Source organism: Metabacillus fastidiosus NBRC 101226, from assembly GCF_001591625.1.
Classification (GTDB): domain Bacteria; phylum Bacillota; class Bacilli; order Bacillales; family Bacillaceae; genus Metabacillus; species Metabacillus fastidiosus.
Map to the genome: position 1 here is coordinate 1 of NZ_BCVG01000017.1, position 56,362 is coordinate 56,362.

The following is a 56,362-nucleotide window of genomic DNA, read 5'->3' on the forward strand; positions in this document are numbered from 1 at the left end:
GGAATCCATTGATGTAATCGTCTCATTCGTTTCATGCTGGATCATCTGAATGAGATTCGTTATTTGTTCTGCTGAATTTGCCGATTGTTCTGCAAGCTTCCTTACCTCATCAGCTACAACAGCAAAACCTTTTCCTTGCTCACCCGCTCTTGCCGCTTCGATTGCTGCATTCAATGCTAAAAGATTCGTTTGACCGGCGATTGCTGTAATAACTTCATTAATTTTTCCAATTTCAACAGACCGTTCACTAAGAGCTTTAATGGAGCTTCCAAGTCCGGTAACATTTTCATTGATAGAATTCATCTGATTCATTACTTTATGAATCGACTGCTTTCCTTCAATAGAAATTTCAACTGTTTCATTTGCATTTTCTGCCATCACATCTGCATTTTCCGTTATCTTTTCTGCATAATCAGCCATTTTGCCAATAATCTTTTTACTTTCTTCCACACTATTCAACTGATCGTTGGAGCCTGATACTAAATCATGGATCGTCACCGCAATATGCTGGCTTGCATGTGTACTCTGCTCAGCACTTGCACTCAGCTCTTGTGAAGATGCCGCGACTGTTTCAGAAGTTTCACTTACTTTTCTAATAATGTCTCGTAAACCGCCAATCATCTTATTAAAAGATGTAACAAGCTGGCCGACTTCATCTTTAAACTGATAATTTCCCTTAACAGAGAAATCTCCTTCTTCAGCCTTCATCATTAAATCTTGAATTTGCTTGATCGGATTCACGATCACCCTCGTAATAACGAGTCCGATAATAATCGAAATAATTAATGCACCACTGATGATACTAATAAGAATGATACTCGCTTTTTTTAAGTTCTCACCATTAGTATTCTTTATTTTCTCTGCCAATTTTTCATTAAAGTCTTGCAGACTGCTAAGAATATCATTTACTTCCGCACGCCTGTCACTAGCAACATCTGTGTAATAATGATAAGCTTTATCGTTTTCATTTTTCTGTGCTAATGCCAGTACTTCACTTCTTGCTTCTGAATAAGCGATAACCGCTTCTTTATAATCAGCTATGTATTCTTTTTCCTCCGAGAATAGATTTAATTTCTCATATTCCCCTATTAAGCTATTATTCCTTGCAATTTCTTTCTCAATATTACCCGTCAATTGTTCATACTTATTAGAATCTGTCGTTAACATTGCTTCCAGCATATAGCCGTCAATTGTTCGATTATTCAGCCGTATTTCTCCCAGCCAGTCAATTGGCTTTAAATGGTTATCATACATAATCTCTGAACCGCGAGCCATATCCTTCATATATTTATATCCTGAAACTCCAACTATTCCAATTGAAATAGCTGAAATAACAATTAATAAAATTAGCTTCTGGCTAATTTTTAAATTGCGCAAAATGTCCATCCAGGTTCTCTCCTTAAATCTAATGTATACAAAGTATATATCGACTGTATAAATATAATTTATAAGTACTTTTTTAAAATTAGGGATTTATAACCATTTATTTTCGACAACATTCGAGAATTTGCTGCTATATTCTAGGAGTAAGGATATTACAATTGCTAATATGTATTTTTTCACATAATAAAATCCCTGGCCCATTAACTCTTGTGAATGGGCCAAGAATGAATATATCAATTAAAATTTATTTTTATAGTTTCCGAGTTCCCAGCTATGAACCATTGTTCGATAGCTTTCCCATTCTGCTTTTTTCACTTTCACATATTCAGAGAATACATGCTCACCCAATGTTTCTTGTCCAATCGTTCCTTGTTCAAAAAGCTGAACAGACTGTTCTAGACTTTCCGGAAGATTTTCTATTCCACGTTCTGCACGTTGTTCATTAGTCATATGGAAAATATCTTCATTAATCGGGTCACATGGCTGTAATCCTTTTTCGATTCCATTAAGACCTGCTTCAGCGATGATCGCAAAAGTAAGATACGGATTCGCTGATGGATCCGGACAGCGAAGCTCTACACGTGTTGCCATTCCTTTTTTTGCAGGAATTCGAATTAATGTAGAACGGTTAGAGGCAGACCATGCTATATAGCAAGGTGCTTCATACCCTGGTACTAGACGCTTATAAGAGTTAACAAGCGGATTTGTTACAGCTGCCATATTTTTCACATTTTCCATAAGTCCTGCAATAAACTGATAAGCTGTACTTGATAATTGAAGACCGTCCGCCGGATCATAGAACGCATTTTCTCCATCTTTAAAGAAGGACATATTTACATGCATACCAGAACCACAAATACCGAATATCGGCTTTGGCATAAATGTTGCATATAAACCGAATTGGCTGGCAACCGTTTTTACAACCCATTTAAATGTCGTTGCTAAGTCAGCAGCAGTTAATGCATCAGCATATTTAAAATTAATCTCATGCTGCCCTATTCCAACCTCATGATGTGACGCTTCGATTGTGAAGCCCATTGCTTTTAATGCACGATAAATTTCTAAACGGACACGCTCCCCTAAATCTTTTGGAGATGGTTCGAAATATCCCGCATGATCAGCGAGTTCCGCAGTCGGATTCCCATATTCATCCGCTTTAAAAAGGAAAAATTCTAACTCTGGCCCGATACAGATCGAGTAGCCTTTTTCTTCTGCACGAGCTACTGTTTTTTGCAATACATTACGAGTATCACCTTCATAAAGAGTGCCATCAGGATTCATAACCGAACATAAGAAACGTGCTTCGGCATAATTTTCTTCAATCGTCCAAGGGATGACAGCAAATGTATTTAAGTCCGGTTGAAGGTAAAGATCAGATTTATCAATCGGAGCAAAACCTGTAATAGAAGAACCGTCAAACATTTGTTTCCCGGCAGCAATATCATCTAATTGTTCCACAGTTACCGTTATATTTTTTAATATACCTTCCATGTCTACAAATTGTAAGTGAATTAATTCAACTTTCTTTTCCGCAATCGTTTCTTTAATTTGTTCAAGTATCTCTGCTGTTTTATCTACTCTATCTAAAACCACTTCAGCCATATGTTAGAATACCTCACATTCGATGTCTATTTTTTTAACATGGAATAATTATATTGAAATGAGCTCCATTTGACAACAGTTTTTCGTATAAAACAATAAGCAATTTTGTTTTAAAACCGAATAATTAACAGTTTTTTTATATTTTCATTAAGAAAAAGGAAGGATTTGTCCAATAATCCCTCATTATTTTTAAATCTGCAAGGCCCCTTCACGAAAAATCCTTGATTTACTGGATTCTCATAAAGGGGCCTTGCAGGAGGATGTCCAGAAGGGGGTGATCTTTCCCCTTCTGGACATCCTCTTTCTCTATTATTCTCTTATTTGTCCATTTCCGCTAATAATGAATTTACTTGATGTTAGCGCATTTAATCCCATTGGGCCCCTCGCATGAAGCTTCTGTGTACTGATTCCAATTTCCGCCCCATAGCCGAACTCCGATCCATCTGTAAATCTTGTAGAAGCGTTATGATACACCGCTGCTGCATCTACTTTCGTTAAAAATGCACTAGCATGTCCCTCGTTAGCCGTAATAATTGCTTCTGAATGTTTTGTACCATATTTATTAATATGATCAATTGCTTCTATATAATCTTTTACTATTTTCACGCTGACAGTGAGACTTAAATATTCTGTGCACCAATCTTCCTCTGTCGCTGGTTTTGCTTCCTTAAATACTGCTGTTACTTTTTCATCACCATGGATTTCTACATTGTTTTCATGAAGATGTGCAAGCAGTTCTTTTCCATTATTTTTAAACCAGCTGTCTGTAACCAAAATAGATTCAATCGCATTGCAGACAGATGGACGCTGTGTTTTCGCATTAATAGCGATCTTCTTCGTCATTTCTAATTCCGCACTATCGTCAATGAAAATATGACAATTACCTGCACCTGTCTCAAGAACCGGAACAGTTGATTCGCGAACGACTGTGTCAATTAAGTTTTTACCGCCCCTTGGGATTAGCACATCTAAATACTCATTTAAATGGAAAAGCTCCTTCGCTGTTTCTCTGCTCGTATCCTCGATTAACTGCACGGCATCAACTGGTAAACTGCTAGTCTCTAATCCTTTATGAATAATTCTTACTAATGCAATATTAGAAAATTTTGCTGATGAGCTTCCTCTTAAAATAACAGCATTGCCTGTTTTTAAAGATAATGTCGCCGCATCAATCGTCACATTCGGTCTCGCTTCATAAATCATCCCGATCACACCGATTGGGACACGTTTTTTCTTAATTTGAAGCCCATTTTCTTTCTCAATTTCTTCAAGTGTTTCGCCGATTGGATCTTTCAGCTCCACTAATAATTGAATCGCATCTGCCATATCTTTAATTCTTTTTTCATTTAGCATAATACGGTCAAGCACCGCATCTGATAAGCCATTTTCTTTTCCATGTTCTAAATCTTTTTTATTTTCTTCAATAATATATTGCTGTTCTTTTAATAATTCATCTGCAATTTTCAAAAGTGCTTCGTTTTTCTCTTCTGTTGTTACTCCTACCAGCTGAAAGCTTGCTGCTTTTGCAAGCTCCCCTTTTCTTTTTACTTCACTCATGTAAATTCCCTCCTATGCTTTCACCCAATTATTTCGGTGGATTACTTCCACTGATGAAATAAAGGCATCGTCTTTTAATTCATCTGTACGCTTGCCCATCATTTTTATTAATTCATCAGAAGAATAGAGAACCTTCCCTTTACCTATTAAACCATTTTCACTAAAAACTTCAACAACATCGCCTTTTCGGAAATTCCCTTTTACATCGTAAATCCCAGCTGGTAAAAGGCTCTTTCCGCGGAAAAGAAGTGCATCTTTTGCACCTTCATCAACATAGATTTCTCCGCATACTTCTGAATGCAAAGCAATCCACTGACGGTTATTATTAATTGTCGCAAGCTCTTCTTTTCCGATATATGTTCCATCGCCATTTCCATCTAAAATTTCAATTAATTTTTCTTTCCCTTTTCCTTGTCCAATAAATACTCGGACTCCTAATGATAAAGCCGTTCTTGCGGCAAGTAATTTTGACTTCATTCCGCCAGTGCCCACTTTAGATCCGGCACCTTCTGCACCTGCAAGAAATTCCTCATTAATCTCATCAATAAAATCAAACTTTTTCGCCTCAGGATTTTCCCTCGGATTTGAATCATATAATCCGTTAATATCCGTTAAAATAATGAGCTGATCAGCGTGGACTAAGCCGCTGACAAGCGCTGACAGCATATCATTATCACCAAAAGTTAATTCTTCAACAGATACTGTATCATTTTCATTAATAATCGGTAAAATTCCCCGTTCTAATAATTCCGTGATCGTCTGATAAGCATTTCGGTAACGGTCACGTGTAGAGAAATCGAGACGGGTTAATAATATTTGAGCAGGAATAACTCCACACTCTCCAAATTTCTCAATATAAGAGCGAATTAATAAGCTTTGGCCAACAGCTGCTGCAGCCTGCTTTCCTTTTAATGTAATCGGTCTTGAAGGATAGCCAAGGCTTGCAAAGCCGGCAGCTACTGCACCTGATGAAACTAATAACACTTCATGCCCTTTATTTAATAAAGCAGTTACTGCATCGATATGATCGGAAAACTTCTCATGATCAATTTCACCTTTTGCATTTGTTAATGAGCTGCTGCCAATTTTAACAACGATCCGTTTTTTCTCCATAGCCAAATCCTCCATTGATGACGTTGAAAATAGATAAAGTATATCTCCTATTGTACATGTATTTTTCAACATAAAAAAACCTTTTTCATCCTTGAAAATTAAGGACGAAAAAGGTTTTTTCCGTGGTACCACCTTAGTTGAGCATGAAAATATGCCCCTCTTTTTCCTAATAACGCAAGGTTTACCCGCGCCTATGGTTTTCTCCATAGGACTCAAAAGGCAGGTTCAGCGGCTTCATCGTGACAGGGTCTTTCAGCTTATAAACCCCGCTCTCTTTCACATGAAGGACCGCTTACTATTCCTTTTTCAACGTTCATTAATATTTAGTCTAATATACTTATTATTCTTCATTATGTCAAGGCTCATGCAGCATATTTAAAATACCGCTTTCATAATTTAATAAAAAGATAGAAAGGGGTTTTTACATTGGCTTATTTCGGTACAAAAGGCTGGTATATTAAGGAGCTTAAGGCACTCGGAATGACGAAGCATCCTATTGAAAGGAGAAAATTGGAGCTGTATAAAACATATGTCGTCCGAAATTTTTATATAGAAGCTGTTGCAGAAAAGAAACAGTTCCAAATGTAAACACTTAGCAGGAAAGGAAAAATAATGTTTTAATTCACCTTCGTAAGTTCCAAATCACAGTTATGTTGTGTATAATCAAGTTAAGATTGTGTTTTAACATGAGGTGAATAAAATGTTAGATGGTTGGTTTCTATGGTTTATTTTATTTTGGGTCGTTTTTCTAATTTCGATGGTCGGAATTGGCGGATTTTTCATGTTCAGAAAATTTTTGCAGCGGCTCCCTAAAGTAGATGGTAAATCCGATCTTGACTGGCAGGATCATTATATTGAACAAACGAGACATTTATGGAAAAAGGAAGAAAAAGAACTATTAGAAGAATTAGTAGCACCTGTACCAGAATTATTCCGTGATGTTGCCCGCGCAAAAATTGCCGGAAAAATCGGGGCAATTGCACTCAAGGAAAAAGCGGAGACAATTACACAGGATTTAGTCATTCGCGGTTATATTTTAGCGACACCTAAACGGGATCATAAGTTTCTTATTAAACGTTTAAAAGAAAAACAAATTGATTTCTCACAATATGAGGCACTATTTTAATGATGAAATATCTATATAATACATAAAAAGCTGACAAATTAATGATCAGCTTTTTTATGTTACATTTATATTTGGAGGACTTAATTTATTTTGCAGTTTACGAAATGATACATACATCGCGATTCTCCATGGAACGATCATTCCAAATGCAAGAATCCAAAACATACCGCCAAGCTCTCCGACATCGATTGAATTACTTAAATATGTTTTCATCACGATTCGGATAAGCAGGAGACCTATTAATATAAAAGCAAAAGCTTTAGAACGTTTTAAATAAATATGATTATCCCGCACTTCAAAATTTGACGTTTTAATAAGAAAAATAGAAAAAAACATCCCGAGCAAAAATGCCTCTAAAAATTCCATTCCAGTCACTCGAAACATCGGATGTATAAACATTAATGCCCCAGTACTCATAAAAATCGGCGGCAAAATGATTTTCTTTGCTGTTGCCGGTTTTTCTGCTGATTTCATCCTTATAAATAAAACTCCGATTCCCATACAAACAGCAAATACAGAAGTTAATATTGTTGCCAATCGTATCCACTCTCTTCTAAAGCAGTCTAGTTCATAATGTACAAAATTCGTTTATTTAGCCAAAACTCGAGTAATTGCTTCTATTACTCTGCTTTCATCAAACGGCTTAACAATAAAATCTTTTGCTCCAGCTTCAATAGCTTCAACAACCATTTTTTGCTGTCCGATAGCTGAGCACATAATAATCTTTGCATCTGGAAATTTCTCTTTAATCTCTTTGAGCGCTTCCACCCCGTTTTTTTCAGGCATCGTAACATCCATCGTTACTAAATCAGGCTTCAGTTCCTCATACATTTCAACAGCCTCCATGCCATTTTGCGCTTCTCCGACAACTTCATAACTTCCTTTATTTAAAATATTTGACAATGTCATCCGCATAAACTTCGCATCATCCACAATTAATATTCTAGCCATACGAGTTCCTCCTCGAAATAAAGACAACTTAATATATATAACTCCTTTACTAGAATGCACTTACCTATATGAAGTAAGACTTCCCATCAATTCATTTTTCTCTCTTTTATTGACAGGTAACTTAAAGAACAAGGATTTAGAAGCATTTATATCTTAAATCCGATCTAATTAACTTTTACAGGAAAAATTACATCTATTATACATTTATTATAACAATAATAGGAGTAAATTATAATTATTCCGATAAATGCGGAATAATTATATCAAAATCCAGTGAAACCACCGAATATTTGTGAGAAAAAAATAATTATTTCAGTCATTAGATCAAAGAAAAGCAAGATACCAATAACGATCATTAATAAACCACCAATTTTCATCAGTCTTATATTATACTTTTTAATCCAATGCAGCTTTCCTATAAAAAAGGACAATATTAAAAACGGTATCGCAAACCCTAAGAAGTAGCTGAGCATATAGATCATAGCGAAACTAGGATTATTTGCACCTAATAAAATAACAGCCGATAATATTGGTCCAGTACACGGCGTCCAGCCCGCTGCAAAAGCGAGACCAATAAAGACCGATCCAATATAACCTACCGGCCTGTTTTTAAATGCAAGGCGATGCTCTTTCATTAGAAACTTCGGCTTAAACAAACCAATTGTAATAAAACCGAATAAAATAATTAATATCGCACCAATTTGTCTTATTAATTCCTGATAGTTTTTAAAAAATTGCCCGATAAAGGATGTCCCGAATCCAAGAGCAATAAAAATAATAGAGAAACCAAGTAAAAAAAATAATGTATGTAATAAGCTTTGCCGCCCAAGAAATGTGTTTTCTGACTTCAGTTCACCAACTGATACTCCAGTAATATAAGACAGAAAAGCCGGATATAAAGGCAGACAACAAGGAGAAATAAACGACAAAAATCCGGCACCAAATGCTAAAAACACATTAATATCTGGCATATTCTCCTCCTGGAAAAGAGAGTTTCATCCATTTTAACAGATACCCATGAAAAATTATATGTATCAAATTAATAATCCAATACTCATTCTTCTATATTTCTCCGTGTCTATTCCTATATAGATGCATTAGCAGCTATATATGCCTACTTTTTCTATTATGGCAGAAAGCAAATGCAAGTAAATTGTATGTATAATCTTTTAAATAGATTGAGGAAACCCTTATTTTAAATAAAACACCAGTTCCTAATCTAATAACAGAAAAAGCACGCAATTATGCGTGCTACTATAATTTCAAAACAAAAGCGCATACGCTTTAAACAGTACTCATATGTAAAAATAAAAGTTCATAAAGAATTTTATTTTTTGCTGTTTATTCATCGTCCTAATCATGGATTGATCTTCTTCTGCGACGGCTTCATACCCATTTGCATCAAAACGTTGATATGTAAGGATTTGTTTCATATTAAGTGACCACTTTTTCTAATAAGAAAAATATACCTTAATTCCACTAATTTGTCTACTAATTTAACCCCTGATTTCTAAAATATGGTGCATTATTCATTATACTCAAATAACGACAATTTCACACATTAAAATTAACAATCTATCCTTCATTAAATCTCTATTAACGACTTCCCAAGCAGGGTCCATCATATTAAATGTATAATTCACGATCAATTGATTTTTAGTTTACTCATTATATTGGACAATTACTGTAATTTGATTATTGGATAATCTTATTGTACTTGGGGCATCTAAATGATTTATTATCCACTATGCAAGGAATAGAAGTAGGCAGGGTGTCCGTACATTCTTCAATTGGTAATCATATCCGATGATAGAACATTCTAATCCGCCAGACATTTCCCAAACCTATTCATGTATATTGATATTATGTTCCTCATTTAATTTAGTTAAAATTTCCGAATATTCTTTTTGTTGTTTACTTACTTCGTATTCAAGTGAGTATTCTTTAGATTTTATATATAAACTGTTTAAACTTTTTAACAAATATAGTAGTTGAATTAATTCCTCGCTTTTATTGTCTATTTCTTTATTTCTTGAAGATAAAGGAGCAGGATACCGATCAAAGAAGTCGTTTAAAAACTCATTTTCTGTCACAATACGTATATCTGAATTATCATGGGATTCTATAATTATATCAGTTACTTTTTGAGCCTCTACTTGTAGTTTTTTATGTTCTCGACTACTACACGAGAATAGAAATAAAGTTGACACTAGAATTATAATGTATTTTTTCAACACAAACACCTCTTAGCATTTTTTACTAATATTAGCAGATTTACTATTTTAAGAGTTGGATAAAAGGAACTTGATTCACCATTAATTCAGTCATCGTTTTACATTCTCCTTACTTTATTATCCAAATGATAAATTCTTGTTCTAATATTTTCAGCAAAGTCTGATACCGATATATCGTCTGTTTTTATAAGTGTTCATTGAATTCGGTATCCTAGATAGGTACACTCTTCTATTACATCTTCTAATTCTAATTCTAAATAAAAAGACCCCTCTCTGATTAAACATTTATCAGAAAAGTGGTCTTATATGTCAAATATGAAAGATTAAGCAATAGTACATATTTTCACAACGAAAGATTCACCTATCATTGGGATATCGTGTAAAAACATCTATGTAAATAATGCCTAAAGCCTTGTTACATCAACGTTTATTTTGGTTGCTGTTTATTCATCGCACTCATCATTTGATTAATCTTCTTCTGCGACGGCTTCATACCCATTTGCATCATCATCATTTTTAACATTTGTTCATTAATCGGCGGATTTTTCTTTAAATAATTTAACATATATTTACGCGCAATGAAAAATCCTAGAGCCACTCCGGCAAGCAGTGCCAGAGCACCTACTAGAATAACAACCCATAAATCCATTAAATTTCCTCCTTCTATTGTCTATTTTACAGTGTACTAAAACATCTGTTATTATACAACATTTGAGCTGTATTTTTTCTATTTTCAAATAAAATTTCTTTCCTTTATCGGGTTTAGCCAGCCGTAACGCTCGGCTTGAAAATCCATTGCTAAAAAACACGGATCAAATTTTCTCAACACTTCGAAAAAAATTGTCTCTGCCTCATAGCTTCCGCTTGAATGCAATTCAAGATATCTTTCTTTTATAGTTAATGAACCATAACTTCGGTTCCCTCTAATCTCCAATTTATGTATTTCACCAGATCTGATATAGTCTTTTCGGTTACTTAAATGGGTTTTAAGCAATTTATCAATAAACATCATTGGGATAGGTTTTGTAATATATATTATTTGTTTCTCTAATAACTGAATATTATCATTACTTGGGCTTGTCCATTGATAATCCTGAAAAAGGCGATACATTTTCGATTCACGTCCAAAATAATGGCTAGCAAATTCTTCCTCTACTAAATAAATATAATAATTTCTCATGTCCCCCACCCTTTCATGAATGATCATATTTTCATTCATTATAGAGCATATGCTAAAAAAGGTTTGTCTAAACAACACAGTAACCAGCAACTATTTTTGTCGAAACAAAATACTTTTACGAGAGAAAGGGAGAAGAAATAATAGTTATATGTCAAAATAAAAAAAGAGAGAAAAAAACTCTCTTTTCTCTCTTTAATGAAGATTTCTCTTTTGCTCATCTTTTAATTTTTGCGGCGTTACATCATTACCGTTCGGATCTACAATCGTCACACTTTTTAATGTATTTTTCATCGAACTGCGAAGTGATTGTAAATATTCTTGACGAAGATTTTGCTGCTCTATTTTTTCCTCTTCTGTCAGACCGTCAGCTTTTGATTTTCTTGAAAGCTCATTTATGCGATTAATTTTTTCTGCTGATAACATAATAGCCACTCCCTTCTAACTATACGACATATTACTACAAACAAATAAGAAAAAACAACTCATACTATTTATTCTTCCTTCGTGTCCATATATTCCTGATATCTTCTATGTACAGTCGCTTTAGAAACATCATAGCCGAAACCTCTTAATGTCGCTGCTATTTCAGCAAAAGTGAGTTTATTATTCCTGAGCCGGACTATTTCCGCAATCGGCACTTCAAGCTTTGCTTTTCCGCCTGATTTATTCTGATTATGTAAGTTTTTCTGAGGCTGATAACCTTGCTCAACAGCACGTTTCATTCCTCTTTTTATTTTCATATTATGAATTTTTCTTTGGTATTCTTCCACGACACTTACAATTTCCAAAACCATTGAATCAGCCTCGGATAATTGCAGTTCACCTTGATGGGCTGCAGTATATAATATAATATTTTCCTTTAAAAGATAATGAATAATAGCAATTCTTGCACTTCCCCTGCCAAGCCTTGTTTCATCCTGGACTAATACTGTATTAATATTATTCTGTTTAATTTCTTCAAAAAGCTCGAAAATACCTTCTCGTTCTAATTCATACCCGCTTGCTTTTTCCTCAATTACTTTCATGACAGTCACATTATTTTTTTCTGCCAGCTGAAGCAATTCTTCCTTTTGTCTTTTTAAAGAAGATTCTTGTTCCGTCTTATTTGTACTCACACGACAATAGATGACTGCCCTCATTATGTCCACTCCAATTATTATTCCTTACTTGCTAAATTATTCAAATCCTTTTTGACAGGGATCATTACTTCATCACCTGGTTTAATTACTTCTGTATACAAATTATTTTTCTCCTGAACCCATGTAATAAATTCCCATGTAGATAAATTAGCCTGTTCCTGAAATTTATCAGCAATGCTCCACAGGCTGTCCCCTTCTTCAATTGTTACTATATAATAATGGTCTTTACTTTCTTTTATACCAGTGTATGATAAGGCAAATACTATTGCAATCATTACAAAGAAGAATGATAGAATGTAAGCGAAAGATTCTGTTTTCATTTTGTCCACCTCAATTAGAATATTTGTTCGTATGATTTACATTCAGTATAAAACGAACCTTTGTTCTAGTCAACTGTTTTTCGAACATTAGTTTGTACTATTATACAAACCATGCTATAATTTATTTAAATTATCTGAACCAGGGGTGTCATAAAAATGACAAAACTATCAAAACGCCAGCAAGATATATTAAATTTCATTAAAGATGAGGTACAGAAAAAGGGATATCCGCCTTCCGTTCGCGAAATAGGCGAAGCTGTTGGTCTTGCTTCCAGCTCCACTGTTCACGGTCATTTAGCAAGACTTGAGACAAAAGGACTCATTCGCCGCGATCCGACAAAGCCAAGAGCAATAGAAATTCTGGATGACTCTGAAAATACAGATATTCCAAAAACGAAAGTAATAAATGTGCCGATTATCGGAAAAGTAACGGCAGGGCTTCCAATTACAGCGATTGAAAATGTAGAGGAATTTTTTCCTTTACCTGACCGATTCGCAGCAACTGATGACCAGATTTTCATGTTAGAAGTAGTTGGGGACAGTATGATTGAAGCGGGAATTCATGATAGAGACATGGTTATCGTGAAACAGCAGCAAACTGCAAACAACAGTGATATTGTCGTTGCAATGACAGAGGACAATGAAGCAACGGTTAAAAGATTTTTCAAAGAAAAAGACTATATCCGCCTTCAGCCTGAAAATTCAACGATGGAACCGATTATTTTACGAAACGTTTCTATTTTAGGAAAAGTAATTGGTGTCTTCCGTACAATCCATTAAAACTCAATCTTAACGATTGGGTTTTTTCTTTTGCAGAAAAGTTCCCTTCCTTTCCCCCAAGATTTTAATTGTACAAAGGACAATACTCTTTTTTCATTCATGCTTAAGAGGAGAAAATGATGATTATCTGATAAAAATATTTATTTTCAAGGAGGAATTGTTGAAGTTTTTGTCTCATATAGTAAATTGTGCTTATCAAATGAGAAGTAACGGAGGGGTCTTTATGGGTATCCGCTTTATTAAAATTTCAGTCATTTATTTTGTGATTGGTGCCTGTATTGGTTTATTCATGTCAATGACACACTCGTTTGCTTTAACACCGGTGCATGTCCACATCAATTTGCTCGGCTGGACTTCCATGACTTTAGCAGGCATCATTTACTACTTATTCCCGAGCATAGCTGACAACAAGCTCGCAAAAACTCATTTCTGGCTTCACAATGTATCATTACCGGTCATGATGCTCAGCCTCACATTTGTCGTCTACGGCAATGCTTCCTTTATACCGGTCACTGCTGTCGGAGGAAGTGTTTTAGTTCTAGCTATTATTATCTTTTCTATTAATGTTCTATTCTACCTAAGAAAAACAGGTTCTGCGTAATATTGTAAGCGATCTCATAAATTCCATTGATATTAATGAAGGGATAAAATCTATCTCTTCATTAATATTTTATAATGGACAGCGGATAAACTGTTTCATCTTTACAAAGTTCAATCGTTTCAATAAATGCCTTCACTGTCGGAGTTAAATATGTGTCTTTTCTCCTAATGAAAATAGTATTGATCTTGCTGTATTTATCTGGAATAGAATGACAGTGAATAAGTCCGCGCTCTTCCAAATGAGCAACCGATAATTTAGGTACAAAGGTAATTCCGAGCCCCGCAATAACACTTCCTAAAATCGTTTCAAATGTTCCAAACTCCATCATTTTCATCGGAGTTATTCTCTCATCTTTCAACCATTCATTCAACTTTGCCCTGTATCCGCATCCTTCGCTAAAAACTAAGAAAGGTTTATTTTTCAATTGCTCCAATGATGTTAATGTACGATCCGATATTAAAACAAGCTCCTCCTGAAAAACATCGTGGTGAACTAATGAAGGATGTTGACCTGCTTCTGTTACGAACGCTCCGTCTAATTGATAATTCAGCACTTTTTCTTGAAGTCTTTCCGTCACACCTGATTCAAGTGATAAATCAACATTTTCATATTTTTTATTATAAGCTGATAAAATAACCGGAAGTTTAATAACTGTTTCCACAGAACCAATTTCTAATTTGCCACAAGGTGTCCCTGAGCTTTGTACCACTTTTTTCGTTTCACTCATCAATAAGAGAATTTTCTCGCTATAATGTAATAATTTCTTTCCTTCTGGTGTTAAAATCATACCGCGATTATGACGATTAAAAAGCCGTGTATTCAGTTCTGTTTCAAGCTTTTGAATTCTGGATGTAACATTTGATTGCACATAATTTAATTCTTTAGCAGCCCTTGTAATATTCCCTGTTTCCGCGACCATTTGAAATACTTGTAAATCTTTAAATTCCATTTAAAAATCCTCCCCCTAAACATGTCTTTTATAGTATCACAAAAAATGATCTCTAACATCATTATCAATCATTTTACTTTATACCATATCCATTATTTAATTGATTTAGAGATTATGAATGTAGGTGGAGATTTATTTATGAAAAATAATGTATTACTAGGTGCCTTATTATGTTTTATCGCAAGCGTATCATGGGGAGCTATGTTTCCAGTCGCAAATGATGCATTCCATTACATTGATCCATTTTATTTTACTATTTTCCGATATTCTTCTGTAACAATCATCTTATTACTTCTTCTTTACTTTAAAGAAGGGAAAAAGGGATTTCATCTTGAAGGGAAAGGACTTTCTTTATGGTTTTTCGGAACTATGGCATTTGCTGTATATAATTTGCTCATTTTCTGGGGTCAGGATCTACTCGGGGAACAAGGAGTAATTTTAGCATCTATTATGGAAGCATTGATGCCAATGATTTCAGTTGTGTTACTTTGGATTTTTAAAGGAAACAGGCCTCCTTTATTCACAATGTTGAGTATTTTAATTGCTTTTATTGGTGTTATGCTCGTTATTACAAAGGGAGATGTAACAGCTTTTCTATCAGCAACAGGCCATTTATTCCCAGCCTTCCTTATCTTTTTAGCTGTAGTTGGATGGGTCGTTTATACGATAGGAAGCAGTCAGTTTAGCCATTGGTCCTCTCTAAAATATTCAGCATTAAGCTGTTTATTCGGGACTGCTACCGCCCTTATTATTGTACTAACCGCTACTTTGATCGGAGCTGTTCCTATACCTTCAGCTCAAACGATCCAAACAGTAAGTCCGCATTTAATTTTCATGATTATCTTTCCCGGGATTATCGCTTTACTCGGCTGGAATATCGGCGTTAATATTCTCTCTCCTTTAAATGGAATTCTCTTTATTAACTTTGTTCCGGTTACAACGCTCGTCATCTCCGCTATTCAAGGGTATCAAGTGACTTCTTTTGATATTGTCGGGACTGCTTTCATTATTATTGCAATCGTTTCGAACAATATTTTATTAAGAATGAACAAAAAACAGGGGCTTGTACATAAAAACGAACTAAAACAATTGCAGAAAAAAATATCCTAATATACAAAATGTACATACGATATAAAAAGCGCTGCCGCATAAGTAATCTTCTTATACGACAAGCGCTTTTTACTCCCGTCTTCTTACTTGTGGATCATTCATTCACTTTATTTATCTGTCATACTGAATATAAGATCCCATGGGTACGTAATATCCTCCGCCGACCTGATATTTTCCATCTTTAAAACTGTAAACTCTCAACGTTTTACCGTCAGCGATCTTTTTATGCAATTTCCCATTAGGGCTATACATATTAATCCCTTCTAAAATACTATAAATAAATCCAGTATAAAATAATGTCCCTTTGCTTTTCTTTACATAGTATCCTCCACCAACATCAAATGAATCAGCAGTTTCTTTAAATACTTTAAGACCCTCACCCTTCTTTAACGATCGATGGACTTTTCCTTTTGGATCATATAATTTTATCCCGTCCTGTTTAATAAGTACTCTTCCATAATGGGCATCTTTCACTTTTGTCAACTCTATTATTTTTCCTAAATGAGTGCGCTGTTTAACAATACCGGCGCCAGGTGCATAATAGTATACTGCTCCAGCTCTGCTTGTCACCTTAATACAGTTAGAAAACGTTCTTGCCGGAGTTTCAACAGTAGTCTTTAAAGAAACTAGTTTAAATTTTCGCTCGTCGTCATTAACAGCCCATTCCTTTCCTTCTCTTAATGGAAACTTGATCATTTGTTGCCATAAGCCTGCATAAAAGGGATCACTTTCTCTTAAGCCCTCCTTATCTTGTAAAAAGAGTTTATGACTTAACAAATGATTTTCTTTAAAATGCCATAAATCTCCCTCCTTACTTCTTTCAACAAAACTGGCAGTTATTTGTTTTTTATTATTTTTGTTTTTCTCATCATAAACATTGTATACATATATCTTTTTTGGGTTCATTAAAAAACTTGTTGAGGCAGATACAGGACTCGATAAAAAAACGAAAAACTGCTCCATACTAAAGTAAAAAATAAAATAACGATACATATTTTGCTTTTCAACATTCTCCCCCTTTCTTTTTTACTCATATTTACAAAATATATCATTTTTTACATTTAGTAAGTGCAGTTTTTCCTATTATTAACTCTAGTTCCGTCCATATAATTGATCCTTTTAACATATAAAAAAATGAAAAGCTCCTGCTTTTCATTTTCCAAAACCATTATCTAGTACTTCTATCTTACCAATAGATGCTTTTGCCATATTTTTTGTATTCTGAACTAATTTAATAATATTTGGATGAGCTTTTTTAGCTCCTATTACTAATAAAGGAACACCGATAAAATTGATTTTAAATCTTCTTGAAAACAGGCCACCAAACGTCATCGCTAACGGAACAGTAGGCGATGTATTAGAAAAGATGACCTGTTCCTCTAATTTTCCTGCTGTATTAAATAATTCACAGACACTTTGCATAGCTGGAACGACTACTTTTGAGGAACCCCGGCCAAGCGTAAATACTTTATTCCCCTCTTCATCAATACCGTGGAAAAACAGCTTCCCCATGTCATTTGGTGTTAATTTATTAAAAATATCGATATTAAGAACTTCTTTTTTTGTAGGCTCTCTGTCATATGGAAGTTTTTTTAAATGATATGCAGCAGCAAGTGCAGAAGAATGTGTCCCCCCATAACAGTTATAAATATAAATCATCCGCCTCAAACCTTCCTGTTTTATCTTTAATACTATATTGTGCAAATAATTTAATTAAATTACTCACAGGAAGGCATACTATTGAAAAAAAGGTGGTTCAGTAATGGATTTTCCTACAATACATACGAATTTTTGGGACGCTGTAATAGCAGTTCCAGCCGTTATGATCATAACTCAGCTAATAAAACTTTTTTTAAAAGTACCCCGAAAATTTGTACCGACAATTGCTCTCGTTTTAGGATTGATTATTTCTGTTTTTATTAGTCATCGCCACAGTCTTGTTGCAGGAATATTTATGGGCTGGTTTTACGGGTATGCGGCTATAGGTTCGTACGCTTCTTTAAAAACATCTATTTTAGCTTACAGAAATGGGGATAAGACTTAATTCTCCCATACTTCATCCAATGTTTCCCGGAATAATTGATTGAGTATAGGAGTCGGATCTTCCTTTTTGACAGCTAATGATTTTGTATATACTAACAATCGTTCTATTTCACTGTCTAAAAAATCATTAATGACATGTACTTTATGCCCTGCTTCTAATTTTTCTCCGGTCATTTTTCTCGTTAATAATTGCCTTATCTCGTTTTTCAATACACCTTCCCTGATCATTTTTTCTAATAAAAGAGAAAATTCAACCGGGGGCACTGTTTTGTATTTTTCAATCCATTGACATGCTAAAACAGGTCTGATCGCATAAAGATACTTTTTTATCTGCACTTCATCACCCTGTAAATAACTGTGAACATTCCCCTTTGCCATATTTAAATAATGATGAAGACTGGCTGCTGGCAAATATACCTTTTCTATCATCTGCTTCATTTTCTCCATAACAGAATATTGTTCATAGTAAACAATCCCTGAATACATCCATTCAAATAACGAGGGATTTGATTTTCTGAATAACCGTAAAGCTTTCGTTAATTCCCATCCGCTTATATCCAATAGATTGCTTACCGGAAGCTCAATAACATCTCTTCTTTGATCAATCGATAAGTACCAGTCTTTTTTATGAATATAAATAAAACGCACGTCATAATCACTGTCTTCAGAAGAGAAACCCCATGTCCTGCTGCCTGATTCACATGCATAAAGAATTTTGACATCGAAGTTTTTTTCAATTTCATTCAGTTCCTGCCTGATTCTTTCTTTCAATAATGTTCTCTCCTTTCTGTAAACCGAAAGTCTTTTAAATGAAAATAGGTATTTAGATTAGGACAGATCCCTTCTTTCTTTCATACGCTATTAACGAGTCAACAATTAGAAATGGAGGTTATAAAATGCATCATAAACATTGGGGTCATCAATGTTCCCCACAGTATTGTCCACCTAATGCACTGCCGGCTCAGTATGATCCGCCACAAGTTTCACCAGCAAAACAATACGTGAGTACAAATGTATTAAATACTGTAAAATCACATGTTCATCCTTCCCATAATACTACAGTTAATAAGCATATGATCACTCACAAGCACTATTTCCCTCACACTGAATCAGTAGTGAATGAATGTTATGAACAGCATGTCATGTGCGGAAGACCTTATAATCCTTGCTGCCCGCCGAGAAGACCATTTGGATATTAATAGTAAAAGTTCCCGATTTATTGGGGACTTTTCGTTATACTGGTGTAGCATTTTATCTCCTAAAAGTATAGTCTATGTTTTTTTTGATTTTACATATATCGTTATAGTAGTACATTGTTAAAGGAGTTGTTTTATTTGTTTATAAAACTTACAAAAGAGCAGCAGCAATTAATGATTTCCGATATTCAGTATTTCTTTTCACAGGAAAGAGACGAGGAAATTACGGAATTTGCTGCAGAAAGAGTACTCGATTTCTTTAAGGAATCACTTGCTCCTCATTTTTATAATGCTGCTGTTTTAGATGTTAAAAATCTCGTTGAACAGCAATTTTCTTCCTTAGAGGACGAGATATTAACTTTAGAACGTCCAGTTAAAAGATGAAGGAGTTAAGCTCCACCATTTGTTTATAGCCTGCAGAAAATATGACATTGAAGATAGAAAGACGAATAATGTAAAATTTTCAAGAGAGAAAAAGGTTTTTCAACATATTCTATAAAGGCTGCCATTAAGTCAAAAAATTTGACTTAATGGCAACCTTTTTCTGTTTATAAAACGTATTATCTGTCATTATTTAGGAATACATAACTTAGAATAGTGAGGAAAAGTAAACGATATATTTCATTAATGTTAAATTTATATCTCATTTTAAGTTATTTTTTAAATGTATATACTTTTTTTTAATGTATATGAGATACTTTAATTAACAACTTTCGCCAAATTTAAACTTAAATTAGGAGGTGTGTGAATATTGTTTATAATTGTAAGAACTATTAATGGAGCAAAAGAAATTTTAAAAGATTCCAATAGCCTTTTCGCCAAAACCTTTAACGAATTTTCCGCCGCCCAAGCCCTCGTACAAAAATTAAATCAGCATACTAATTCTCCAGTACAATGGTCTGTAGAGAGGAAATAAATAGAATATGACAAGCTGACTGTCATCAGCTTGTTTTTATGTCTAGCATATTATTTACAATGAAATCATCCTGATTGCTTTAGAGTATTTACATTCTCTCTATGACTCGGATCATCAGTGGTTCCGCTTACCATCATGACTCCTGAATGCAAATATACAGAATTTTCATTTTATCGATTCTTGTAGCTATTATTTTTGAATTGTTACATTCATTCCAGCCAAGCAAATTTATCATTTTAAAAATATCTACTGGAGATGTTACAGTCTTTCTTTACTATAGTTTTATTTTATTCGACATAATTAATTCAAATAATCCATCAAGGTTATCCGCTACTTTTTCCACTTCTTCAAATTCAGGTTCATATCCATGTACGATAGCACCTATATCATTAGTTAAATCAATTGCATAGAAGGAATAGCCACCATCAACTGACATAACTATTGGTAAATATTTATCCCACCACAAAGTTATATCTGATTTCCACTCGTTATCTTCGCCTGCTGCTTCTAAACTTATCAATTCAAATTCATTCCATTTTAATGCAATATCCAAATCATTATTATACTCATCTTCACATATAAACCATGTTTTCTCACTTGGTGCTATACACTGTTTAATCATCTTCAAGAACTCCAGATACTCATCAGGAATATTTTTATATCTTGTAACTATGCTTTCATCTAGATTTAATTGATATTCAGATTTAAAAACTATAGTCCAGCCGCTTTCTTTAGCCCAATCAATAAATTTTTTCATTTATAATGAATCCTATTACATAAAAGTCCCATTAGTTCCATAGCATTTTGCACCAACTTTACTTTTTCCAGAAGAATTTTTATGATATTATCATTCGATACATCTCCTCCTCACTCTTTTAACTATTTTCAATAAATAAAGTGTCAATATAGTAAGGTGAGAAAAAACCTGCATTATACAGGATTTCTTATCAAACTTTATACGAAGATTTTTTCATCATATCCTTCCTTACCGTTGGACTTTACCCTTCACACGTTTGAAGAAGGAGACTTCCTTCGAAAAAGTTAAACTCGATTGATGGTGTTCACCAATCTCTGTTTCTAATTGCTTCTTCAATATCAATTGGAACCTGATAAAATTTTAATATTGTCTCTACTGTTTCCCCAATAGAATCCCTTGCTACTGTTTCTATTTCACTATTATGCTCCCAAAATTCTTCTTGTATATCATTAATTGTTAATGTCATTTCATCTAAACTTTCTTGAATCTCCTCTAGTGAGTGATTTCCTTGCTTAATAAAATCCTCCACTTTTAAAATAGCAGCCTTAACCTTATCCACTAAAAAGTTGGGAAAATAAGAGTCCATATACATTGTATTTAAATATTCAATATTCATCATTTTTCTTCTCCACCTTCTATAAACTCTTATTCAATTATTTCAAATTTCTAATATTTGGGCAATCACTTATTCCAAATAATGGCCTATTCTTTAAGATAAAAGGTTAAACAAACGTGCTTTATCGGTGCAACATTTTTATAAACGTTGAATCTTTTTTATAAATAATGCAACTTTACTTTAAACGACACCTCACTTTGATAACCATTTTCGGCATAGATTCATAGACCAAAAACACATTTTTTCACCATATTTATATTTTGTCTCCAAGGGGCCCTTCTACCGGTTTAGGCTATTTTTATATAAAATTTATATTAGTTTATTAAAAATAATATATTTCACATATCAAAATTTGGTTTTTATAATGAAAGTATCATTTTTAAAAGGAGGTAGCTGGAATGGAATTTAGTAAACTTGGTAATAGTGGATTAACTATAAGTAAGATTGCATATGGGAACTGGATAAATCATGGGGGGAAAGTGGATGAAGATACGGCAAATGACTGTGTCAAAGCTGCATTAGATGTCGGTATTACAATGTTCGATACGGCCGATGTTTATTCAGACACTAAGGCTGAAGAAGTACTCGGCCGATCTTTGCAAGGTGTACGGCGGGAGAGCATTGAACTATGTACAAAGGTGTGCCACCCGACTGGGCCTGGGCAAAACGATAAAGGTTTATCACGAAAACACATTCTAGAAAATTGCCATGCATCTTTGCGTCGATTACAGACCGACTACATTGATGTCTATTACGCACACAGATTTGATCCAACTACTCCTCTTGAAGAAACGATGCTAGCTTTCGCAGATCTTGTAAGACAGGGTAAAGTGCTTTATGTTGGTGTAAGCGAGTGGACAGCAGAACAAATCACCCGGGGCGCAGCACTTGCACGAGAATTGAATATTCCGCTTATCGCTAGCCAACCCCAGTACTCCATGTTGTGGCGAGTTATCGAAACAGATGTGATACCAACCTGTCAACGTGAAGGGCTTGGGCAAGTAGTATGGTCTCCCCTCGCACAAGGTGTTCTCACAGGAAAATATCAACCTGGTAAACCAGTACCAACTCAATCACGTGCTAATTCTCCTGCTGGTAAACCGTTTTTTCGTAATCTTGCGCAACGTTGGATGAATGATAATGTCCTTACCGCTATTCAGAAGCTTAGACCCATCGCACAAGAGATTGACCTTACCCTCGCTCAACTTGCAGTAGCTTGGGTACTTCAAAACCAGAACATTTCTTCAGCAATTATCGGTGCCTCAAGCCCTGAACAGGTAAAAGAGAATGCTTTCGCCTCTAATGTCAAACTTGAATCTGAAGTAATGAATCAGATTGACAAAATACTAGAAGGTTTGGTTGAGTACGATCCGAGTAAAACAGGTTAAGTTTTCAGCAAATTTCTTACAAGAAATGTACACAAAATTTTGTAGTCTTACTTGGAAGCCTATATTAAATGAGAAGACTTACTTTGTAATATGTTACTGTCCAGCCACTTTAGGCTGGACTTTTATTCCTTGTAATAAGGATATGTACTCGAATAAGCTTCCCTAACAACGGTTAAGAAATGATCTAACACTGCAGATTTTTCATCTTGCCTCCATCCAACATACAGATTGACCTTCGGTGTAGGCTCTTGGATTTTTTTATAAACAACTCCAGGGCGTTTCAAACTTTCTACTGATGATGGAACGACAGAGACTCCCATTCCTGTTGCAACTAAATTAACGATCGTTTGCATTTGAATAGCTTCCTGAACAACATTTAAACTTACGCCATGATACGAAAAGCAGCTAATAATTAAATCATAAAAACTTGGACCAAAATGGCGTGGAAACAAAATAAATGGTTCATCGATTAATGATTGGATTGAAATTTCGGGTAATGAGGCTAAAGGATGGTTTTCATGTAAAGCCAATCTTAAAGATTCTTCAGAACAAATTTCAGAAGTTAATACATTGTTACTCTGTTTAGAACGAAAAAATCCAATTTGTATTTGTTTCTCATAGAGTGCTTTTAGTTGCTGCTCCGTTGTCATTTCATGTAATACAAGATGAATTTTAGGAAAGCGTTCCCGGAAATTCTTCAGAATATCTATAACGATTTCTGTAGAATCGACAAAACCGATTGTTAGATGACCTATTTTCCCCTCATCTGCAAGTTGTGTCGCTTTTATAGTTCTATCTACTTGAAACAGAGTATGTCGAGCCTCTTCTAAAAAAATCTTTCCAGCTTCCGAAAGTTCAACCACTCTTTTGGTTCGATGAAAAAGTTGAACTCCTAATTCTTCTTCTAATTTGCGAATTTCTTGGCTTAATGGAGGCTGTGCCATTCTCAGGCGTTCTGCTGCACGAGTAAAACTCAGTTCTTCTGCCACCATTATAAAATAACGCATTTGTCGGAGATCCATCTTTCTCTTTCCTTTCCACAAAAACAGGATATTTCTTTTATTTCTAAATCCATTCCTCGAAACGCCCAATATGAATCCAACCAGTTCGATGTGACTACTTCTAACGGCTATGATTGGGGTTATACCGGGGTCACTCCAAGATATCCCCACCGATTTTCGCAATTCCAGCTAATACAAACAACACAATGGTTTCGAACATCTCATGCCTCGAAAATTTTATCTTTCATTTCTTAAGGTTATTCTATCAAAGATAAAATAAAATGTATAACTTGCCCCTGTACATACATGGGATGACAGGATCATTTTTTTCAGATTTTTCTGTCGTTAGGATCAGTAAGATAATTCAATTTAGAAAACAATCTTGTTTTATATGTTAAACTTAACATATAAAGGAAATTTATATAAAAAGAAGAGGAATCATTCTGTATCCCACACTTTTATTTCGGTCTATAGGAGGATTTGCAAGTATTATATCTGGTTTATTGTTAGGAATTGGACATCTGATTAACTTGCTAGGAAAAACAAATGATGGAACAGTTTTTGGGCAAAGTTTAATTTTCTTTGGTCATCTAAGTCTTATCTTTGCTTTTATAGGACTATTTGAAGCACAAGGTAAAAGAAACGGACTCTTTGGTAACCTAGGAATGTTATTTGGTCTAATCGGTACAACATTTGTAACAGCAGTAGTATATGTAGAAATAGCAGCCGTTTCTGGAGTAAATGTAAATTCTATTTTAAATGAAGGTGTGTCAGGCATCATATATACGGTCGGACCATTATTTTTCGTTTTCGGGATGATTTTAGTTGGAATTTCGATAATGAAAGAGGGTATCCTTCCTTTTATAAGTGGATTATGCTTAATAATAGGAACCTTCGTTTTCACTTTAGCTACTTTTATCCCAAATGCTGAAGGAATTATCAGTGTTATTGGCGGAACTGTTACAGGTATAGGATTTGTATGGATAGGGAAATATTTACTTTCGCCTATTGAAGAAACTAAACAATCAAATAAAAATGAAAGCTTTATAAGCCTTAAAAAATAGAATTATGTACATAATTTATTTATATAATAATTTCTTAACAACTTAATCTATTTAACATGATCTGCATTTTAGATAGTAAAAAAGATCTTCTACCCGACTGGAAGATCTTTTTAGTTATTTATTAAATTAACGTATAATTGAACAAGAATTCAATTTATTTAATATTCTTTTTATTCTTAAATAAAAAACCATCATCTAAATCTGAATGTGTCCCATTACAATCTACTTTATTATCAATATTCTCTAAATTTAACTTGGTAATATCATCGTCATCTTCGCTACCAACAACAGCAATTAATCTTAAGCCTTTACCTGGAGTACCTAAAAGTATCGCTGTAGATTGATACGTATCGAATTCAGTTTTATCACCAAGATATTTTGACAAAATCTCTAGAATATCATCTTGATTGTATTTAAATATTTTTCTCTTATTATTTTTAATCATTTTATTTTCCCCTGCAATTGTTATTCAACTAACTTACCCTATTATTTGAACAAGATCCCTAAGTATCAAAATGATTGCTTTATATCAATTTAATTAAATAACAAATATGAAACGGCAACAGAGACTAAAACAAATATAAACACACTTCTGATTTTACTTATCTTCCACATATCAAATACTGAAAAAATTCCGCCTAGAGTAAAGACACCAATCCCAATTAATTCAATTATATTTATAGCTAATAAGATCCCTAAATGTGTACAAAAAGCACCAATTATCATAAATCCAGTTGTAAAAATAAAACGACTTGATGTAAAATCACTTAATGCTGATTTTTTATCAGCAGTATTCATTTTTAAATAACCTCTAACAACCATAAAAGTTGGTATGCCCCATATAATTATAAAAGTTACAAGAGAATCAGTATTTATATTCAATAGCTATACCCCATTTATTACCAGTTTATCATTAAAATTTAACTATTCGTATTCCCTAACTTACTCCTTTAACTACCTACATAAATAATTTATATCAATCTAGTTAACATAAGGCATATTTTAGATAGTAAAAACATCTATGAGTGACTGCTCTCAACCATGGATGGAAAATTTTTTCACAGAAAAAAGATCTTTTGATAGAAGATCCTTTTAAATGCTTATTGAATTAAGCATTTAATAGTATAAATACAATACTCCAAAAATAAATAACTATTATTCCTAATTTTTTCGGATCTGAACAATAACATAATTTCCTGTCCACATTTCAGTAGTTGCAATTAGTTTTTTATCATCCTTTTCGAAAAAAAATCCACTACCTTCTTGATTCTTAAATTGCCACCCTTTTTCACTAACCATTCTTTTTAAATTTTCATATGCTTTTCCCTGTTCATTTCGAGTAATAAACCAATCATAACCATTTTCCTCAGCTATTTTCACAATCTCTTTTGACGAATCATTTAAAGATTCTAAAACTTCTCTTTTACTTACAGAGTTAACAGGCAATGATGGGTAATAGAATTTGCTATTAAATGCAACAATACTTATAACTATGATGACTACCCCTACTAACAATAACCATTTCTTCATCTACTTCCTCCAATAATAATTTTTCCTTTTATTTCAATTTAATCATTAAATACTTTACTTCTCAAATAAATACTTTATATCACTCTAGTTAACATAAATCACATTTTATACAGCTAAAAGGATCTCTTGATGGAAATCCTTTTAACTGTTTATATAATTGTATTTATTTCACACACGTGTTGGACATCCATTCATAAAATCTTTCCTTTTCTTCAAACTGTGGGTAATGAGCTGATTGCTCAAAAGAAATAAACTCCTTTTTATCAGCTTCAATCATATCAAAATATTTTTTTGCTGCATTAGATGAAGTCATATAATCATACTTTCCCATGATAAAATAGAACGGTAATTCAAGCTTTGTTACTACAGTAGGTAATGGCTTTTCGAATATATCTTTTATCAAAGTACTTTGAGAGTAGGTTACTCCATAGTTATAACGGATGACATCTAATAAGTTATACTCGCTACTAAATAAAATACCTATAGTATCACCATCAGGGTTATCAATAAGCCTTGAACCTCCACCGTACTTCATTACATAATTTCGTGGGGTAAACGTATCACCATTCTTAATCTTTTCAGTTAACCCTTCTAAATATAGAACATCATCTGTGTTTCCAGCATTTTGAGCCTGTTTAATACAGTAGTTTAAACTATCAATCTCACTTTCTATCATATTACTGGCCTGTCCGATACCAATATATGCTTCATATTTCTCAGGGGCTTTGTAAGCAGCTTGTGTTGCGATATATGTACCAAAAGAGTGACCAATCAGTATTACTTTTTCTTTGCCAAGGCGTTCTGATATATAGTCCGTCATAGCCAGTAAGTCTTCCACCAATAAGTCTGGTGATAGATTAGAATAGTCCTCAAAAAAATGATATGATTTTCCACTTGCTCTTTGGTCATAATTCACAACTGTAAAATCGGTTTCCAATAAGTCTTGGTATTTAACTGCGTATGGTATTTCTGGATTCCCAGGTCCTCCATGCACAAAAATAATAACTGGATTATTCTTATCATTGCCACGTATCATAATTTCATGGCTACTTCCGTTTATTTCGACTTGTTCTAATACACTAATACTATTATCGCCTTTTATATGAGGAGTCCATGTAGGAGAAAAAATCGCTAAGATCAGTAATACTATCATACTTAATCCAATATACTTTATTAACTTTCTTCTATTTTTCATTCTTTATTTAATACCTCTTTCTGCTTAATACAATCCAAAATATGATTATTTCACAATCAATTTAATTTACCAATCTCAACCTAAAAAACCTTAATTTAGTTGTATAACTCTAGAAACCTTATATCTTTATTCGTTATTTTAAAAGGAACTTAGTTAACATCATGCACATTTTAAAAATAAAAAAGATCTTTCAAGTGAAGATCTTTTTTATTTTTTTGCAATGAATCCTAATACATTTTCTCCATTTTCATCTAAATATACTTGAATAGACTTTAATTTAGATTCTTTTTTAGGTTCAAAAGTGACTAATATGATTTGAATATCTTTAATATCCTTTGTTTCGTTATTTTCATTAGTCAAAATTTCAAACTTACTGCCTGACTTAAATCCGGTAATCTTGCCTTTTCCCCAATCAACTATGTTATCTTGTAATGAGTTTTCTAAAAAATCATAAGCTAAAGTTAACAGTTGATTTTCTTCTTCTGGAGTAAATGAATATATAGTACTGGATACCTCACTTTTATGTGAACAGCCTATTACATTAATAAAAATCACACTTGAAACTGTGATTAATAGTAGATTCATTAATTTCTTCAATATTTCACCTCTAATTACAATTATAGCCTATAGTATTTATTAATGGGTTTATTTTCGACCTTTAATCCTAATTTACTTTGAAAAGTTAAACACAATATCCTATATCAACTTTGTTAACATAATTCAAATTATCCATAGTAAAAAAGATCTTTAAAAATTAAAGATCCTTTTAGCTTTTTATTGAATTAGACGTCCTATTAGTGGAACAAGATTTTAATGTTACTATTCTTATTGTCATTCTCCTTAGAGAATAAGGTTCCTTAGCCATTAGAAAAATGCTTTTTCAGTATCTTCACTTGCAGCAATCTGAATCCAGCGTTTATCCCCCGGTAATTGCTTATACCAATTTAGTTCTCCTACACTAAAACGTTCTCCCTCATTATTACGATATTCTTCCAGAAAAAGTATCTTTTCTGTCTCATTATCTAAATAAAAACAATAACCTTCATAGTCTATCTCTGAAACTTCGACAATAGGATGTTCATGATTTTGCTTACATAAACACATATTTCCTTTTAATGCTCTAAAAATATTTAAGAATTTAGTCAGAAACTCTTTCTTTACTGGTACAGTGGGGGTGTAATAACGGGCATTTCTGGCTTTGAGCCCAGTGTATCGTTCATCTATCCAAATGTCATAATAGTTATCTTCACTAAAGCCTTCTTTTTTCTTATCACTTAAATAATATTGATGATACTTATTTAAAATCTTCTCAATATGCTTGAATGGAGGCAAAGTTTCACCATATAATAGTACAATTTTTATTTCCATTAATCTCTAAAACACTTCCTTATTTTATTCCATATTTCTATTTAAACATCACAAATTATATCATTTAAACGAAATTATTGAACTAATGTGGTCAGGCATTTAAATAGGACTTTAAAATATCTGAATAAGTACTTTATACATATTTAGTTAACATAAATCACATTTTAGACAAGGGATCTTCAATAAAGAATCTTTTTAAAAAGGAATTTTCACCGGTAATTTAATCTTTGATAAATTCCGCTAAAATAAGAACTTACTACTATAATGAATTCACCCCTTCAAGAAAAAGATAAATCCCTGTACAAATCAAAAGGATATATGTAAATTTTCTAAAAATCCGTTGACTAAGCCATTTGAAAATAATTTGACCTATAAGCAAGCCAAAAAATACGATTGGAATTGCATAAAAACTTGATTCCCATATTATTTTGTTAGTTCCAGTAAAGATTATTTGAGTTATTAGACTAATGGAATATATAAAGAGATAAAAAGCCAAAGTAGTTGCTCTTAACCTTCCTTTTTCAGTATCTGTTCCCGTAAAGTAAAGCAATAACGGAGGTCCAGGCATACCGATACTTGTTGTTAAAATACCGGATAACCCACCAACTATGAAATCTCTAAATTGTGTTGATTTAACCTTAAAATTGCATATTAGTAACAATGTTAATATTAAGAGGAGTATACTCAATCCTAATTTTAAATTATTAATGTTAATAGAAATAAAGATAAAAATACCTAAAGGTACGCCAACTATACTCCCTAAAATTAATCGTTTTAGCAATATAAAATCAATATCCCTTCTTATCTTAAAAATCAATGATATTGAGATAATTAAAGATAAAATAATATTTATTTGTATGGCTTCTTGTGGTAGGAATAATATCAGTAAAAAAGGGGTCGCTAATATGGAAAAGCCAAAACCTGTACTGGTTTGCAATATAGAAGCCACTAATATAATACATATGAAAATTAATTCATTCCCCAAGAATTACCTCCTGTCTAACAACTTTGCTTATTAATATTTTTTCATTTCGAGAACTAATTTTTTCACTTGGTTATGTGCAGTTATATCTTAAAATTCAAATGAGTATATTATACAAACTTAGTTAACATTATCGGTAGTAAAAAAGGGGGTTCCACCGGCAGACCCTTTAATTATTTATTGAATTGACACATTCGTTAGTGGAAGAAAACTATAAATCTAAGTATTCCATTTAGTAATTGAATAAAAAATTTCTTTTGGGTTGGGGTCTTGTTCTAGATATCCTCCATAACGAGAAACTAGAACACCGTAGTTGAAATCTTTGCTAATAATCCACAAATCATCATTGTCGATACTTTGCCATAGGATGTTAAAATTCTCTATTACCCATTTTCCTTCGACAAGATATATTGGACTGTCATCTATTCCTAAAAACAAACAAACTACTTTCTTTTCAATTTCTATCTCTTGCATATACTGAATAACTTCTTGTTCCCAACTAAATTCTTTTCTGAAATCACCATATTTTTTTACAAATTCCTCTTTATGCAATTCATAGTTCCATTTTTGATGAATTTCATCTAGGATCCTGTCTAACTTTGGAGATGTAATTAAATCACATTTTTCTAAAACAGTTGAAATATCTTGAGGCAGAAAATCAATTAATTTATTTCTTTGACTTTTTTGTTTGTTAATTTTAATTTTTTGCTGTAAAAGTGCTTTTCGTTCGTCCATAATATCACCCAATTATCTTTAGTTTTAATTCTTATTTCACTAAAACCCCTATCAACTTAACAAGGGCTTAATTAATATCTCCTAAATAAATTGGTGATTTAACATTATTAAAATTCTTTATAATATGTTTTCTTAACTCTTTAGGATATACCCTGTATTGAAGTAAATCATTAATATGTATCCATTCAATCCCAACTTGATTGCTGTCTGGATTAGTAGGTTCTTTATCATCATCTGTATTGTTTACTATTTTACAATCAAAATAATACTCAACTTGGTGAACATCGAAATCAAACGATGAATGCTCATGATTTTTACCAATATACTCACGAATATGAAGAAGTTCTCCGATTTCTACTTGTTGTCCAATTTCTTCAATACACTCCCTAATTAATGCATTTTGAATTGTTTCTCCGTGCTCTTGTCCACCACCAGGAAAAAGATAAAAGTATCCTTCATTATTTTGATTTTTTGTTAATAAAACCCTGTCTTCACTAATAATAATAGCTTTTGCTGAGTTTCTAATATGCATTTGTATATCCTCCTTATCTAAAAAACAATTAATCTTACTATAAAGTGTATTTTGCACCTGACTCGTTAATCAGTTTTGAAATTCCTTCTGACAAATGCTCATAAGATAATTCAGGATAATGGGCAAGATGCAAGCATACAGCCATTCCATAAATTGTTCTTATTCAATAGGTTATTCAAAATAACAGGTGTCATTTTTCCTCCTTTTGTTCTTACTTTCTTCGCCCAATTAAGTCAGAAGGGATTTATTTTTTAATTTTTATCTTGATTATGAGCATTAAACAAACTAAAAAGCTGTTTTGCGAGAAAATGGGGTGTGTACGGCATATCATTTCGCAGCCAGAAAACTATAGTACCAAGAAGGGCTGAAGATCCGTGCCAAATGGCAATATCTTTTTGAATACCAGCTTTATAACTGAAAGAATTACTCCCCAAATGCTCTAATCTTGAAGTAATGATTTCAGCCATCAATTTTGACAAGCGTTCAGTAAAAATCGGAACTTTTTTGGAAGCTAAAATAACTTTATAAAATTTATGATGTTCCGCAATATGCTCAAGCAGTCTCAATATCATGAACCAATCTGCGTCTTCAGAAGATTCCTTTTTCACTGACTCACTGTCCAAAACATGTTGAATATCTTCAATCATCTCGTCAGCCATCTTTTCTAACATATCTGGTATATCACGATAATGGAGGTAAAACGTCACACGACTAATGGTCGCACGCTCCGCTATACGGCTGACAGACATCTTCTCAATCTCCATTTCCTGTAACAAATGAACAAATGCCTCTTTTATCAATATCCGTGTACGTAAAATTCGAGGATCTGTATATTGCTTATTATCCGCCATTTTCTTTTTCCTTTCTTCTCAATTATTAAAATTTACAATTTCTTTCGATAATGCAGTATATTGCTTAGATAAACGACAAAATCAGCTAAAGTGAAAACTAATTTACATTTTACGCTATATTGTAAATTGTAAAATCTGTACTTACTATTTATAATCTCTTTTATACATTGTTCATTATCTTACACATTGTAAATTAAGTCCAATTGAAAACAGAAAGGAAGGATTAGGTTGAGCAAACCTATAGATGCAACTACTGGTTCTACCAAAAAAGGACCAATTTTATTCATTATGATTTTAGGGGCTTTTTTAGCTACCTTGAATCAAACGATCATGAGTGTTGCCACTCCCGAATTAATGATCGATTTTAATATTTCGGCTACAACCGCCCAATGGCTTACAACAGGCTATATGCTGGTTAATGGGATTTTAATTCCAATGACAGCCTATTTCATGCAGAGATTCACGACTCGTCAGCTTTTTCAATCTTCGATGTGGATTTTCCTTGCGGGTACAATAGTATCTGCTCTCGCAACAAACTTCCCGGTTCTTTTAACCGGACGTATGATCCAGGCAGCAGGTGCCGGTATTATTATGCCGCTCCTTATGAATGTTATTTTAACGCTGTTTCCTCCTGAAAAAAGAGGTGCAGCAATGGGGATGGTAGGTTTCGCTATCATTTTTGCTCCTGCTATCGGGCCTACTTTAGCCGGATATATTATGGAAAATTATGAATGGGAAATGATGTTCTACGGCATGATTCCACTCGCTGTTCTAGTCATTATCTGCGGTCATATTTATTTAAAAAATGTGTCAGAACAGATTGCCGCTAAAATTGATATACTGAGTGTCATCCTGTCGACACTTGCATTTGGTACTTTATTATACGGCTTCAGCAGAGCTGGCAGCGCCGGATGGTCAAGCAATGAAGTTCTTGCGTCTTTTGTCGTCGGAATGATAAGTCTTGGACTTTTTACATGGAGACAGTTAACTTCTCATAATCCATTACTGGATCTCAGAGTGTTTAAATATAATATGTTCTCCCTAACGACGATTATCAATATCTCGGTTACAATGGTTATGTATGCGGACATGATGCTGCTCCCGCTGTACTTGCAAAGTGCACGCGGCTACACAGCAATAGAATCCGGTTTATTACTTCTTCCCGGTGCTCTTATAATGGGATTCCTAATGCCGGTTACCGGAAAATTATTTGACCGATATGGAGCAAAATGGCTCTCTGTTATTGGCCTAATCATTACAATAGCTACAACTGTCGGTTTTATTAATTTAACAGATTCAACGAGCTATACGTATTTAGTTCTTATGTCTACAGGCCGCCGTATCGGAATGGCACTGTTGCTCATGCCTATTCAAACAGCAGGTTTAAATCAATTACCTTCTAGCTTGAATGCGCACGGGACAGCCATTTCTAATACGATTAGACAAGTAGCAGGTGCTGTTGGTACTTCTCTTCTTGTTACAGTCATGACAGATCGTACGAAAACGCATCTTACAGATATGATGTCTACAGCGACTAGTGCTGTAAATCAAAAACAGATGATTTTAGAAGCTACTATTGAAGGTATTAATGATGCCTATGTTGTCATTATCGGCATTGCGGTCATCGGATTACTTTTATCATTTTTTATCAAACGTGTGGAGCAAGGCTCTGAGGAAAGTGTTAATACTACATCAAATAAAGCTACTGTGAAAGGTGCTTAAGTTTATATCAGTTTAATTAATAGAAGTCACATTTCTGAAAGTTGAATTCCATGTCAATCGCTGAATTGAGGAGAAAATAGCCCAATTCAGCGATTTTCAATTTAGGAAAAAATCAAAAAATGAGGTAGAAAATATGATCATGATCTTTTCAATCGATACATGTAAACACCTCCACGTTGTTATTATGGGCTTCATACCCGTTTTTCAACGAAAGGTGTTTTAATTTGTCTCATTTTTTCAGGTCAGTGCGCTATAGCCATTCAAGGTTTTTCCTTAATTCTATATTTCTTGCTTAACTAAATCTGATAAGAAATCAGTAAAGTCGTTAGTAATTATTTCAAATGTTTGACTCTCTAACTCAACTCCAAGTACAATATTTGGCTTTTTGATAAGTTTCAATGCTTATTCCTCATTTTACTTTTAAAGATCGGAATTATATTTCAAGATCTTTTCATTTAAAATAATATAATTTGTTTATCCTCATTCATTTTATATTTTTAGAAGCATGATTTAGAAAAGCATTTAATTTGTCACCCAAATTTAATTTAACATTATCTAGAGTATTTTTTTCTATTTTTATACTTTGAAAGTTTTTTATAAAACTTTCAAAAGAGTCAGAAATCAAGAAAACATTTTCTTCAGCCATTTCGTGAAACCAAATATAAATTTTATTTTGTTTATCATCTTTCTTTCCGATGCAAATTAAATCTCCGCCTGGCAAATCTGCAATAGGAAATAAATCAGCTGGTAATATATCTTTATAAAAGTTTATTTTGTTATCTATTTTATTCTCGTCATTATTTAATCCGTAAATAGAGTCTATTTCAAATTGAGTTTGCTTAATTTTTTTCGGCAGTTCTATTGAAGGGATAAAACGATACTCTTCTCTAATATAATCATTACCATAATGTTGCAGGTAAAATGCATAGTCTTGAGGTAACTTTAACTGATATTTTTCTTCAAATGTTTTTATATCATCTTCATCCCAAATTTCATCTATCTCTTTTATATCAAAATCAATTATTTCCTCTAGTTTCTTTTTTAATTGTTCCATTTTTTAATATCCTCCTCGTAAATCAGATACAGAACCAATATGTGGAACATTTCCATGCAAATCAGTTGGTATTAACTCTATTTCTGTATTCGACTTATGATGTGGTGTAACACCCGCTTGCTTTAATAATTTCTTGGCAGCATTTTTTGAAGGTAAATTATACTGTTGTTGTATTTTTTCATATACTAATGAAAAGTCATCATTCGCACCAGTTAATTTTCCTTTTTCAAATACTAAACTACCCTCTGACCAAGGTGTGAAGTTAGGTCTCCCTTTTACAAATTCTACACCTTCACCATTCGTTACCTTTTTAACTGCTGGCTTATCAGAATACCACTTTCCATTACCTGGTTCACCTTCCCAATGACCATTATTTCTTGGTAACCTTGTTCTAGGATTATCTATACCCTTAGTATTAAAATAACACTACTTAATAGCATAACTATCATGATCTTTTAAATTTTAGTTCAGATTTTTCAAAACATAAAACTATATAAAAGCGATAAATATCTTGAAAAGTTAAAAGCTAAGTTTATTTTTCATATAAATACCGTGAATTATTATTAGATCTGCTTATCACCATGACTTTTGAATTTAAATATTGGAATTTTTCTAAATAAATAGGAGGTAAAAAATAAACTCAGCAGAGACCAGCTTAATGGCCTGCTGAGTTTATTTTTTAACTTACATAATCGTAAAATCTTGTTATTTAGCTTTTAAAAACTTTAAGTACTTCCCGTCTTTTACTCCAAAGCACCTTCCTTTGGATTTCATATTAGCAATATCTAAATACTCTCTAGCTTTAGATAAATCTCCTAACTCATAAGCTACCTTGCCAGCCCATAAGTCTCTTTCACCTGTATCTCCTCTCTCAGGATCTGCGACAAATATTTTATCAACCCATTTTTTCATCCGTTCAACATCATTTAATAAAATAGAGATATCCAAAATGCCCCATATTATTAAAAAGCTCTCATCATAAGTTACTTTATCATTTGGAAGTTCTCCCCATGCCTGCTCCAATAAAAAAACAGACTTCTCTAAATTTCCCTTATCAAACTCTTCATTACTCTTATCCATTAAACTTTGTATATAAGCACCTTTTTCTCCTGCTACATAAGCCATTATTATTTATCTCCTAAATTTCATCTTTAATCACATCAAAATATTTATCATCTTCACTATCAAAAATCGAATATCCTTCAAGAATATACGCCCTTAGTAAATACTCTTTCGACTTATCAATGTCTCTTAATTCATACAAACTTTCACCAAGACGTAACATGATAAAGGGATTATCTATTCCATCAGGACAATTAATTGCATCAAATAAAAATCCTTTGGCAGCATTATAATCTTTCTTGAAATAGTATGTATCACCTAATGCTGTATAAATCCACGTACTTGCTTCCCAAATATACTTTGGTTCTGGAACTAAATCTAAAGCTTGCAAGTACATTTCTATTGCCTCATCATACTTCAAACTATCGACCAAATTATCGCCTTTAGAACATATACTTACTATTTTTTCATATAGTTCATCTTGTAACTCCACTATATATCTCTCCTACTTATTTATGAATGCAAATTTTCTTAGGTAGTTGCCTTCATGAAGATTGATTACCAAATGGATCTATTGGAAATAGAAATATCCCCTTTGGTAAAGAATCACGAATAAATTCGAATACTACAACTATATTCGGTCCACTTGTAAAACTTAATAAATGGGCAAATACTCCATCTATCAGGAAATAATTCTTCTAGTCTTATCTCTTCAAACCGGTGTTTCTTCTTTTTATATCAAGTACACCCTTAATACCACATTCATCGAATTTTTCTATTAAATAATCATGACCTTTTTCTAAAGCGAGCATTCTTTCTTCTTCATAAATAGGGATTAGAGTATAGAAATCTATCAAACTTTCCATTTCTTCAGATTCACTTATCAATATACTTGATAATGCGGTATTAGAAGCAAACGGCTGTGGAGGTTCCCCATTTGGTAGAATGACCCCTGCATCTAACCATCCATCATATATATGAGGAATGTGGGCAACTATTCTCAGCCACTTCAAAGGCCAATAATGATCATTGTTCGTCATTTCCTCTTTACTTATTGGCCAATTTGCAGGTAATTTGAGTACTAATTCTGCGTACTTAAATCCCCTGCGATTTTCTGTTTCATCCATCGCAGCATCACTCATCCCTGTAGTCACTAGAGTGATGAAATCATGTTCTTTTGATGGCAGTATCACTTGAATATCAACCGCTACCTTACTTCCAGGGATGATTTCACTGATTGTCTGATGGATGGGACCATAATGTTCTGTTATGTAATCTAAAATCTCATTTTGGTCATTTTGCATAGTATTCCTGTTTTCTTCTTTTTCTACAGAATCGTTATCTTCTTCTTCTTTATAGGACTGCAATAAATTAGCTATTTCTAAATGTCCTCGTTCCTGTGCAAATGCTAATGCATTCATATTTTTCATAGATTCTCCTGTGTACCTAACATGAATGTCAATGCCGTTTTCAATCAGAAGTTTAACAATATCTATATGTCCATCAAGAATTGCACCAAACAAAGGATTTCTTTCCGGTTCGCTAACATCCATTTCAGCTCCGCGAGACAATAAATACCTGACAATTTCAATATGTCCCGCCGAAGCAGCTACATTGATTGCTCCCCCACCAAATGTGCCACCACGCTTATTTATATCAGCACCTAAGTCTATCAGCCTCTTGACTATTTCAAGCTTTCCATGTTTGGCTGTAACATGAAGAAATGTTCCAAATACTGTTACCTTATTCAAGAGTTCCATATCTGAACTAATTAATTCGACTACCCTTTCCACATTGTTCTGCTTAATAGCTGTACGAATCTCTTTAGCTAGTTGTATATTTTCCATATTTTTACTTCTCTTTCCCTATCGTAAATCACAACAATATGATAAAAATCAAATATTATCTTTATTCTATCAACCTGATCCGTTCAATTATTAGATTAACTTTCTCGAGATATAGATCCGGATCGTCCTCTTTTATAACAAGAAGGATTTCTTTAATTATCTGTTTCGTTGAGCTATCTACATTTTCTAATGCCTTAATATAAGGTGCTACTAAACCTTTTGAATTTAAAAGTGTCCCATGAATTCTTTCCGCCCAGAACTCTGCATGAGGCAGCATTTTAGAAATACTGATCGCTAACTTATAAAGTCCATCTTCTAAACCGTTACGTTCAACAATATAGAAAATAGTTTTAATAAGATCATCACCAGCAGATGGTTCAGCAATATCATCCTCAAAAATTGTACAAAGATCAGGAATTATATCATTTGTTCCTCGATAAAATAATTCAGTGAGAATATCTTCAAATACTTCAATTCCATCGTCATTATCCCCTAAAAAACGCATTTTGTATAAAATAGAAATCTGTTCTTTGACAGTCATTTAATCCTCCTACAAACAACCAAAAATACCAAATATACCTAAATTATTATACTCACTTTCTTGATAGTAATCAATCTATGCTCTAGACTTCCATGCATTATCTCTTCTAGTCTTAAATCACTTTCTTTTGATTATAATGGCAAAAAACCTTGAAAATTTTAGTCAATCAAGGTTTCTTATGGAGAGCTAACATTCTATACTAAAGTCCTGTAAATTATTTAAATCGCTAATTCTAAGCACTCTGATCACATTTTTTAAGAATGGATTTTTATAAGAAAGTCTTCAAGTACTTTCTTTACTGGTATGCTCACTTTGGACAACATATCAGTTACTCGAAGTAATATAGATGGATCTTTCAATATTTTTTCTTTACTTTCTGGAGCTGTAAAGCTTCTTAGGGTATCTATACATATTTCAAATAGCTCGTCATCTTCAGTAGGAAGTAATGATAGTAATATTATCATTTCATGCATATTACAGTTACTATCCATACAATATGCAAGTTTTTTCTGCCATTCTAATGGTTTAGTATGTACTTGAATTGATAACTCTTCCCAATCCTTTGGACTAAACTCTATCAATATCTCACTTGCAATGATACAGCCATCGTCATACCATGAATCTTCAGTTACATAAGCAGATATAAGTTTGTCTAATTCCCTATACATTCTTTTACCTCTTTTTAAAAATAAATATTAACAACATAGAAAAAGCTCATTCATTGTCCCTATTGAAGATCCTAATAAATTCTTCCAGTGATTCTGCCAAGTATGTAGTATATTCTTCAGGATCTTTTTCGTACTCATATTCATGGTTTCTCTACAAACGGGATAAGCCAATTAGAAAGAATTTCACCTATCCTTAGCATATTAAGTAAAGTTTCTAAATTTCCTCCGCTATCTTATTTTTATGTTTAATTGGGATAAATCGCTGCACTACATATTCATCTTCATCTTTATCTATGAGTACATATCTTTCTGGTTTCCCGCCATTATAAGTTAAATAATAATCCCTAATATCTTGAGAAAATGTAAATTGATACTCCCTTTCAATATCTGAAATATCTTCATCTACCAGAATTTCTTTTGTATTTTCAAATTTATTGCTATATAACTCTTCACTATAATTTCCCCTCTTCTTCTTGTTCAATCAGACTCATAAAAAATTCACTAAAAGTGTTCCATATATCAGGCGATGTAAGAAGGGACGTATTATGAAGTTTATCTACATCACTATTATCAAGCCATATAACAGCAGGTTTATTTACAGTATCCATTACAATAAGACTAGCTGGCGGTTCCGCTAATACTAAAAAATGTTTAGGCAAATTTATAACATTTCTAAGCCTAAGTGTTTCATCTACAAGATTAGGAGGATTGCTGTCAAATGCAAACATACTAATCTCACCTAGTAAACCACCACTGTAAAACTCGGCTATTCTCTGAAAATCTTCTGGCAATTTTACATTTAATTTCTTCTCAATATTATGTAAGACTAGTTTGTCTATTCCATCAGAAGGATAAAAATTTTCATAACGTTCCTTTATAATGTTAATAATCCCCATAAAAAATCCCTCTCTATTTTCCTTAGGTTAGTGCGCTTCGTTTTTCTTACGCCGCTCTTGACTTCTGTACGCTCTTTTGAGAATATTTAACGAATTCACACTTAGTAAATTTACATCTCCTCGAACCAGTTTACCTTGTTGTCTTTAGATTTTCTTATTTTCACATCAAACTACCAATTAAGTAGAAATAAAAAACTAATTAATGATTGTCAAATTTCTTTACCAGTTAAATTATCAACAAATCTTATTTTTCCATTTTCAGAAACTAATTGTAAATCACTTCCTATTGGTAGTTCATATATTCCGAGAATGGCTGGTTCAATATTTGCTACAGTATTAAAATCACATACTACTAAATTTTCAGGATTATTAACGTAATCATCGTCATCAATTTCTGAAAAAAATCTCCAACCATTATCCACTGTATCTATAGATTTCTCTCTCAATATCCATTTCAATTTCCCTGTTTCATTTATTATATTTCTTGAAACAATACAGGCCCCAGCTTTTTTAATAAATTCAATAGGTTCTTTTTGATTCATATTTTTCCATCCTTTCAATTAAACTTGATCTATATGAGAATTTTCTAGCGCATTCAATAGCTGAAAATTCTGTACTATCTTTAGAGGTTAAATCTAAGTTAGGTTGAGAACAACACAAATTATATAACTTTTCTAATTCTTCATCTGATTTATTCAATCGAATTATATAAATTAGTGCAACTTGACCCTTTTCATCTTGCTCGTTAATATTAACACCTTTTTCTATAGTTTTCTTCAATGTCATTTTTTCGTTGCCCTAGCAAAACATGTAACACAGTCTCACCTTCACTTTTTTTACATAATACGGTAATAAAAAACCATTAGAAAATTCATAACTATATTTAAATCACCATTTACATACATATTTTCCAATATAAAAAAAGATCTATTCCTACCGAATCACAAGCTGGAATAGGTCATCATATTTAATCGTGATCTTTTAAATAATCTAAATCATCCCTGTTATAATCAATCATTGCTAAGAATAACTGTTTAAAGTTATTAAACCTTTCTACCTCTTCTCCTGCAAACCATATAACGATTCCAGGACTTGGTGAATTCCATTTAGTCAAAACGAATAAATCTTTATCCATTTTAGTCGCTGCAATAGGTAAAAGCTGATCTTGTGAAAAACTGGATTCCTCTATCAAGCTATTTTCTATTGCATTAAGTATCATATTGGCATACTCCATATCTCCAGACTGACAAAGTTCTTCCGTTCCAAATAAATCAATTGTTTGTGAGAACCCTTTCCACCCATTAGCATGCTTTAAGAATTCCTTATAATATGGATCTAGAAAGAAACCTAAACAATTTTCAGCCTCCATTATTTCACTTTCTGCAGCTGCAGTTTCTGGTAAATAATAATCCCAGAGTTTCTTCTTATCATATTTTTGCATTTCTTGTCTCACTGTCATCATCGCAGCAATCCTATCTGTCTAATGGTCCATTTCTCTTCTCCTGTTAGATAATAATAAAGTTATTTAATTTTGATATAAAAATATAAGAGCCTTGCTACATTTTATTGTAGCAAGGCTCTTTAAAGTTGTTTAATTTCCGTTCATTTAAATATGCTTGTGCTCAAAAATCAATAATAAAGTTGTTTAAATCTTATTAAGCTAAAGCCCCCGTTAGCTTAAGTACAATTCTTCACAATATAAGATTCTCCTCACCCACTTTAAACATGCTGAAATCAAAATCATTCTTGCAGATAAACAACAATTTCGATTCATTTGTTGAATAAACATCAAATCGCATGTTATTAGCGATTGAAAACAGCCCGTTACTTTATATAATGATAGTCGGATGTTGTTTAAACATCATTGAAGGATTTGTTAAGTTTAATCATTAGTGAAAGTGGGGTTGTTTTTTTGACAAAACGAAATAATTTATTGATTTTTATATTAACTATAGGAGTTTTCGGCATCTTAAATACCGAAATGGGGGTTATTGGGTTATTGCCTTCCATTTCTGAACACTTTAATGTCAGCATATCAACAGCAGGTTTGGCAGTGAGTCTTTTTGCCATTGCAATTGCAGTGGCTGGTCCTACTTTGCCGTTATTATTTTCGGGTATAGATCGCAAGAAGATCATGTTACTTGTATTAGGTGTTTTCACTTTGGGAAACATTGCATCTGTATTTATTTCTAACTTTACCATTCTATTGATTGTTCGTATCATTCTTGGTTTATTTCATCCCATTTATTGTTCCATGGCATTTACCGTAGCTGCTTCCTCAGTAAAACCTGAAGAAGCTCCAAAAGCTGTTTCAAAAGTATTTATAGGTGTATCTGCTGGTATGATAGCGGGTGTACCGATCGCAAGTTTTATTGATAGTGCCTTTTCGTATGAAATGGCGATGGCATTCTTTGCTATTGTTACTGCTATTATGTTGATTGCAGCATTGATTTTTGTACCATCTATGCCTGTTAAAGAGAGACTGTCTTATGGTACACAACTTACAGTATTAAAAAAACCTATTTTATGGATTTCCATAGTGACTGTTGTTTTATTAAATGCCTCCGTATTCGGGGTATATAGTTATATTGCTGAGTACCTAGAAACTGTTACCCAAATGTCCTCGAATATCATCAGTTTAACGTTATTCGTTTTCGGTGGAGCTAATATTATTGGAAACATCGTTGCAGGGAGGATACTCACTAATAGTCCTATTAAGTCCATCTTAACTTTTCCTTTGTTATTGAGTGTAGTTTATATCCTTTTATTCTTCACTGGAGAGTTTGCTGTACCTATGGTAATAATCACTTTCCTTTGGGGAATATTGGCTGGAGGAATCATGGCTAATATTAATCAATATTTGATTTCATCTTCAGCTCCAGAAGCTCCTGATTTTGCCAATGGTTTATTTATATCTCAAATGGGTGCACAATACGTTGTGTTAGTGGGGATCCTATCATTAATATTAGGTTTGGTAACTATTTTACTTAGAACCTACATGTTGACTCCTACAAAACAACTTTCTAAAAAAGTTTCCTAATAAAAAAGGCTAGGTATAAATCCAAAATACCTAGCCTTTTGTTAATAACTATAGAATCCTATCTAACAAAGTCCCCAATTCTCTGGCTATTGACTGAGGCGGAGAAGGCATTCCATCCTTTAACCACGATTCTAAAACCCCTACATAAGCATTTGCAGCAAATTTAATAATAACATCTTCATTTAGACCTTCATTTTTTCCATTTGTGTTGTGTAACTCTTCCTTGAAACCTTCCATCACATACTTTAGGAATTTACTACGAAAAGAAGGAGCTGCTTCTTTGCTGGTTAACATGGTCGAAAAGAACAGATAATGATTTCTAAAATATTCAAAAAAGATCTGTGTCGCATCTCCCCATTCCTCTTGACATGCCCATTCATTTTTTTCCTTAAGTTTGTTTATATGATCTTCTATCAACTTATCTAATAGGTCAAATTTATCCAGGTAATGGAGATAGACCGTGCTTCGGTTCACATTTGCCCTGTCAGAAATATCTTGAATAGTTATTTCATCAAAATTTTTTTCATTCATAAGTTCAAGAATTGCTTTTTTTATTGCCTCTTTAGTCTTAACTACTCTTCTATCTACTTTCGTCATCGCTTGATCACCAGACTTTCCTTAAGATTATCTACAATATCGATTACTTTGTTGGATAAACATCATATTGCGTTAAATTGACTAATAACAAAGGTAGGGATATGGACTATAAAAATAAAAACTCATCGTTAATAGAAACTGTTAAAAAACACCTTAAAAAATAATCAACAATTTTTAATGATTTGTTGAGTAAACAACAAATCGTACTCATATAACGATTGAAAGCATCCTATTTCTAATTATATTATAGACATGTGTTGTTTAAACAATCAATGATGTTAATAGTCTTAGCTAGGGGGTTTACGTCATTTTATTGGCATTACCCTGTATAAAAATTAACAAAAGAGAGGGCTAAAAAAATGTCAAAAAGAGATAACTATATTTTCGATCTAAGCGATAAAGTAACAAGGAAATCAGTTTCATACAAAAACAGGTTCGGAATCAAAATTGCAGCAGATCTATACTTGCCAAAAGAATTTGATGAGTCAAAGAAACATGCAGCTGTTATTATAGGTGCTCCCTACGGAGGTGTTAAAGAGCAAGGTTCTGGTATTTATGCTCAAAACATGGCAGAGCGTGGTTTTGTGGCTCTTGCATTCGACCCATCTTTCAACGGATATAGTAGTGGAGAGCCACGTCATCTTTCTTCCCCTGATTTATTCGTAGAAGATTTCAGTGCAGCTGTTGATTATGTAGGTACACGTCCATTCGTAGATAGAAATCAACTTGGTGTTATCGGTATGTGTGGTAGCGGTGGTTTTGCGATTAGTGCAGCGCAAGTTGATAGACGCATTAAAGCTGTTGCCACAGTCAGCATGTATGACATGTCTCGTGTACAAGCCAACGGATGGAAAGACTCGTTCACTGAAGAAGAACGCAACAGTATACTGGATGCAATTACCCAACAACGTTACGCAGAGTTTGAAGGTGGCACACCAGTGTTGACTGATCGAGGAGCTGCTATTGGATTTGACGATAATACAGATCCTATTAGTCGCGAGTTTGGTGAGTTTTATTCTACACCTCGTGGGTATCACCCAAACTCAATTACTCAATTTACAGTAACAAGTGGCATGTCATTTATGAACTTCCCTCTGCTTACACACATTAAATCGATTTCGCCACGTCCAATTTTATTCATCATGGGCGAGCACGCTCACTCACGATACTTTAGTGAAGATGCTTATGAATTGGCAGCAGAACCGAAGGAACTGTACATCGTTCCAAATGCAGGACACGTTGATTTGTACGACAAAACGGATTTGATTCCTTTCGACAAATTGGAATCATTCTTTACCGAGAATTTGAAATAACAATCCATACAAATTAAAAGTAAGGAACTAGGAAGAAGAGATGTAAAGGTCAGTCTAGGTGACTTGTTCATAGGTGACGTACAGTTCACTATTATTCTTGATAGTGCGGTGCCGTCTCACGAGTGCGTATGCTCTAGTTTTAGGATTATTTTTAATAAAACGGCTCAAATTAAATAAGTATGATATTACAAAGGATGAAGAAATTAAAGAAAGGTGCTTTTATTATGTCTAATATTCAAGGTAAAGTTGTCATTATTATGGGTGCATCAAGCGGAATTGGTGAAGCAACGACCAAGAAACTTGCACAAGAAGGGGCAAAATTAGTTATTGCGGCTCGTCGTGAAGATCGCTTAAAAGCTCTAGTTGAATCATTGACAAATAATGAAATTTCATATGCTGTTGCAGATGTAACAAATAAAGACGAAGTTCAAGCAGTTGTAGATTTGGCGATTGAAAAATATGGTCGTGTCGATGTACTTTACAACAACGCTGGAGTCATGCCACTTTCTCCACTTTCAGAAAAACGCTTTGATGAATGGCGTCAAATGCTAGACATCAATATCATGGGTGTCTTAAATGGGATTGCTGCGGTTTTACCGATCATGAAAAAGCAACAATCGGGTCAAATTATTGCGACTGACTCCGTAGCTGGGCACGTTGTATGGCCAGGTTCAGCTGTTTACTCTGGGACAAAATTTGCTGTTGGGGCGATTATGGAGGGGCTACGCCAGGAAGAAAGAGAAAGTAACATTCGCTCAACCATTATTTCACCAGGGGCTGTAGCCACTGAACTTTATAAAACGATTAGTAATCCTGAATTGAGTGAATCGGTGAAGGAAGGTCAACGAACACCTGGATTCGGACTAGCATCAGAAGATATTGCTAATGCTGTAGCCTATGTTATTGGACAACCAGAACATGTCTCAATCAGTGAGATACTAATCCGCCCTACTAAACAAGATGCTTAATAGATATTATGAACGATGAACGCCTATCGTGACCAGTCTACCATCCTCGCTTACGAGGATGCATAAGCTGTCAGATGTAAAACTTAAATAATAAACTGTCCTATTAATTTGGGACAGTTTTTATTTCAAAAGGAGTGATAACATTGGAAAGACCATATATTATCTGCCACATGCTAACTTCATTGGATGGGAAAATCATTGGAGATTATTTAGAAACGGAACGAGCAACTTACTTTTCAGACGAATACGAAAAAATCCATGACCGTTACGGATGTAAAGCATGGATGTGTGGCAGGGTTACCATGGAAGAACACTTTACTTTGGGACATCAATTAGATTTAAAAAATGACAACATTGAGACGATCCTAGAACAGATTACGTCGCAAATCAGGATGCTAAGAGTTATGCCATAGCAGTAGATCCTTCTGGGAAATTAGGATGGACAAAAAATTCAATTGAACCATGGAATGAGAATAGGTCGGAGGATCACATAGTAGAGGTTCTTACAGAGCAAGTGTCCGATGCATACCTGGCTCATTTGAGGAAAATAGGTATATCTTATATTTTCGGCGGAAAAGAACGATTAAACTTTAGTCTAGTAGTGGAAAAGCTAAAAAATCTTTTTGCAATTGATAAATTAATGCTAGAAGGCGGAGGCTTTATAAATGGCTCCTTTTTGAATGAGGAATTAATTGATGAATTGAGTCTGATTTTAGTTCCAATTGCAGATGGTGCATCTAACTCTGTGACACTATTTGAGACGAGTTCTTTTCTAAACAAACCGAAGCCTGTAAATTTCTTTTTAAAGGAAATCAAAAAACTTGATGATGGCGGGTTATGGTTGAAGTATGTAACAAAACATGATTAATCATCTTGTAAATTACAAAAAATAGAGATGCATTACGATCAGTTGGTTTAATGCAGCATCAGTTGCGTTTGCAACGATTGTAGCAGTAGTTTCCTACGTTCCTATTCAAACAGTCTCGAACGCATAGGTAATTAATTAGGTTTAATAACAACCGATTGATTAAATAATAAATTAATAATAGAAAAAGCTGATTTTTCCTAATTCGGAAAATCAGCTTTTTCTAACTTTATGAGAGAATGTACTTAAACTAAACTGCCCCGTTAGTACAATAAGAAATGCGATACCTCTTTATTGAAGTATCGCACCCGTTAGCTTAAGTACGTTTGTTCACAAACCTTTAATAAAACAAGCCGTTTTTCTATAAGGAAACGGTTTGTTCATTGTTATCCTCTAATTTTTGATTTTTTGTTTTCTCATTTGTTGATTTAAATCTTAATGCAGAAGCTAGTATGATTATCATACTCACTACTCCAATCCAAACAAGGGTAGATACAGAAGAATTCCAAGTTAATACTTTATCGAAGAAGAATAGTTCTCGTAAACCTTCTATCATAAATCGCATTGGCAACCAAGAATAGATCCAATCGCGATAAAATGGAGACATCATTTCTGGAGCCATCGCAAGCAATGGTGCACCAAAGAAAAGCATTAAGATAAAAATTGGCATACCTTTAAGCCCTAATAGTGAAAGTACAGCTGAAATCATTAGAAAAAAGCAAAAGGATGTAATCGATAAAAACAACGATATATCTGTGAAATGTGGAATATGAAGCCCTACCATCCCATCTGCCAGCCAAGTTAAGCCAAATCCAATTACAAGGGAGAGAATCACACCTATTAAAATTTGCACCAATTTTGCAGTAAAGTTTTCTTTTCGATTAGTAATGGCTGCTTTGCTAATAGCGATAAAGATAATAGCAGCACTCGCTAAACTTGCCATCCAAAGAGGTTGGAATAAAGAAATAGGAGCATTACCGTTTGCACTGTTAGCCCCAATTTCATTAATATTAGTGACTTTTTTTGTAATAGGATTTATCAGACTTTCAGCTTGCTTTGCTGTTAATTTTGCTTCTTGCTGTTCTAGTCCATCTAGTAGCTGTGTACGAACATTGTTGTTTATATTGTCAACTACTCCGTTCAATATTTTTCCTGCCATTGTTGAAGCCATTGTATTCATACCTTGGTTAATAAATATTTCAACTTCAGGTGAAGAAGGTTTTGGAGTTCGCAATGAAGCCTGCTTTGCACTAAAATCTTTTGGAATAACCAATGCTGCATAATATTTTTGGTTATCTAATCCTTTTTGAACTTCCTCTGTGTTTTTTACTTCAATCCATTTCACAACAGGATCTTCTTGATCTGTAGTTGTTTTTGAATTTTTTTGTACCATTTCAACGATTGTTTGCCCCATATTCATCTTTGGTTGATTAGGAATTTCCACTCCTACATCCTCATTTACGATTGCAATAGGTAGATTTTTTAGTTCTGGTTGAACGGAAGGAAATAATGTTAGTGAAAAAATAAAAATAATTACCAATGCAATAATTGGTGAGAAAAATACCAGTTTGTTTTTAAACATATTTTATCCTCCTAGATTTTAAGTTATAATAATGAACAACCTGTTGTTTATTACTTTTCAAATTATATAGTTCGATTAAGTTCTATTCAATAATCAAAATTGACATATATGTTGTTTATAGGACACATTTTATAATTGTGTTGGATAAAGTTAAGGAGGAATTGGCTTGCGTGATACTAATACAGATTTACGTGTCATTCGGACAAAAGAATCAATTCGAAATGCACTAGTAGAATTAATAGATGAAAAAGGTTTCGAAGCAATTACGGTTAAAGACATAACAACTAGAGCGAAAATTAATAGAGGTACATTTTATGCACATTTTCAAGACAAATTTGATTTAATGACTAAATGTGAAGACGAAATTATGCTTGATCTGTCCAGAATTGTAAAACAAAACTTCCCAAGTGTTATTGCTGCACTTGAAACTGACTCTCCGATTGTGACACCATTTTCCCTTACAGTTTCAATATTTGAGTATTTAAATAAAAACAGTGAATTTATGAAGGCTGTATTAGGTCCAAAAGGGGATTTATCATTTCAAACAAGACTGAAAGAATTTATGTGGGAAACACTTTATGGAAATAATCCAAACACACTTATTAAAGAAGAAAATTTACTCGTTCCAGGACAATATTTAGCTTCTTATGTTGGATCTGCACATATAGGAGTATTTCAACAATGGTTGAATAATGGCAGGAAAGAATCTCCTCAAGAAATAGCTCGTATCCTATCAACTATTATGGCTAATGGTCCCTTATTTGCAGCTGGTTTGAAAAAATAATCCCTTAAAGAGAAAGGGACACTCCCTTAGAACAAACAGGTACTGTCCCTTTATTATTTACATGATTATGCAACTAACCTGCCCCTTTAGTTGAATAACTGATAAACCTTTATAATAGTCCAGAAGGTAATTATGCTCCAAATCAGAATTATTAGTGAGCCTACCACCCAATTTTTCGGCTTACCATTTTTCATTATTTCTTCTGCTTTAACTTCACATTCCAATATTACTTCATTAGGTATCATCTTTAATGCAAACATTATTCCTAATGGAACAATAATAACATCATCTAAATAACCGATTATTGGTATGAAGTCAGGGATCAAATCAATTGGACTAAACACATATGCTACAACACAAACTGTAAATAATTTAGTATACCAAGGTACTCTTTCATCTTTATAAGCTAAGTAAAGTACAAATATTTGTCGTTTTAATTTTTTCGCCCAAATCTTTATTTTCTTCATAATTTTTCCCCATAAAAATTAGATACTTTATCCCTAATATAACATTGTTTATTCAACTCTTCTGCTCCGTTAGTTAAAGAAGGATTTTTAAAGGACTTTATTGTAAATTAAACAACTTTATTGTTACTTAACAATAAAAAAAGAAGATCACTTCATACTAATTCAAAGTCATCTTCTCCTTAAATAAACTAAAAATGAATTTATTCCTTTTTTAAATGCACTATATCATATATCCGTGCTTATTCTAATAATTGATTTTTCAATCTGTCAATCATACATCTATCAATCTGACAAGCTTCGGATAGATAGGTCTCAATTGAACCATATTGCCTTAACATATCATTATAAACTTCATCTAAATACTCAGGCTTAGCTTCTAAAATATATTTCGTTCGCTCCGCTGAGACCTTTACCCATCTCATCACCTTAATAAATTGAGAAAGGCGAGGCCCGTAATATTGATTCGTAAGAAGATAATCTTCTTGTACCTTTTCATACGGTACTCCAACGAGCAGCTGAATGATTGCTGATATAATCCCTGTTCGATCTTTACCCGCTGTACAATGAATAATTGCGGGCAGATTCTTTTCTTCTGCTACCAGACTGAGAATTTCATTCACCTGTGATGTACGTTCAAAAGTAATTCTCCGGTAATAATCTCTAATAAAATGATCAAATTGTTCTTCACCAGACTTCCTAAAGAGGAAACTAAGTAATTTCATTCGATTCGCATCCTGGGTCTCATATTGTTGAATAGGTATATTCACTATTTTTAGTGTATCGTTTGTGCGCATTTTTGCCGGCTTAGATTGATGTTCCTTTTGTGTACGCAGATCACAAATGAGTTTAATACCTAATTGCTTTAGCTTCTCTATATCGCTCTCAGATAACTTTGATAGTTGATCCGATCGAAAAAGAACCCCTGATTTCATGTAAGAACCATCTTTAGTTCTATATCCTCCTATGTCTCTAAAATTATATAATTTATCAAATTGATTCAACGTTCTTCACGAACAGTTTCCATACTTTTCTTCCTTTCATTTGTTTTTTAATAAATAGAACAAATAATTAATTTTTCACCTATGTATTCTTTCTGCATATCTTATATATTTTATTTGACTGGTATTGATTATCTACTAAACAATTGATCAAACTATTAAAGAATAATAAAGTTGTTTAAAAATGTTATTAAAGTCGTTTCATTTTCGTAATGTGACAGGAAACTAATCTTCAATCAATATGATTTCAACTTTTGTAATACGTTCATCAACAATATTACCGAAACTGAAATCTTTATAGGTTGCATAGACTTCGTACAAACCATCACCGAAACCCGATGTAAAAGCACACCCTATAATATTTTTGAATTCTCCTGAGCTCTTCTCATTCATAGTTAATTGACAAACTTCTTGATATGACCCGTTGTTAGCGATATTCCAAACAATCCTGTTTTTATCAAAGTCAGCTTCCAAAAACTCAACAAGTGCTTGTTGAATAACCTCAACTTGCTTCTGATTATTTGTACGTATTAACCCATTTCCATCTTCTGCTATTTCAACATTATAGCCTTTGGCTTGAAGATATTTAACAGCGTTTGCTTTCCCTACTCCCCAAAACTTAACACCTAAAATCTCGCTTTCGCTGTCCTTTTTCCATTCGTTTTCAATATAACAAGGATCAATAATAAGCAATTGGCCTGAATCTACTCCGACACGACCAATCAGTTTCCTTTTCATTTTGAAAATCTCCTTTCTTACTTCACATTTTATTTCTTTAACCCATTAAATTAAAAAACTTAATTTTTATATAGTGTAATTAATATCATGATCTACTATATAATTCTTAAAAGACGTTAGGATCTCAGCAAACTGCAAGCCTAAACAAGAAAGTTCTTTATTAAAAAATTCACTGCCACGTACCTTTAGCATAAAGGCTGGTTTTTTCATATGTTTCATAGAAGTTCTTTCAGTCAGTTATTGAATTGGCACACCCGTCATCCCAAGAAGATACATTAAAACAAATAACATATCACTAACTAATCTGTAACAACCGTATACTTCTTAACTTTTTCGCTGTTATCAAATTCGATAACTAGCCATTCGCTATCAATAGAAATTAGTCCTCTTTCATCTCCAAGATAATAGACAATATTATTTTCGGTTTTAAAATATTCTGTTTCGGTCGGTGTTCCTAATAGATTAGTAACTTCCTTCTTAGTTTTTCTATTTAAATTATGATCGTTTAATAAATCATCAACCATATACACTCTTTCTGAAATATTATTTAACCATTTTTCAGTTGTGAAAATTGATTTATATTCATTTAACGTTAACATAAGTGTACAGATTAAAAGGGGTAAGCTTCCTAAAATTGTTATGACTTTAAGTTTAGTCTTCACTTCTCTTTCAATCTTTAAATCACCATAAGCCCGTTTCCATAAAACTAATTCAAATAGTAGTAATAAGATAAAAGGCAATAGAACAGCAGGAATACTTACTCTACTGTACGAAGAATGTACAACAGTAATGATAAGGATATAAAAAGCATATAGTAATACGTATAAAAAACCGTAAACACTAAATAAACGCCATAATAGTTTTTGTCCAGATGTCATAATGATACCTCCATAAGAAAACTGTATTAACTCTTCTCTGCTGATGGATTGTAATCAACCTCTGCATTTTTCAGTCCATCTATTACTCTATTTATTCGTTGTAATAAGTCTTTTATTTCTTCTTCTGTTAATTCACCTTCTGCTTCTTTTAGATTAAACATGCTCAGTCTCTTTGATATTCCTTCAACATAACCGATAAAAATTTTATCGTGAGTAATTAAGATTTCTCCAATAGCAGTATCAACAATAAAATCTTCTATTTTGCCAAGATTTATATATTCATTAAATGTTCTTGCTATTGCATCTTTATATCCTCTATTTAAGGTTAAATATTCATTATAGTCCTCATTAATTGCCTCAAATATTTCATCGTATTCCCAATCTTTCACTGAACTCTCTCCCTCATATAAAATAAAAGCTGTTATAAATATTTTGTATACGTAAAGGGCATCGGGCATCTATTCCAAGCTTTTTCAATCAATCGATTGTTAAATAACTCTCCCAGATTTCTTCCTTCTTAATACATAATTTTACCATCATTCGTTTTAATAGTGTATAAAGAGGGTATTTAATCAAGTAATTCTTAAAAAATACTCAGGCAATGTTCTCTAGCTGAATAACATCACTTCCGCTCTCTTGTCTCTATCTTCTTGTTGAGACAATTTATGCGATATACGTTATTAACAAATAGCGATTATGCAACTTTTGAATAATTCTCCAAATATTAAGCATTCTAAATATAGATTCAGGAGGTGAAAACAATTGTCAAATCAAGCGAATAAGAATGAAAAAGAAAAAAACAAATCATTTAATAACAGCCAAGCTTCAGGCTCAGAATATCATAAAGAGCATGCAGGCCATGTGGAAGGTTACGGAGAAATCTATCCAGAAGCTAAAAATGTAATTGATACGACTAACAAAAATGACTGATGATGATTCATTACTGAGAGTGAATTAAATTGTAGTTCACTCTTTTTTGTTTCCCTCTCAAAAGGATTATTTATAAGACGATGCTCTGTATCTCACACTTAACATCTATTCCACCTTCATTTCTCATCACCTCCATTATAATTTTTCATGTCTAAAAAAGAGCCGGATAAGGGAAAAATACGAGACTTCACTCGAGAAGACTATTGAAAAACCTTTCCATATGTATAAAATATAAATAATGAAACGCCTCTGTAGCTCTAGAAGGGAAGAGCGCCGGAAAACATTGTAGAACCGGGTCGCAAGGTAAGGGTTTCAGAAGCACCGAAAAGCAAATTAGCTGAGGCAGGTGCAATTCCTGCCGGTGAAATTCCGTAGGGAAGCGTGTTCTCCCCTAGCCTATGCTTAAAGTGCGGATTCGAATCCCGTCAGAGGCATATGTTGAAATTACTCTATTGAGCAAATTCAAGGAAGGGAGTGACACTCTTATAAATACAAGATTAAGAATTTTGTGGATTCTCCCTAATCTTTTTTGCTATCTAATGCTTTTAGGATTATCAGCCTTCGTAATTTTAAATGCAAAAGAGTTACAAGAAATAAACAGGATATCAATATGGGTTATAACATTAATTGTCATATTAATAATTTCACTATTTGGCAGTTATCGAATTTCTCAATGGATAAAACAAGGGAAAATATGAGTTTCGCTTCTAAATTTAATTTACAAGCTAATAATTGCAAAATGTGTACTACCATCTGCATATGCACGAGAAAGGAGAAATAAATATGGAACGAAAAATGGAGTCTGATCTTCCGGAGAAACTGGTAAAACCCGCATTACGCGCACTAACCGGAGCAGGGTATATCCGTCTGGATCAGTTTACTGAGCTAACTGAGTCTGATGTCCTACAATTACATGGAATGGGGCCAAAAGCTCTAGACCAAATTCGACAAGCTCTTTCAGCACGAGGACTTTCATTTGCAGAAAAATCTTAGAAACTGCATATATATTTCCAGTTGATTTCTATTCATCTTATCATACATATGGCTGTTACATCTTTCTAATTAATAGATTAATCCAGCTGACAATAAGGTTTTACTGTTCTTTTTATTAAAATCAGCTTTACTTTCACTGCTTTGAAATTTGGTAGTTCCTCCCTCCACTATTAAAGATTTTTATATAGCTCAATTTACCTATAAAATATGATACTATGTCTTTGGGCAAATTTTACGAAAGTAAAAGACGCAAAGCCACGGGCCTAAAACATTTTGTCACGGCAGCCGGGTTGCCAATAATCTTTCTTACAGTTTCAATAAAATTGGTTTCCTTTCTAATTTGCCTAAACTTAGAAAAAGGAAGATAGAGATGGTATTTTATCCAACAGTTGTTTGTAATAATCTTAAGGAAAGACATATTGTAAAAGACAAAAATCATTGTGAGTGTGGAATACAATACAAAGTGTTTTTTACATTTACTCACAAGGATCTTAAAAAAATTCAATTTAAACCGCTTCAGGAAATTGATTGTCCGAAATGCAGATCCGTCATTAGTTGACGGATCTATTTTATTAAAATCCAGAAAACAATTCCCTAGTTATTTTTAAACGAATCATTTCGGTTTCTCCTTATAATTCCTAATTCTTTGCAATAATTCTTCCCGTTCCCTCTCAAATTGTTCCGTACTCATTTGCTGAGACGGCTTCGTTTCCTTTACTTCAGCTTCACCTTCTTTTAACCAATCAGGCATCAGTTCTTTCCGAATCTTATTCCCTTTTCTATTATGTGATTGTCTTTTCCGAAAAGCCATTTGTGCTGCACGAACCTCTTTTACTGTTTTTATTTTTTTCACAGACCAGTCTTTAAGAACTGCTGAGACATATCTCCAGTTTCTGCTGTTATTCTCAACCGCAGTTTTCATCGCTTCGATGACGAGTTCTTCTGATAAATCCCTTATCCAATTATGTATACTTTCAGCAATGTACGGACTGATCGTTCCAAATCCGTTTTGTTCAAAAAAATGATAAACAGCTGATGTGGCTTCTTCTTTTTTATTATCTGAAGTAATCTCTGTAGTACTCTCTGGTATTGTTGTGCTCAAACTTGGCTCTTCGACAGCTAACTTTGAACACCTCGACTGCTCATTTTGAGCACATGGACTGCTCATATCGTCCAATGCTTCATAATTGATGCGGTACCATTTTGTTTTATCCATTTTCATTTTATTGAAATTTCCAGTGACAATAATGCCGAGCTTTTCCATCTTTATAATAAGCCTGCGGATCGTCGCTTTACTCCACCATGGAAACTGCTCCGCCCATTTATCATACGTATTATACATCCATTTATAGCCCTCATATGTATGGTCACTGATCTGTAGCCAGTAATGAATCTGCTGTAAAATAATACTTTCGTTTAGCCCTAGTTTTTTAGCGAGCGAAGGAATAATAAGCAAAGGTTTTTGATCAAGCAGCAGTTTAGACATCTTTTCTCTCCTCTCTTTCTTATCACTCCCGTCTATCTTAATGATCTCTCTTAAAGAAGCAATTGTGCTTTCACATCCATATCTCCTGATAACAGCCTGATAACATGCAATTTCATTGATTTTTTTGTGTTATTTCACTGTTAACAAGTGTGATAGACACTTTTAAACAGAAAAACCTTGAAAAGCATGTGCGCGCTAATCAAGGTTTTCTTATACTCATTAGAATATTTATCACAGTCTCGACAATTCTACTTATTCTTTTAACTTGTTTCTCAATACTCCAAGATTATGCCGTTTTTAAAGAATTCAGCTAACGAATCAGCCACTTTCACTTTTCCATATTCTAAAATATCATCCGGATTATCTCCTGCATCGTGATATATTTGAAAGACCGGCGGGTTGTCACAATCGAAATTAATAAAATAAGGATCTCCGGAACCTGTTGGATCTCCTCCTATACACACATAGCCTCTTTCTAAAATCGGCATACCGGGATATGCTTCAAATGACTCATCTATCATATGGTCCGACTTATATATATCTACATATGCTATCCCATCATAATCATCTTCCGGCTCATATGCCTGCCATCCTATTTCCATATGGATGAATGGAAGCTCAGAAATTAATTTATAGTACCAGTTTGGAATTTTTTCTTCAAACTTATCATCTAATAGTTCGATTTCTTCTTTTGTTGCAGTTCTTCCTAAATAT

General features: G+C 33.4%; 72 protein-coding genes, 1 riboswitch and 1 other annotated feature (1 of these 74 cut by a window edge). Of the genes, 20 read left to right on the top strand and 52 right to left on the bottom strand.

Annotation, left to right across the window (positions count from 1 at the left end):
• From BFA01S_RS06660 to proB, 4 genes are all read right to left on the bottom strand, one after another.
• The coding region (locus BFA01S_RS06660; protein WP_066227330.1) for a methyl-accepting chemotaxis protein at positions 1-1,386 on the bottom strand (1,386 nt) is incomplete at its 3' end.
• Between the two features lie 234 nt (positions 1,387-1,620).
• Positions 1,621-2,985, bottom strand: a complete 1,365-nt coding sequence (gene glnA, locus BFA01S_RS06665) for a type I glutamate--ammonia ligase (protein WP_066227333.1) — start codon at positions 2,983-2,985, stop codon at positions 1,621-1,623.
• Positions 2,986-3,294: 309 nt separating this feature from the next.
• On the bottom strand, positions 3,295-4,542 hold the full coding sequence (locus BFA01S_RS06670) for a glutamate-5-semialdehyde dehydrogenase (RefSeq protein ID WP_066227336.1): 1,248 nt from the start codon (positions 4,540-4,542) through the stop codon (positions 3,295-3,297).
• Positions 4,543-4,554: 12 nt separating this feature from the next.
• Positions 4,555-5,655, bottom strand: coding sequence for a glutamate 5-kinase (proB, locus tag BFA01S_RS06675; RefSeq protein WP_066227339.1), 1,101 nt, complete (start codon positions 5,653-5,655; stop codon positions 4,555-4,557).
• A gap of 97 nt (positions 5,656-5,752) precedes the next feature.
• Positions 5,753-5,974: a binding site (T-box leader), on the bottom strand.
• Positions 5,975-6,081: 107 nt separating this feature from the next.
• On the opposite strand from proB, the gene BFA01S_RS21790 reads away from it, so the two are divergent.
• Together BFA01S_RS21790 and BFA01S_RS06680 are read left to right on the top strand one after the other, a co-directional pair.
• Positions 6,082-6,243, top strand: coding sequence for a YflJ family protein (locus BFA01S_RS21790; RefSeq protein WP_082799886.1), 162 nt, complete (start codon positions 6,082-6,084; stop codon positions 6,241-6,243).
• Positions 6,244-6,355: 112 nt separating this feature from the next.
• Positions 6,356-6,781 carry a DUF2621 family protein gene (locus tag BFA01S_RS06680; RefSeq protein ID WP_066227341.1) on the top strand — a complete coding sequence of 142 codons (426 nt, stop codon included), beginning with the start codon at positions 6,356-6,358 and terminating at the stop codon, positions 6,779-6,781.
• A gap of 54 nt (positions 6,782-6,835) precedes the next feature.
• On the opposite strand, the gene BFA01S_RS06685 is transcribed toward BFA01S_RS06680, so the two are convergent.
• From BFA01S_RS06685 to yneA, 10 genes are all read right to left on the bottom strand, one after another.
• Complete coding sequence (locus BFA01S_RS06685) at positions 6,836-7,318, bottom strand: CcdC family protein (RefSeq protein ID WP_082799887.1); 483 nt, start codon at positions 7,316-7,318, stop codon at positions 6,836-6,838.
• 51 nt (positions 7,319-7,369) lie between these two features.
• Positions 7,370-7,732 (bottom strand): response regulator, encoded by a 363-nt coding sequence (locus BFA01S_RS06690; RefSeq protein WP_066227344.1) that lies wholly within the window; start codon positions 7,730-7,732, stop codon positions 7,370-7,372.
• 263 nt (positions 7,733-7,995) lie between these two features.
• Positions 7,996-8,703, bottom strand: coding sequence for a cytochrome c biogenesis protein CcdA (locus BFA01S_RS06695; protein ID WP_066227347.1), 708 nt, complete (start codon positions 8,701-8,703; stop codon positions 7,996-7,998).
• Positions 8,704-9,027: 324 nt separating this feature from the next.
• Complete coding sequence (locus BFA01S_RS22300; protein WP_156483549.1) at positions 9,028-9,165, bottom strand: hypothetical protein; 138 nt, start codon at positions 9,163-9,165, stop codon at positions 9,028-9,030.
• Between the two features lie 411 nt (positions 9,166-9,576).
• Positions 9,577-9,966, bottom strand: a complete 390-nt coding sequence (locus BFA01S_RS06700) for a putative periplasmic lipoprotein (protein ID WP_066227350.1) — start codon at positions 9,964-9,966, stop codon at positions 9,577-9,579.
• A gap of 427 nt (positions 9,967-10,393) precedes the next feature.
• Positions 10,394-10,615, bottom strand: coding sequence for a YneF family protein (locus BFA01S_RS06705; RefSeq protein WP_066227353.1), 222 nt, complete (start codon positions 10,613-10,615; stop codon positions 10,394-10,396).
• A gap of 84 nt (positions 10,616-10,699) precedes the next feature.
• Positions 10,700-11,146, bottom strand: coding sequence for a sporulation inhibitor of replication protein SirA (sirA, locus tag BFA01S_RS06710; protein WP_066227355.1), 447 nt, complete (start codon positions 11,144-11,146; stop codon positions 10,700-10,702).
• A 192-nt stretch (positions 11,147-11,338) separates the two neighbouring features.
• Positions 11,339-11,569, bottom strand: a complete 231-nt coding sequence (locus BFA01S_RS06715; protein WP_066227359.1) for a DUF896 domain-containing protein — start codon at positions 11,567-11,569, stop codon at positions 11,339-11,341.
• A gap of 68 nt (positions 11,570-11,637) precedes the next feature.
• The gene (locus BFA01S_RS06720) at positions 11,638-12,285 is read right to left on the bottom strand and encodes a YneB family resolvase-like protein (protein WP_066227362.1); all 648 of its coding nucleotides are present in this window, start codon (positions 12,283-12,285) and stop codon (positions 11,638-11,640) included.
• 17 nt (positions 12,286-12,302) lie between these two features.
• Positions 12,303-12,605, bottom strand: a complete 303-nt coding sequence (gene yneA / locus BFA01S_RS06725) for a cell division suppressor protein YneA (RefSeq protein WP_066227364.1) — start codon at positions 12,603-12,605, stop codon at positions 12,303-12,305.
• A gap of 156 nt (positions 12,606-12,761) precedes the next feature.
• Here yneA and lexA point away from each other — a divergent pair, with 156 nt between their 5' ends.
• Both lexA and BFA01S_RS06735 read left to right on the top strand, forming a co-directional pair.
• Positions 12,762-13,385 carry a transcriptional repressor LexA gene (lexA, locus tag BFA01S_RS06730; protein ID WP_066227367.1) on the top strand — a complete coding sequence of 208 codons (624 nt, stop codon included), beginning with the start codon at positions 12,762-12,764 and terminating at the stop codon, positions 13,383-13,385.
• A 223-nt stretch (positions 13,386-13,608) separates the two neighbouring features.
• Positions 13,609-13,986 carry a cytochrome-c oxidase gene (locus BFA01S_RS06735; protein WP_066227370.1) on the top strand — a complete coding sequence of 126 codons (378 nt, stop codon included), beginning with the start codon at positions 13,609-13,611 and terminating at the stop codon, positions 13,984-13,986.
• 61 nt (positions 13,987-14,047) lie between these two features.
• Here BFA01S_RS06735 and BFA01S_RS06740 read toward each other — a convergent pair whose 3' ends face one another.
• The gene (locus tag BFA01S_RS06740; protein WP_066227373.1) at positions 14,048-14,935 is read right to left on the bottom strand and encodes a LysR family transcriptional regulator; all 888 of its coding nucleotides are present in this window, start codon (positions 14,933-14,935) and stop codon (positions 14,048-14,050) included.
• A 138-nt stretch (positions 14,936-15,073) separates the two neighbouring features.
• On the opposite strand from BFA01S_RS06740, the gene BFA01S_RS06745 reads away from it, so the two are divergent.
• Positions 15,074-16,045: a DMT family transporter gene (locus BFA01S_RS06745; protein ID WP_066227376.1), complete on the top strand. Its 972-nt coding sequence runs from the start codon at positions 15,074-15,076 to the stop codon at positions 16,043-16,045.
• A gap of 111 nt (positions 16,046-16,156) precedes the next feature.
• Here BFA01S_RS06745 and BFA01S_RS06750 read toward each other — a convergent pair whose 3' ends face one another.
• Positions 16,157-17,008 carry a hypothetical protein gene (locus tag BFA01S_RS06750; protein WP_169800442.1) on the bottom strand — a complete coding sequence of 284 codons (852 nt, stop codon included), beginning with the start codon at positions 17,006-17,008 and terminating at the stop codon, positions 16,157-16,159.
• A gap of 189 nt (positions 17,009-17,197) precedes the next feature.
• Complete coding sequence (locus tag BFA01S_RS06755; RefSeq protein WP_066227380.1) at positions 17,198-17,704, bottom strand: DUF3189 family protein; 507 nt, start codon at positions 17,702-17,704, stop codon at positions 17,198-17,200.
• A gap of 103 nt (positions 17,705-17,807) precedes the next feature.
• Between BFA01S_RS06755 and BFA01S_RS06760 the strand changes: the two genes are divergently transcribed.
• Positions 17,808-18,089 (top strand): hypothetical protein, encoded by a 282-nt coding sequence (locus BFA01S_RS06760; protein WP_066227383.1) that lies wholly within the window; start codon positions 17,808-17,810, stop codon positions 18,087-18,089.
• Here BFA01S_RS06760 and BFA01S_RS06765 read toward each other — a convergent pair.
• Positions 18,086-18,859, bottom strand: coding sequence for a nucleotidyltransferase domain-containing protein (locus BFA01S_RS06765; RefSeq protein WP_066227385.1), 774 nt, complete (start codon positions 18,857-18,859; stop codon positions 18,086-18,088). The two genes, BFA01S_RS06760 and BFA01S_RS06765, sit on opposite strands and share 4 nt — an antisense overlap.
• 125 nt (positions 18,860-18,984) lie before the next feature.
• Here BFA01S_RS06765 and BFA01S_RS06770 point away from each other — a divergent pair, with 125 nt between their 5' ends.
• From BFA01S_RS06770 to BFA01S_RS22305, 3 genes are all read left to right on the top strand, one after another.
• The gene (locus BFA01S_RS06770) at positions 18,985-19,287 is read left to right on the top strand and encodes a CotD family spore coat protein (RefSeq protein ID WP_066227388.1); all 303 of its coding nucleotides are present in this window, start codon (positions 18,985-18,987) and stop codon (positions 19,285-19,287) included.
• 135 nt (positions 19,288-19,422) lie between these two features.
• The gene (locus BFA01S_RS06775; protein ID WP_066227391.1) at positions 19,423-19,668 is read left to right on the top strand and encodes a DUF2164 domain-containing protein; all 246 of its coding nucleotides are present in this window, start codon (positions 19,423-19,425) and stop codon (positions 19,666-19,668) included.
• A 367-nt stretch (positions 19,669-20,035) separates the two neighbouring features.
• The gene (locus BFA01S_RS22305) at positions 20,036-20,200 is read left to right on the top strand and encodes a hypothetical protein (RefSeq protein WP_156483551.1); all 165 of its coding nucleotides are present in this window, start codon (positions 20,036-20,038) and stop codon (positions 20,198-20,200) included.
• A 274-nt stretch (positions 20,201-20,474) separates the two neighbouring features.
• Here BFA01S_RS22305 and BFA01S_RS06780 read toward each other — a convergent pair whose 3' ends face one another.
• Both BFA01S_RS06780 and BFA01S_RS06785 read right to left on the bottom strand, forming a co-directional pair.
• Entirely contained in the window at positions 20,475-20,957 is a 483-nt protein-coding gene (locus BFA01S_RS06780) for an SMI1/KNR4 family protein (protein WP_066227394.1), read from the bottom strand.
• A gap of 304 nt (positions 20,958-21,261) precedes the next feature.
• Entirely contained in the window at positions 21,262-21,576 is a 315-nt protein-coding gene (locus BFA01S_RS06785; RefSeq protein ID WP_066227396.1) for a DUF5713 family protein, read from the bottom strand.
• 395 nt (positions 21,577-21,971) lie between these two features.
• Between BFA01S_RS06785 and BFA01S_RS06790 the strand changes: the two genes are divergently transcribed.
• Positions 21,972-22,961: an aldo/keto reductase family protein gene (locus BFA01S_RS06790; protein ID WP_066227399.1), complete on the top strand. Its 990-nt coding sequence runs from the start codon at positions 21,972-21,974 to the stop codon at positions 22,959-22,961.
• Between the two features lie 122 nt (positions 22,962-23,083).
• Here the strand turns inward: BFA01S_RS06790 and BFA01S_RS06795 are convergent, their stop codons facing one another.
• A complete protein-coding gene (locus BFA01S_RS06795; RefSeq protein ID WP_066227403.1) occupies positions 23,084-23,983 on the bottom strand; it encodes a LysR substrate-binding domain-containing protein in 900 nt (299 codons plus the stop codon).
• Between the two features lie 509 nt (positions 23,984-24,492).
• On the opposite strand from BFA01S_RS06795, the gene BFA01S_RS06800 reads away from it, so the two are divergent.
• Positions 24,493-25,026: a hypothetical protein gene (locus BFA01S_RS06800; protein ID WP_174521583.1), complete on the top strand. Its 534-nt coding sequence runs from the start codon at positions 24,493-24,495 to the stop codon at positions 25,024-25,026.
• Between the two features lie 154 nt (positions 25,027-25,180).
• Here BFA01S_RS06800 and BFA01S_RS06805 read toward each other — a convergent pair whose 3' ends face one another.
• The 10 genes from BFA01S_RS06805 to BFA01S_RS06850 form a co-directional block, all read right to left on the bottom strand.
• Complete coding sequence (locus BFA01S_RS06805; protein WP_066227404.1) at positions 25,181-25,471, bottom strand: hypothetical protein; 291 nt, start codon at positions 25,469-25,471, stop codon at positions 25,181-25,183.
• Between the two features lie 89 nt (positions 25,472-25,560).
• The gene (locus BFA01S_RS06810) at positions 25,561-25,908 is read right to left on the bottom strand and encodes a hypothetical protein (RefSeq protein ID WP_066227408.1); all 348 of its coding nucleotides are present in this window, start codon (positions 25,906-25,908) and stop codon (positions 25,561-25,563) included.
• A 279-nt stretch (positions 25,909-26,187) separates the two neighbouring features.
• Entirely contained in the window at positions 26,188-26,556 is a 369-nt protein-coding gene (locus BFA01S_RS06815) for a hypothetical protein (protein WP_066227410.1), read from the bottom strand.
• Between the two features lie 163 nt (positions 26,557-26,719).
• Complete coding sequence (locus BFA01S_RS06820; RefSeq protein WP_066227413.1) at positions 26,720-27,751, bottom strand: alpha/beta hydrolase; 1,032 nt, start codon at positions 27,749-27,751, stop codon at positions 26,720-26,722.
• Between the two features lie 207 nt (positions 27,752-27,958).
• Positions 27,959-28,348 carry a hypothetical protein gene (locus BFA01S_RS06825; protein ID WP_066227416.1) on the bottom strand — a complete coding sequence of 130 codons (390 nt, stop codon included), beginning with the start codon at positions 28,346-28,348 and terminating at the stop codon, positions 27,959-27,961.
• 267 nt (positions 28,349-28,615) lie between these two features.
• Positions 28,616-29,119 (bottom strand): hypothetical protein, encoded by a 504-nt coding sequence (locus BFA01S_RS06830; protein WP_066227419.1) that lies wholly within the window; start codon positions 29,117-29,119, stop codon positions 28,616-28,618.
• Between the two features lie 259 nt (positions 29,120-29,378).
• Positions 29,379-30,104 (bottom strand): sulfite exporter TauE/SafE family protein, encoded by a 726-nt coding sequence (locus BFA01S_RS06835; protein WP_066227422.1) that lies wholly within the window; start codon positions 30,102-30,104, stop codon positions 29,379-29,381.
• 216 nt (positions 30,105-30,320) lie between these two features.
• Positions 30,321-30,836: a hypothetical protein gene (locus BFA01S_RS06840; protein ID WP_066227425.1), complete on the bottom strand. Its 516-nt coding sequence runs from the start codon at positions 30,834-30,836 to the stop codon at positions 30,321-30,323.
• A gap of 67 nt (positions 30,837-30,903) precedes the next feature.
• Positions 30,904-31,368 carry an NUDIX domain-containing protein gene (locus BFA01S_RS06845; protein WP_066227428.1) on the bottom strand — a complete coding sequence of 155 codons (465 nt, stop codon included), beginning with the start codon at positions 31,366-31,368 and terminating at the stop codon, positions 30,904-30,906.
• Between the two features lie 251 nt (positions 31,369-31,619).
• Entirely contained in the window at positions 31,620-32,219 is a 600-nt protein-coding gene (locus BFA01S_RS06850) for a TetR/AcrR family transcriptional regulator (protein WP_066227431.1), read from the bottom strand.
• A gap of 288 nt (positions 32,220-32,507) precedes the next feature.
• On the opposite strand from BFA01S_RS06850, the gene BFA01S_RS06855 reads away from it, so the two are divergent.
• Complete coding sequence (locus BFA01S_RS06855; protein ID WP_066227520.1) at positions 32,508-33,941, top strand: DHA2 family efflux MFS transporter permease subunit; 1,434 nt, start codon at positions 32,508-32,510, stop codon at positions 33,939-33,941.
• Positions 33,942-34,425: 484 nt separating this feature from the next.
• Here the strand turns inward: BFA01S_RS06855 and BFA01S_RS06860 are convergent, their stop codons facing one another.
• The 12 genes from BFA01S_RS06860 to BFA01S_RS06910 all read right to left on the bottom strand — a co-directional run bounded on the left by BFA01S_RS06860 (position 34,426) and on the right by BFA01S_RS06910 (position 41,468).
• Positions 34,426-34,995, bottom strand: a complete 570-nt coding sequence (locus tag BFA01S_RS06860; RefSeq protein WP_066227434.1) for an SMI1/KNR4 family protein — start codon at positions 34,993-34,995, stop codon at positions 34,426-34,428.
• Between the two features lie 3 nt (positions 34,996-34,998).
• Complete coding sequence (locus BFA01S_RS23650) at positions 34,999-35,400, bottom strand: HNH endonuclease (protein ID WP_156483553.1); 402 nt, start codon at positions 35,398-35,400, stop codon at positions 34,999-35,001.
• A 300-nt stretch (positions 35,401-35,700) separates the two neighbouring features.
• Entirely contained in the window at positions 35,701-36,120 is a 420-nt protein-coding gene (locus BFA01S_RS06865) for a hypothetical protein (protein ID WP_066227436.1), read from the bottom strand.
• A 13-nt stretch (positions 36,121-36,133) separates the two neighbouring features.
• The gene (locus tag BFA01S_RS06870; protein ID WP_066227439.1) at positions 36,134-36,550 is read right to left on the bottom strand and encodes a tetratricopeptide repeat protein; all 417 of its coding nucleotides are present in this window, start codon (positions 36,548-36,550) and stop codon (positions 36,134-36,136) included.
• Between the two features lie 211 nt (positions 36,551-36,761).
• On the bottom strand, positions 36,762-37,904 hold the full coding sequence (locus tag BFA01S_RS06875) for a suppressor of fused domain protein (RefSeq protein ID WP_066227441.1): 1,143 nt from the start codon (positions 37,902-37,904) through the stop codon (positions 36,762-36,764).
• A gap of 61 nt (positions 37,905-37,965) precedes the next feature.
• Positions 37,966-38,445: an Imm30 family immunity protein gene (locus BFA01S_RS06880; protein ID WP_066227444.1), complete on the bottom strand. Its 480-nt coding sequence runs from the start codon at positions 38,443-38,445 to the stop codon at positions 37,966-37,968.
• A gap of 254 nt (positions 38,446-38,699) precedes the next feature.
• Positions 38,700-39,113, bottom strand: coding sequence for a hypothetical protein (locus BFA01S_RS06885; RefSeq protein WP_066227447.1), 414 nt, complete (start codon positions 39,111-39,113; stop codon positions 38,700-38,702).
• Positions 39,114-39,327: 214 nt separating this feature from the next.
• Positions 39,328-39,594: an SMI1/KNR4 family protein gene (locus BFA01S_RS06890; RefSeq protein WP_066227450.1), complete on the bottom strand. Its 267-nt coding sequence runs from the start codon at positions 39,592-39,594 to the stop codon at positions 39,328-39,330.
• On the bottom strand, positions 39,566-40,009 hold the full coding sequence (locus BFA01S_RS06895) for an SMI1/KNR4 family protein (protein WP_066227452.1): 444 nt from the start codon (positions 40,007-40,009) through the stop codon (positions 39,566-39,568). The genes BFA01S_RS06890 and BFA01S_RS06895 overlap by 29 nt, the downstream gene beginning before the upstream one ends.
• Positions 40,010-40,218: 209 nt before the next feature.
• Positions 40,219-40,551 carry a DUF2185 domain-containing protein gene (locus BFA01S_RS06900; protein ID WP_066227455.1) on the bottom strand — a complete coding sequence of 111 codons (333 nt, stop codon included), beginning with the start codon at positions 40,549-40,551 and terminating at the stop codon, positions 40,219-40,221.
• Positions 40,529-40,795: a hypothetical protein gene (locus BFA01S_RS06905; protein WP_066227457.1), complete on the bottom strand. Its 267-nt coding sequence runs from the start codon at positions 40,793-40,795 to the stop codon at positions 40,529-40,531. The genes BFA01S_RS06900 and BFA01S_RS06905 overlap by 23 nt, the downstream gene beginning before the upstream one ends.
• A 181-nt stretch (positions 40,796-40,976) precedes the next feature.
• Positions 40,977-41,468: an SMI1/KNR4 family protein gene (locus BFA01S_RS06910; RefSeq protein WP_235842980.1), complete on the bottom strand. Its 492-nt coding sequence runs from the start codon at positions 41,466-41,468 to the stop codon at positions 40,977-40,979.
• 453 nt (positions 41,469-41,921) lie between these two features.
• Here BFA01S_RS06910 and BFA01S_RS06915 point away from each other — a divergent pair, with 453 nt between their 5' ends.
• Positions 41,922-43,049, top strand: a complete 1,128-nt coding sequence (locus BFA01S_RS06915; RefSeq protein ID WP_066227464.1) for an MFS transporter — start codon at positions 41,922-41,924, stop codon at positions 43,047-43,049.
• 48 nt (positions 43,050-43,097) lie between these two features.
• Here BFA01S_RS06915 and BFA01S_RS06920 read toward each other — a convergent pair whose 3' ends face one another.
• A complete protein-coding gene (locus BFA01S_RS06920) occupies positions 43,098-43,646 on the bottom strand; it encodes a TetR/AcrR family transcriptional regulator (RefSeq protein WP_066227467.1) in 549 nt (182 codons plus the stop codon).
• A gap of 359 nt (positions 43,647-44,005) precedes the next feature.
• On the opposite strand from BFA01S_RS06920, the gene BFA01S_RS06925 reads away from it, so the two are divergent.
• The 4 genes from BFA01S_RS06925 (at position 44,006) to BFA01S_RS06940 (ending at position 46,795) form a co-directional block, all read left to right on the top strand.
• The gene (locus tag BFA01S_RS06925; protein ID WP_066227469.1) at positions 44,006-44,959 is read left to right on the top strand and encodes an alpha/beta hydrolase; all 954 of its coding nucleotides are present in this window, start codon (positions 44,006-44,008) and stop codon (positions 44,957-44,959) included.
• A gap of 224 nt (positions 44,960-45,183) precedes the next feature.
• Positions 45,184-45,927 (top strand): SDR family oxidoreductase, encoded by a 744-nt coding sequence (locus BFA01S_RS06930; RefSeq protein WP_066227471.1) that lies wholly within the window; start codon positions 45,184-45,186, stop codon positions 45,925-45,927.
• Between the two features lie 170 nt (positions 45,928-46,097).
• Positions 46,098-46,340, top strand: a complete 243-nt coding sequence (locus BFA01S_RS06935) for a hypothetical protein (protein ID WP_169800443.1) — start codon at positions 46,098-46,100, stop codon at positions 46,338-46,340.
• A 77-nt stretch (positions 46,341-46,417) separates the two neighbouring features.
• Positions 46,418-46,795: a dihydrofolate reductase family protein gene (locus tag BFA01S_RS06940; protein WP_268874821.1), complete on the top strand. Its 378-nt coding sequence runs from the start codon at positions 46,418-46,420 to the stop codon at positions 46,793-46,795.
• A gap of 358 nt (positions 46,796-47,153) precedes the next feature.
• On the opposite strand, the gene BFA01S_RS06945 is transcribed toward BFA01S_RS06940, so the two are convergent.
• Positions 47,154-48,374, bottom strand: a complete 1,221-nt coding sequence (locus BFA01S_RS06945; RefSeq protein ID WP_066227486.1) for a YhgE/Pip domain-containing protein — start codon at positions 48,372-48,374, stop codon at positions 47,154-47,156.
• Positions 48,375-48,540: 166 nt separating this feature from the next.
• Between BFA01S_RS06945 and BFA01S_RS06950 the strand changes: the two genes are divergently transcribed.
• Positions 48,541-49,158, top strand: coding sequence for a TetR/AcrR family transcriptional regulator (locus BFA01S_RS06950; protein WP_066227489.1), 618 nt, complete (start codon positions 48,541-48,543; stop codon positions 49,156-49,158).
• Positions 49,159-49,244: 86 nt separating this feature from the next.
• On the opposite strand, the gene BFA01S_RS06955 is transcribed toward BFA01S_RS06950, so the two are convergent.
• The 5 genes from BFA01S_RS06955 to BFA01S_RS06975 all read right to left on the bottom strand — a co-directional run bounded on the left by BFA01S_RS06955 (position 49,245) and on the right by BFA01S_RS06975 (position 52,628).
• The gene (locus tag BFA01S_RS06955; RefSeq protein WP_174521584.1) at positions 49,245-49,625 is read right to left on the bottom strand and encodes a YkvA family protein; all 381 of its coding nucleotides are present in this window, start codon (positions 49,623-49,625) and stop codon (positions 49,245-49,247) included.
• A gap of 239 nt (positions 49,626-49,864) precedes the next feature.
• Positions 49,865-50,626, bottom strand: coding sequence for a tyrosine-protein phosphatase (locus BFA01S_RS06960; protein WP_066227494.1), 762 nt, complete (start codon positions 50,624-50,626; stop codon positions 49,865-49,867).
• Between the two features lie 222 nt (positions 50,627-50,848).
• Positions 50,849-51,361, bottom strand: a complete 513-nt coding sequence (locus BFA01S_RS06965) for a hypothetical protein (RefSeq protein WP_066227496.1) — start codon at positions 51,359-51,361, stop codon at positions 50,849-50,851.
• Positions 51,362-51,660: 299 nt separating this feature from the next.
• Positions 51,661-52,239, bottom strand: a complete 579-nt coding sequence (locus BFA01S_RS06970) for a hypothetical protein (protein ID WP_066227498.1) — start codon at positions 52,237-52,239, stop codon at positions 51,661-51,663.
• Between the two features lie 26 nt (positions 52,240-52,265).
• Complete coding sequence (locus BFA01S_RS06975) at positions 52,266-52,628, bottom strand: Imm3 family immunity protein (RefSeq protein WP_066227502.1); 363 nt, start codon at positions 52,626-52,628, stop codon at positions 52,266-52,268.
• A 373-nt stretch (positions 52,629-53,001) separates the two neighbouring features.
• Between BFA01S_RS06975 and BFA01S_RS22315 the strand changes: the two genes are divergently transcribed.
• A complete protein-coding gene (locus BFA01S_RS22315; protein ID WP_156483552.1) occupies positions 53,002-53,169 on the top strand; it encodes a hypothetical protein in 168 nt (55 codons plus the stop codon).
• Positions 53,170-53,928: 759 nt separating this feature from the next.
• On the top strand, positions 53,929-54,162 hold the full coding sequence (locus BFA01S_RS06980; protein ID WP_066227505.1) for a helix-hairpin-helix domain-containing protein: 234 nt from the start codon (positions 53,929-53,931) through the stop codon (positions 54,160-54,162).
• Positions 54,163-54,376: 214 nt separating this feature from the next.
• A riboswitch (cyclic di-GMP riboswitch) is annotated at positions 54,377-54,460 on the top strand.
• 315 nt (positions 54,461-54,775) lie between these two features.
• On the opposite strand, the gene BFA01S_RS06990 is transcribed toward BFA01S_RS06980, so the two are convergent.
• Both BFA01S_RS06990 and BFA01S_RS06995 read right to left on the bottom strand, forming a co-directional pair.
• Complete coding sequence (locus tag BFA01S_RS06990; RefSeq protein ID WP_066227511.1) at positions 54,776-55,648, bottom strand: DnaD domain-containing protein; 873 nt, start codon at positions 55,646-55,648, stop codon at positions 54,776-54,778.
• A 272-nt stretch (positions 55,649-55,920) separates the two neighbouring features.
• A protein-coding gene (locus BFA01S_RS06995; protein WP_066227513.1) for an SMI1/KNR4 family protein crosses the window boundary here: on the bottom strand, positions 55,921-56,362 show its 3' portion. It continues 65 nt past the right edge of the window; 442 of the gene's 507 nt are visible here — the last part of the coding sequence; the start codon falls outside the window, past its right edge — the gene reads right to left on this strand; the stop codon is at positions 55,921-55,923.

What these genes read in the sequence shown, in the direction of transcription:
- BFA01S_RS06705 (WP_066227353.1), bottom strand. Translation starts at nt 10,615, where the DNA reads ATGGATTTATGGGTTGTTATTCTAGTAGGTGCTCTGGCACTGCTTGCC.
- BFA01S_RS06830 (WP_066227419.1), bottom strand. Translation starts at nt 29,119, where the DNA reads ATGGAAATAAAAATTGTACTATTATATGGTGAAACTTTGCCTCCATTC.
- BFA01S_RS06845 (WP_066227428.1), bottom strand. Translation starts at nt 31,368, where the DNA reads ATGCATATTAGAAACTCAGCAAAAGCTATTATTATTAGTGAAGACAGG.
- BFA01S_RS06750 (WP_169800442.1), bottom strand. Translation starts at nt 17,008, where the DNA reads ATGGAGCAGTTTTTCGTTTTTTTATCGAGTCCTGTATCTGCCTCAACA.
- BFA01S_RS06780 (WP_066227394.1), bottom strand. Translation starts at nt 20,957, where the DNA reads ATGAAAAAATTTATTGATTGGGCTAAAGAAAGCGGCTGGACTATAGTT.
- BFA01S_RS06720 (WP_066227362.1), bottom strand. Translation starts at nt 12,285, where the DNA reads ATGAGGGCAGTCATCTATTGTCGTGTGAGTACAAATAAGACGGAACAA.
- BFA01S_RS06785 (WP_066227396.1), bottom strand. Translation starts at nt 21,576, where the DNA reads ATGATGAATATTGAATATTTAAATACAATGTATATGGACTCTTATTTT.
- BFA01S_RS06885 (WP_066227447.1), bottom strand. Translation starts at nt 39,113, where the DNA reads ATGTATAGGGAATTAGACAAACTTATATCTGCTTATGTAACTGAAGAT.
- BFA01S_RS06880 (WP_066227444.1), bottom strand. Translation starts at nt 38,445, where the DNA reads ATGACTGTCAAAGAACAGATTTCTATTTTATACAAAATGCGTTTTTTA.
- proB (WP_066227339.1), bottom strand. Translation starts at nt 5,655, where the DNA reads ATGGAGAAAAAACGGATCGTTGTTAAAATTGGCAGCAGCTCATTAACA.
- BFA01S_RS06790 (WP_066227399.1), top strand. Translation starts at nt 21,972, where the DNA reads ATGGAATTTAGTAAACTTGGTAATAGTGGATTAACTATAAGTAAGATT.
- BFA01S_RS06980 (WP_066227505.1), top strand. Translation starts at nt 53,929, where the DNA reads ATGCACGAGAAAGGAGAAATAAATATGGAACGAAAAATGGAGTCTGAT.
- BFA01S_RS06695 (WP_066227347.1), bottom strand. Translation starts at nt 8,703, where the DNA reads ATGCCAGATATTAATGTGTTTTTAGCATTTGGTGCCGGATTTTTGTCG.
- BFA01S_RS06760 (WP_066227383.1), top strand. Translation starts at nt 17,808, where the DNA reads ATGGATTTTCCTACAATACATACGAATTTTTGGGACGCTGTAATAGCA.
- BFA01S_RS06970 (WP_066227498.1), bottom strand. Translation starts at nt 52,239, where the DNA reads ATGACATCTGGACAAAAACTATTATGGCGTTTATTTAGTGTTTACGGT.
- BFA01S_RS06690 (WP_066227344.1), bottom strand. Translation starts at nt 7,732, where the DNA reads ATGGCTAGAATATTAATTGTGGATGATGCGAAGTTTATGCGGATGACA.
- BFA01S_RS06745 (WP_066227376.1), top strand. Translation starts at nt 15,074, where the DNA reads ATGAAAAATAATGTATTACTAGGTGCCTTATTATGTTTTATCGCAAGC.
- glnA (WP_066227333.1), bottom strand. Translation starts at nt 2,985, where the DNA reads ATGGCTGAAGTGGTTTTAGATAGAGTAGATAAAACAGCAGAGATACTT.
- BFA01S_RS06850 (WP_066227431.1), bottom strand. Translation starts at nt 32,219, where the DNA reads ATGGCGGATAATAAGCAATATACAGATCCTCGAATTTTACGTACACGG.
- BFA01S_RS22300 (WP_156483549.1), bottom strand. Translation starts at nt 9,165, where the DNA reads ATGAAACAAATCCTTACATATCAACGTTTTGATGCAAATGGGTATGAA.
- BFA01S_RS06935 (WP_169800443.1), top strand. Translation starts at nt 46,098, where the DNA reads ATGCTAACTTCATTGGATGGGAAAATCATTGGAGATTATTTAGAAACG.
- BFA01S_RS06865 (WP_066227436.1), bottom strand. Translation starts at nt 36,120, where the DNA reads ATGGCTTATGTAGCAGGAGAAAAAGGTGCTTATATACAAAGTTTAATG.
- BFA01S_RS06805 (WP_066227404.1), bottom strand. Translation starts at nt 25,471, where the DNA reads ATGATTAAAAATAATAAGAGAAAAATATTTAAATACAATCAAGATGAT.
- BFA01S_RS06900 (WP_066227455.1), bottom strand. Translation starts at nt 40,551, where the DNA reads ATGAATCAAAAAGAACCTATTGAATTTATTAAAAAAGCTGGGGCCTGT.
- BFA01S_RS06930 (WP_066227471.1), top strand. Translation starts at nt 45,184, where the DNA reads ATGTCTAATATTCAAGGTAAAGTTGTCATTATTATGGGTGCATCAAGC.
- BFA01S_RS06920 (WP_066227467.1), bottom strand. Translation starts at nt 43,646, where the DNA reads ATGACGAAAGTAGATAGAAGAGTAGTTAAGACTAAAGAGGCAATAAAA.
- BFA01S_RS06735 (WP_066227370.1), top strand. Translation starts at nt 13,609, where the DNA reads ATGGGTATCCGCTTTATTAAAATTTCAGTCATTTATTTTGTGATTGGT.
- BFA01S_RS06910 (WP_235842980.1), bottom strand. Translation starts at nt 41,468, where the DNA reads ATGACAGTGAGACAAGAAATGCAAAAATATGATAAGAAGAAACTCTGG.
- BFA01S_RS06925 (WP_066227469.1), top strand. Translation starts at nt 44,006, where the DNA reads ATGTCAAAAAGAGATAACTATATTTTCGATCTAAGCGATAAAGTAACA.
- BFA01S_RS06770 (WP_066227388.1), top strand. Translation starts at nt 18,985, where the DNA reads ATGCATCATAAACATTGGGGTCATCAATGTTCCCCACAGTATTGTCCA.
- lexA (WP_066227367.1), top strand. Translation starts at nt 12,762, where the DNA reads ATGACAAAACTATCAAAACGCCAGCAAGATATATTAAATTTCATTAAA.
- yneA (WP_066227364.1), bottom strand. Translation starts at nt 12,605, where the DNA reads ATGAAAACAGAATCTTTCGCTTACATTCTATCATTCTTCTTTGTAATG.
- BFA01S_RS06795 (WP_066227403.1), bottom strand. Translation starts at nt 23,983, where the DNA reads ATGGATCTCCGACAAATGCGTTATTTTATAATGGTGGCAGAAGAACTG.
- BFA01S_RS06955 (WP_174521584.1), bottom strand. Translation starts at nt 49,625, where the DNA reads ATGAAGAAAATAAAGATTTGGGCGAAAAAATTAAAACGACAAATATTT.
- BFA01S_RS06860 (WP_066227434.1), bottom strand. Translation starts at nt 34,995, where the DNA reads ATGGAACAATTAAAAAAGAAACTAGAGGAAATAATTGATTTTGATATA.
- BFA01S_RS06740 (WP_066227373.1), bottom strand. Translation starts at nt 14,935, where the DNA reads ATGGAATTTAAAGATTTACAAGTATTTCAAATGGTCGCGGAAACAGGG.
- BFA01S_RS06680 (WP_066227341.1), top strand. Translation starts at nt 6,356, where the DNA reads ATGTTAGATGGTTGGTTTCTATGGTTTATTTTATTTTGGGTCGTTTTT.
- BFA01S_RS06990 (WP_066227511.1), bottom strand. Translation starts at nt 55,648, where the DNA reads ATGTCTAAACTGCTGCTTGATCAAAAACCTTTGCTTATTATTCCTTCG.
- BFA01S_RS06965 (WP_066227496.1), bottom strand. Translation starts at nt 51,361, where the DNA reads ATGAAAAGGAAACTGATTGGTCGTGTCGGAGTAGATTCAGGCCAATTG.
- BFA01S_RS06670 (WP_066227336.1), bottom strand. Translation starts at nt 4,542, where the DNA reads ATGAGTGAAGTAAAAAGAAAAGGGGAGCTTGCAAAAGCAGCAAGCTTT.
- BFA01S_RS06820 (WP_066227413.1), bottom strand. Translation starts at nt 27,751, where the DNA reads ATGAAAAATAGAAGAAAGTTAATAAAGTATATTGGATTAAGTATGATA.
- BFA01S_RS06715 (WP_066227359.1), bottom strand. Translation starts at nt 11,569, where the DNA reads ATGTTATCAGCAGAAAAAATTAATCGCATAAATGAGCTTTCAAGAAAA.
- BFA01S_RS06945 (WP_066227486.1), bottom strand. Translation starts at nt 48,374, where the DNA reads ATGTTTAAAAACAAACTGGTATTTTTCTCACCAATTATTGCATTGGTA.
- BFA01S_RS06855 (WP_066227520.1), top strand. Translation starts at nt 32,508, where the DNA reads ATGATTTTAGGGGCTTTTTTAGCTACCTTGAATCAAACGATCATGAGT.
- BFA01S_RS06815 (WP_066227410.1), bottom strand. Translation starts at nt 26,556, where the DNA reads ATGAAGAAATGGTTATTGTTAGTAGGGGTAGTCATCATAGTTATAAGT.
- BFA01S_RS06840 (WP_066227425.1), bottom strand. Translation starts at nt 30,836, where the DNA reads ATGGACGAACGAAAAGCACTTTTACAGCAAAAAATTAAAATTAACAAA.
- sirA (WP_066227355.1), bottom strand. Translation starts at nt 11,146, where the DNA reads ATGAGAAATTATTATATTTATTTAGTAGAGGAAGAATTTGCTAGCCAT.
- BFA01S_RS06905 (WP_066227457.1), bottom strand. Translation starts at nt 40,795, where the DNA reads ATGACATTGAAGAAAACTATAGAAAAAGGTGTTAATATTAACGAGCAA.
- BFA01S_RS06875 (WP_066227441.1), bottom strand. Translation starts at nt 37,904, where the DNA reads ATGGAAAATATACAACTAGCTAAAGAGATTCGTACAGCTATTAAGCAG.
- BFA01S_RS06895 (WP_066227452.1), bottom strand. Translation starts at nt 40,009, where the DNA reads ATGGGGATTATTAACATTATAAAGGAACGTTATGAAAATTTTTATCCT.
- BFA01S_RS06755 (WP_066227380.1), bottom strand. Translation starts at nt 17,704, where the DNA reads ATGATTTATATTTATAACTGTTATGGGGGGACACATTCTTCTGCACTT.